Here is a 57671-nt window from a genome sequence, read left to right on the forward strand (position 1 = left end):
ATTATAGAGATATTCGTGCCTTTTTTGGTGTATAAAGAAAATTAACGGCTAGTGATTTTTTATCACCAACCATTAAAAGTGTACAGCCCTTTTTTTGTGATTATCAAATATGCTATATCTTGCTAATGAAACTAGAATTTTTGGACCCGTTTTAGTTATCACAACCTTAGTCTTGGACACGTTTTGGTCACTTTTTAGTCACCGATGAACACGGATCAGAACTTTAATTAGATGCTTAATACGTTAATTTAGTGTCTATTTGATTAATAAAACATACTTCTTTGCTTCCTCACTTTTAAAATATTTTATCTAAAGTCTTATTTGTGTATAGAGTTTCTAGATAATAGAGCTCTCCTGAAGCATATATATCAAATATACCTTTTTCAGTTATTCTTCTTTGATTATTTTTCCATATCTCATATGTACGTTGTCATTCAGATTTATGTTTAAACTTATAGTGGTTATAGAAGTCAAGTTCAATGTGACTATTTACATAGACGTATTATGATTCAGTTTTATTCTCGTGTGAGGGATCTATAATTCTTGAATAAGTGACAAGAGTACAAGATTAGCAAATACATATTTTGTTAATTACTTATAATTACGAGAAGGTAGAGCATCTAATGAAATACAATATTTACAAGGGTCTAGTAATTATTTCAGGAAAAATTTTCGCTATTCTAACCATACTATTGTAAAAATCTAATCAAAATAAATCGTCATGATTCCAATTTAGGTATTGCATTTTCAAAAAGAACAGTGTATCATTTTAAACGTAATAATTTCGATTTGGAGGTTAGCGGTTTGAAGAAAATTATATCTATCATAAGTATCCTTGTACTCGCTACTGCATTAGTCGGTTGCGGCAAGGATGAGAAGAAGGTCAGCAAAGACCATAAATTGAAAGTACATACTACTGTGTTTGCTTTTAAAAGCTTCACAGATCAAATAGGTGGTAAATATGTTGATACTCAGTCCATCTATCCAGCAGGAGCAGACATTCATTCATATGAACCTACTCAGAAGAAAATGATTAATATCGCAAAAGGTGACTTGTTTATCTACTCTAATGACGATATGGATCCAGTAGGGAAGAAGATCAGTAAGTCCATTAATGAGAAAGACAATAAATTGGCTTTAGCTGATCAAGTAAGTAAAAAAGATTTGCTTGCATCTGACGAAGACGAGCATGAACATGAACACGAACACGGTCATCATCATGCACATTCTGAAAATGACCCCCATGTATGGTTAGATCCAGTATTAGATCAAAAATTTGCGAAAGAAATTAAAGATCAACTTGTCAAAAAAGATCCGAAACATAAGTCATATTACGAAAAGAATTATAAAAAACTCAACAAAGATTTAGCAGATATCGATAAAGAGATGAAAAAGGTGACTAAAGACAAAAAACGTGACCAAGTTATCATCTCACACGATTCTTTAGGTTATCTCGCAGATCGTTATCATTTTAAACAAAAAGGTGTGAATGGTATGAACGATGAGGAACCGAGTCAAAAAGAAGTCATGAATATCGTGAAAGAAATTAAATCATCTCATCAGCCATATGTCATGTATGAACAAAATATTCCTTCTAAAGTCACAGATGTGATTAAGAAAGAAACGAATACGAAACCAATTGAATTCCATAACTTGTCCGTGCTTACAAAATATGAAAAGAACAAGAAAGATATTTCTTATCAATCTATTATGAAAGAGAATATCAAATCTCTCGATAAAGCACTTAATCAATAAGCAAGTCCACACATCCTCACACAATAGAACGACATTATGAAAGGCAATTCCAAGAGACAAATCTTAGGAATTGCCGTCTTTTATATATGAAATAATAATTTCATCTCCTCCTTCGATCATCCATATATCTTAATGTTTAACCAATCCCGAAACAATATTGTACTTTTCTGCTAAATGTAATATCATAAATCTAATATCATTTGCGGAGGAAACATCCATGTCAGAATCAAAACTTTCAGTCAAACAATTCTTTATTAATATCCTCAATGCGGTAGGAACAGGCGTCGTCATCGCTTTACTACCTAATGCTTTGCTTGGGGAATTACTTAAATTCTTTAAAGAAGGACATCCAATTTTAGAACTTGCTTACCAGCTCGTGCTTGTTATTCAATCCTTTATGGCGTTTATCGTTGGTATTATCGCAGCCCATCAATTCCGCTTTAATGGCGCAGGTGCGACGATGGTGGGGGTATCTGCAATGCTAGGTTCCGGTGCGATTATCTTTCACCATGGTTCGGTAGAGTTAAAAGGAATCGGCGATATTATCAATACAATTATCGTAGTCGCTATTGCTTGTGCTTTGTTCCTTATTCTGCGTGACAAGTTAGGCTCACTCGAAATGATTCTCTTACCAGTCGTTATTCCGGTCATCAGTGGCTTAATCGGTCTCACTACGTTACCTTATGTGGCACATGTGACGAAAGGTATTGGTCGTATCATCGCTTCGTTCACGGAACTCAATCCTATGTTGATGTCGATCTTAATTTGTGTAGCTTATGCTTTATTAATGGTTACACCTATTTCTGTAGTCGCCATTGCTACAGCTATCGGTTTAGACGGTTTAGGAAGTGGTGCAGCGAATCTTGGTATCGTTGCTGCCTGCGTGACATTCTTATTTGGTTCGATACGCGTGAATTCCATAGGCGTCAATCTCGTACTTATTATTGGTGCAGCGAAGATGATGATTCCTGTATATTTCAAGAATTTAATCATCATGATTCCATTAACGATAAATGGGATTATCGGTGGTCTCGTTGCTTATTTCTTCCAAATCAAAGGTTCGCCGATGTCTGCTGGTTTCGGCTATACCGGCTTAGTAGGTCCGATCAATGCATTTAATCGCATGAGTGGCGATCCGACGATGAATATGATTGTATTATTCTTTGCTTATCTCATCATTCCCTTTGTGGGAGCATTTTTCGTCCATGCGATTTGTAAAAGGCTCTTACATCGCTACACAGATGAGATTTATCGATTTGAAATACCTAAACAATAAACTGCATATTCGAAATTAAAGTTGTTGAGTCGCACTATTCGCTTAGTGCGGCTTATTTATATTGCTTTGCTGACTTATATAAAATATTATGCACATAATATACATTTGTATTCATTCTTCTTGACCCTAGCAGTATTTTAAAAAAGGTTATCAGACCATGGTTATAAATCGAAAAGCCATAAAAAAGTATAAAAATCCCAGAAATCATATTGCATATATTTACGTTATAACTTATAATGATGAATATAATTCAAAGGGAGGCCGCTTATGAAATACATACTAAAGCTCATCATCATTACAGTTATAGCTATTATGAGCGTATTACCGTTGTATCACTCTAATGCATACGCCAAAGATAACGGTGATCAATGGGACAAGATTAAAGAACGTGGGGAATTGCGAGTAGGTCTATCTGCCGACTATGCACCTTACGAATTTGAAAAGAATGAACATGGTAAGACCAAATATTCAGGTATAGATGTTGAAATTGCGAAAAAAATCGCTAAAGATAACCATGTGAAATTGAAAATCGTCAATATGCAATTCGATAGCTTATTAGGTGCGATTAAGACAGGTAAGATTGATATGATTATCTCAGGAATGACACCATCTCCTGAACGTAAGAAGGAAGTAGATTTCTCTGATGCTTACCTTCAAGCAGATGAGAAGATGTTAATCCGTAAAAGTGACGCAGATAAATATAAGAAAAAAGAAGATTTCAATAATAAGAAATTAGGTGTACAAAAGCAAACAGACCAAGAAAAGGTCGCAAAGTCTGAATTTGATAATGCGGACGTACACTCCTTAACACGTATTCCAGAAGTTATTTTATCTCTAAAAAGTAATAAAGTCGATGGAATGATTATTGAAGGACCTGTAGGTGAAGCATACCTCAAGCAAAATCCAGAATTACAATTTGCAAAAGGGGTTAAATTCAACGAACCGTCTAAAGATACATCCATCGCATTACCTAAAAACTCTCCAGAATTAATGAAGAGAGTGAATGCATCTATCAAAGATGTGAAAGACAATAATCTCATCGCGAAATATAAGGATAAAGCGGCAGATGATCTTGCAAGTGATAATAGCAACTTCTTTACGAAATATGGAAGTTTCTTCTTGAAAGGGATCAAGAATACCGTGCTCGTATCGGCTATCGGGGTGCTCGCTGGTTCACTCTTTGGTGCCATCATTGCGCTTTGTAAACTCAGCACATTCAAGCCATTACGCTGGTTAGCCTCAATTTATATTGAATTCTTAAGAGGTACGCCGTTACTCGTTCAAGTATTCTTAGTCTACTTCGGTACGACAGCGGCACTCGGTCTAGATATGTCTGCGCTGATATGCGGTACCATTGCACTTGTCATCAACTCCTCTGCATATATCGCGGAAATTATCAGAGCGGGTATCAATGCAGTTGATAAAGGTCAAACTGAAGCGGCGCGTAGTCTCGGACTTAATTACAGACAAACGATGTCGAGCATCATCTTACCACAGGCGATTAAGAACATCCTTCCAGCCTTAGGTAATGAGTTTGTCACGTTAATCAAAGAATCATCTATCGTGTCAGTCATCGGTGTGAGTGAAATTATGTTCAACGCACAAGTTGTACAAGGTGCGTCATTTGATCCGTTCACGCCGTTACTCGTAGCAGCATTACTTTACTTCGTGCTGACATTTACGTTGTCACGTCTACTTTATTTCGTAGAAGGGAGATTAAAAGTCAGTGATTGATATTAAACAGTTAAATAAAAGCTTTGGTAAGAACGAAGTCTTAAAGAGTATCGATTTATCTATTGAGCAAGGTGAAGTTGTAGCTATCATTGGACCTTCAGGTAGTGGTAAAAGTACATTACTTCGCTGTATGAATCTCCTAGAAACACCTACGAGTGGAGAGATTGTCATTGAAGGCAAGAATTTAATGAAGAATGAAATGAAGCTCGAATCTTTACGTTTGAAAATGGGTATGGTCTTCCAAAACTTCAACCTTTTCCCTCATAAAAAGGTCATAGATAATATTACACTTGCACCTTCCAAATTAAATTTAAAAGGGAAGAAAGAGTTAAAAGAGGAAGCGCTCGAACTCTTAGATAAAGTAGGTTTAAAGGACAAAGCAGACACGTATCCTTTGCAACTCTCAGGGGGTCAAAAACAACGTGTTGCTATCGCACGTGCATTAGCCATGCATCCAGACGTCTTACTCTTCGACGAACCTACGTCAGCACTAGACCCAGAAGTGGTTGGAGATGTGCTTGACGTTATGCGTGAACTTGCTAAAGAAGGTATGACAATGGTCGTTGTAACGCACGAGATGAGCTTTGCGAGAGACGTTAGTGATAAAGTGGTCTTCATGGCAGATGGCTATGTCGTAGAGACAGGTGATCCGCATGCAATCTTCTCACAACCGCAACATGAACGTACTCAACAATTCTTAAATCGTGTACTTTAATTCAAATAGTAATGATGAATATATTATCCCTAGAATGATTGATATACATCTTCAGTCATTCTAGGGATTTTGTCATTTAACCTGAAAAACTTGAGCAAACTTAAATTTTTGCGGACGTCTTAATTCGCCCAATTACTTCTCCTACAAATCTAACAAAGACACATAATTGAACATCTAAAATTTTTAAAAAAGATAGTTATTTCAAGACGCGTTAGTAGGCACGTCTATGTTAGAATAATGGCTGTATGTTGATTTAGGGTGGTAGAATCATGGATTTGAAACAATTAAAGGAAGATGTCATTGCATATGCGCATACGATAGGCATTGACAGTATTGGTTTTACAACAGCAGATCCGTTTGATGAGTTGAAGCAGAAGCTCGTGGACTATCATGCGAAAGGATACGCTTCAGGATTTGAAGAAGATGACATTCAGCTCCGTACAGAACCGAAACTTTCTTTGCCCACTGCACGTTCGATCATTGCTATTGCAGTCGGTTATCCGAACAAGTTGAAAGGCGCACCTCGTAGTAAAAGGGGCGAGCGTAGAGGGATGTTTGCGCGCGCTTCTTGGGGGCAAGATTATCATACGATTATGCGTAAACGTTTAGATAAATTGGCTGAGTATATTGAATCACGCGTTCCTGATGTAGAAATGAAATCAATGGTCGATACAGGAGTGCTTTCTGATCGTGCTGTTGCCGAGAGAGCTGGGTTAGGTTATACCGGGCGAAATGGATTTGTTATCAATCCAGACCTAGGAACGTGGACGTATCTTGGCGAAATGCTAGTAAGTATTCCGTTTCCACCAGACGATCCGCTCATCGATAGTTGTGGAGATTGTACGATGTGCGTTGATCGTTGCCCGACTGGCGCTCTAGTAGGAAATGGTCAATTGAACGCTCAGAAATGTATTAGCTTTCTGACTCAAACGAAAGGGTATCTTCAAGATGAGTACCGCTATAAGATCGGTAATCGTCTCTATGGTTGCGATACTTGTCAGCAAGTCTGTCCGCGTAATAGAGGAATCAATACTGAGCATGATGATATTGTATTAGAACCTGAAATATTGAAACCACGACTCGTTCCATTATTACAGATGAGCAATAGAGAGTTTAAAGAAACATATGGTCATTTAGCAGGCGCTTGGCGTGGTAAGAAACCGATTCAACGTAATGCGATTATCGCTTTAGCACATTTTAAAGAATCATCTGCTATACCTGAGTTGGAAGAGGTCGCTGTCAACGATCCACGGCCGATGATAAGAGCGACAGCCTACTGGGCGATTGGCCAAATTCAAGGTGACGAAGCGAGACCCTTTATCGATGCGCATTACGATGCAGAACTTGAAGAAGTTCAAGAGGAAATGATTAAAGGATTAGAAATGGGGAGAACGTAAATCATGACGAATCATATCGTATTATTTCAACCTGAAATACCAGGAAATACAGGGAGTATCGCTCGTACATGTGCGGGGACGGATACGCATTTACATCTGATTAAGCCTCTAGGTTTCAGCACAGATGATAAGATGTTAAAACGCGCAGGTCTAGATTACTGGCATAGCGTAAATATAACGTATCATGAGAGTATTGAAGATTTCTTCAGAGATACAGATGGAGAATACTATTTACTTACAAAGTTTGGTAAAAAGGTTTATTCAGATTTCGATTTCTCAGATACTTCTCAAGAACATTATTTTATTTTTGGTCGTGAAACTACAGGTCTCCCGCAATGGGTTAAAGATGAATATGAAGATACAGCATTACGGGTACCTATTACCCACAATATTCGTTCGCTTAATTTATCCAACACTGCATCGTTACTTATATATGAAGCGTTGAGACAACAAGACTTTCCTGGATTAACTCAAGAATTTGATTAGGCAAACGGTGTCATACAAGGTATAATTTAAAGTGGATAATCTTAACGTACTCCAACGTTTAATTAAAATTATTTTGGGGTAAGAGATGTAATAATGTTAGAAGACCGTCTGAAATGTACAAGAGGAGTGGAAATTAATTATGGCTATGAACTTTAAAGTATTAGAGAATAAAGAACAAGTCGCAGTCTATACTGCAGATATTCTCAGAAAGCAATTTAACAACAATCCAACAACTATTGCAGGGATTCATTTATCACATGAATATGCGCCAGTATTAGACGAGCTCAAGAAGAATGTAGATCGTCATGCGGTCGATTTCAGTCAAATCAATATCCTTGATTACGACGATAATCGTTCTTTCTACGATGCTTTAGGCGTGCCTGAAGGTCAAATTTACGAAATCTCATTTGATGACGATGCAGAATCATTCATTGATGAGAAGATTAAAACGAAAGAAAATAAAGGCAAACTTATCACTCAAGTTGCTTCAATTTCTGACGAAGGTAAGACAGATGTAAGCGTGCGCCAAGGTTTACAAAAAGCTCGTGAAGTGATTCTCGTTATTACAGGTGCTGAGAAGAAAGAAGCGGTTAAACGTTTATACGAAGAGAATGGTAAGACTAACTTTGAACCAGCAGATTTAAAAACACATCGCATGGTAAATGTAGTGCTTGACGAAGCTGCTGCAGAAGGCTTACCTGAAGATGTGAAACAATACTTTACAGCACACTTTGCTTAATCCACGCAGCGATTGAAAGAGGTGATCAGCATGGAAGATAAGCATTACGAAGAACAACCTGACAATGAAATGGTTGATGATTATAGTGATGTCGTTGAACTCGGAAAGGAAATGGAACAAATTTCTGAGGAAAATGACGAAGATAAACTCAACAAAGAACATGATGAAGACGTTCGTTCAGATTTAGATGAGTAAGGAAACGCACTTGTTGAACGAACAACCACGCATAGATGTATCGTCGACAGTCTTGGCGATACATCTTTTTTATTAACTCCTCATTCAACCAGTGCCACAACGCAACGGATATGTTAGAATAACTATGCTAAATTATACGATGAGGAGCACATTATGTTATATCGAAATTGGAAATGGATTATGTTGGCAGCGTTTATCGTCAATCTCATCTCTATCAAAGGTTTCCCGATGGCGCTTGGTGCAGTTTATATGCCGATTCTGTTTAAAGTCATCCAAATGCAATTGAATTTATCTAAAGGACTCGTGGATGACGTCACTGGACAAGCTTTTATTAAAAGTAACAAAACAGGCGTAATTATTAGCGTCATCTGTTGCGTACTGATTACGGGCATTCTATTTAAAGCATTAGATGGTTTCTATCAATCATTACATGGCTTCCTGGGCGTCTTAATTACGCTAAGTCCGGTCACTTTGGTTATAGGTCTTATTCTATTCATACTAACTGCAGTAGCCATTGTACAAGCTGTTAAAGCACAATTTGCGCACGTGAGAGTGAAGTCACAATAACGTTTTAGAATAAAATTAAATCCAGTAGTGTAATAATAAAGTAGGGTCATTTCAGAAGAGATGACTCTACTTTTACTTATGTAGTAAGAGAAAATAGTGAGAAATATAAATGGATGTCACTAGGATTATGAAAGCGTTATATTTCACGATTGCCGACGTAAAAAGAATAATGCTATACTAAAGTTAAATAACCAATTGAAGGGGAGAAATTCAATGTCAGTAAGAATCGAACATGATACATTTGGAGAAATTGAAGTACCTGCAGATAAATATTGGGGAGCGCAAACAGAACGTAGTAAGCGCAACTTCCCTGTAGGTAAAGAACAAATGCCAATCGAAGTCGTGTATGGTTTTGCACAATTGAAACGTGCAGCTGCATTAGCGAACTTCGACTTAGGCAAACTCTCTGAAGCGAAAAAAGATGCGATTGTTTACGCATGTGACAAAGTGCTTAACAAAGAATTAGATGAACATTACCCACTTGTGGTATGGCAAACAGGAAGCGGTACACAAAGTAACATGAACGTGAACGAAGTCGTTAGCTACGTGGCGAATGAGTACTTGAAAGAACACGGCAGTGACGAAAGTATCCATCCAAACGATGACGTTAACAAATCACAAAGTTCTAACGACACGTTCCCAACTGCTATGCACGTTGCTTTATACAGTGAAGTAGAAGCGAAATTAGAACCAGCGCTTAAAGCATTACGTGATACTTTTAAAGAAAAAGAAGAGAAATTCCATGAAATTATCAAAATTGGTCGTACACACTTACAAGATGCGACACCAATTCGTTTAGGTCAAGAAATCAGTGGTTGGCGCTTTATGCTTGACCGTTGTGAAGACTTACTCAGCGAATCTAAAGCACATATCTTAAACTTAGCGATTGGTGGTACTGCAGTAGGTACAGGTATCAACGCGCATCCTGAATTTGGTGATCGTGTAGCTAAGCATATCGCTGACAATACGGGTCATCCGTTCGTTTCATCTGAGAATAAATTCCACGCGTTAACAGCTCACGATGAAGTAGTCCAATTACATGGTACGTTAAAAGCACTTGCAGGCGACCTTATGAAGATTGCGAACGACGTAAGATGGTTAGCTTCAGGTCCTCGTGCTGGTTTAGCTGAAATCGCGATTCCTGAGAACGAACCAGGTTCTTCTATCATGCCAGGTAAAGTTAACCCTACACAATGTGAAATGTTAACAATGGTTGCTACTCAAGTTATGGGTAACGACACAGTTGTAGGTGTAGCAAGTTCACAAGGTAACTTTGAATTAAACGTCTTCAAACCAGTGATCTTACACAACACATTACAATCTATTTACCTCTTAGCTGATGGTATGGCAACATTTAATAAAAACTGTGCTGTAGGTATTGAACCAATCGATGAAAATATCGAGAAATATCTTAAAAATTCATTAATGCTCGTTACAGCGCTAAACCCTCATATCGGTTATGAAAAAGCTGCGAAAATCGCTAAAAAAGCACACAAAGAAGGACTTACATTAAAAGAGTCTGCAATTGATAGCGGTTATGTGACTGAAGAACAATTTGAAGAATGGATTAAACCAGAAGATATGGTGGAACCTAGATAATCGTACGCGCATATTACGAGATAAAAGATTGATATCTAAGAAAAAGTTCCTACTTAACCTTGAAATCGGTTGAGTAGGAACTTCTTTGTTTGATTTGAAGTTAGAACTACCATTCTCAATGTGCATCGATTTTTCACAAAGAGAACAAGAACTATATCTTAAAAATATTTCGCTAAGACTCAAAAATTTATACCTAATTCAATGGTTCGTCATCTAAGCTAACAGAAATTTGCTCCCGAGTGAAAGGGTGGATAAGTTCAATCTTATGGCTGTGTAACTGAAGTTGACGTAAGGTAGAGTTACCGTATAAAGGGTCACCTAGGACAGGATGGCCGATTTCAGCTAAGTGAACGCGAATTTGGTGTGTACGTCCTGTGTCCAATTTCAATTCTAGTTGACATACGTTTTCTTCAAGCATTTCTGAATCGATGATGTGTGTAATAGCGCGTTGACCTGTTGAGGAGACGCGCTTACGATTTGGATGGAACTTGTCCTTACCGATAGGCATATCTATCGTTTGCGGCTTAACTGGAAGCAACGATTTAACTTTAGCACGGTAAATACGATCGATTTGATTATCTTCAAGCATACGATCTAGAATCTTCTTCATGAGAGGATTTTTTGCTACGATCAATAGACCGACCGTTTCTTGGTCTAAACGATGAATCGGCTCTACGTATTCGCTATCTACGGTATAAATGATGTGATTCATTAATGTATTACTTTCTTTTAAGTCATTCGGATGCGTCTTGACCCCTTTAGGCTTCATCACAATCAACATATCATCGTCTTCATAGTAAATTTGTGCATAGCGATAACTTGGAAGATAGTTGCTCTTCTCCTCAGGGGTAGGGATGTAGACTTTGTCACCAGCTTGCACTCGATCCATGAGCTTCGCAGGTTGTTCATTGATTGTAATTTCTTTGGACATATTAAGTTGATGTAAATCTTTTTTAGGTAAGTGTAAAAATTGGAATAATTCTCTTAATGTCATTCCATCATAGATTTCTGCAATAGTAATATTCATAACATGCACTCCTCAATTATTCTCATCCATCATATCACATTCAAAATCGGAACTAAATCACATTTTCATCTCACCTAAAATTATAATATACTGATAAGAGTTAGACGAAACTGGAGCGAATGATGATGGAAAAACCGACACGTTTAGCGTTGTTGAAAGAAATAGCTGAATTTCTTAATGAAGAAACAGAAATGAAAAGTATGTTAGATGGGGCTCTGCGTTCTCTAGTTGAAGGTAGTGAATTCTCGACAGGTTGGATCTTTTTTATCAATAACGAAGGTGAACATGAACTCGTCAGTGATTATCATTTACCTAAAGCGTTGACGCGTAACCAGTGCGCCTATATGACGCAAGGCAGCTGTTGGTGTGTGCAAGCGTATGAGAACAAGAGGTTAACGAAGGCCTCGAATATCATCAATTGTTCACGTATTAATCTTGCGACTCAAGACTACGCAGATGAGACAGATGGTATCACGCATCATGCGACAGTGCCATTGCGCTCAGGCGAAGAAGAGTATGGTTTACTGAACGTGGCTACTCCGCACACAGAAACGTATAGTGAAGAAGATCTTGAATTATTAGAATCAGTAGCTTTCCAAATTGGTTCGGCGATTAAAAGGATTACATTAACCGAACAAGAAAAAGAAGCCGCTCGCATTAGTGAGCGTAATCGCTTAGCACGCGACTTACATGATTCAGTGAATCAAATGCTCTTCTCAGTGAAAGTGACAGCTCATGCAGGGCAAGGTCTCACAGATATTGCAAAAGCCCAACAAGCGTTCAAAGTCATTGAGGAAACGAGTCAGAATGCCGTCAGTGAGATGCGGGCACTCATTTGGCAATTGAAGCCAGTTGGTCTGGAGCACGGTTTAGTGCATGCACTGAAGCAATATAGCGAAATGTTGGAGTTAGCGCTACACCCTGAAGTACATGGACTTATTGATTTATCAAGTACTGTTGAAGAACATCTTTATCGCATCGTTCAAGAAGCGATGAATAATACGAAGAAACATACCGATACGCACGAAATTCAGCTTACCATTACGCAAACCCAGGAGAATGTACATGTGAGCGTCAGGGATTTCGGCAGAGGTTTCGATGTTACGGATAGCACACGTGAGACCTCGCACGGTTTAAATAATATGTGGCAACGCGCAAAGTTATTGCAAGGCGACCTTTCCATTGAGTCCTCAAGTGAAGGAACGACAATTGAAGTCGTCATACCGTTGAATAGAGCTTAAAGGAGAAGTAAGAATGTATAAAGTAATACTTGTTGATGACCATTATATAGTAAGACAAGGCTTGGAATTTCTACTTTCTACTGTGGATGATTTAGAAATAGTGCAAGGCTTTTCAAATGGACAAGATTTTATCAACTATATGAAGACAGAAGACCGTCCAGATTTGATATTGCTAGATCTTGTGATGCCTGAGATGAATGGCATAGAAATTACTGAGTGGATGAAAGCAAATTATCCAGATGTGAAGATTCTCGTACTGACAAGTTATGCCGATGATGAGCACGTAATTTCTGCTATCACGAAAGGTGCGGATGGTTACGAGATGAAAGATGTAGAACCTCAGCAACTCATACGCACGATTCACCGTGTGTTGAATGGCGAGAAGATTATTCACCCTGAGGCGCAGCAAGTCATTGATGCGATGAGTCAGAAACCCCATTATACGAATAAACTGTCCAAACGAGAAACTGAAGTGTTGAAAGAGATGGTGAAAGGAAAGACCAATCGAGAAATTGCAGAGACATTATTTGTATCTGAGAAGACGGTTAAGACACACGTAAGCCACATCTTTAGTAAGTTGCAAGTGACTGATCGTACACAAGCGGCGATTTGTGCGATTGAGAACAAGTTAATTTAGAAGGATTGTGAGTTGGCTTCAGTAAGTAAAAGTTGTTTAGAAGAAGCGAAACAGTTTTTATACAGTCGAGATGACGAGTCAAAGCGGTGTTAATAATGCATGAATGATTCGTTATTTTCTTGAATTTATTCTTTCGAAGTAGTCTAAAATTAATGAAGGCGCTTACATATAGTCTCGTGCAACAAAAAGTTCATATAAAATTAAATATTTGCGAATAATTTCCAGTGAATTATAGGGTGAAATAAGCTATAATAATGAATGGTGTTTATAGAGATGAGTAATACACGAATTTTTGATTCATATGTTTTTAATAAAGTGAAATGAATTCTAATCGTGTCTTAGTTCAATATAAGATAGTTTTAAATTCTATGCTGCATTATTGCGACAATTATGTAATTTTAAAAATAACCACTAAACGTCGTTTCACTCTTTTCATTTTGTTAAAGATATATTAAGATGATATTTGTGTTTCAAGAAGTGTGTATTATTGCAATTTCTTGTGTCCGGATAAAATATTCTTTATGAAAGGTAGATTATACAAATGGATAGACAGAATTTTACAGAATTAATTCAATCAAAATTTAAAATGGTTCGTATCGAAGCGGGCTACACACAAGATACGATGGCTCAAACAGTTGGACTATCTAAGAAGACGTTAGTACAAATTGAAAAAGAGCGTGTCTTACCAAATTGGACAACATGTGTGTCTATCTGTGCACTCTTTAGAGATTCTGAAGTGCTTAACAGTACATTTGGATGCGATCCGTTAGAAATGGTTCAAACTGTATCTCGCAATCACTGTGCGTACCCAATTTACTCAACAACGAGTGACATTTATTGGCAAACAATGGATAACCGTGACGGTTACATCCTTCAAAGCAATAAAGTCAGCGAACTTTACCGTGTATTAGACCGTGATAAACAACCGATCTTCGGTACTTCGAAGTTAAGAGAAGCTGAGACTTATTTACTCAGATTAACTAAAGAAGAGTTTGCGCACATCTTCTAAGAATTATGATAGAAGAATCCTGAAGAATAACGTGATATGATGAAGAGAACGAACTTTGAAGACGCGTTATCTCCTCAGCGATTAAATCATAATCCTGATAAGCGAGACATTTATCTACAATGTCTATGAGATAGAGTAATTGAATAACCAACCATCAAATCGGTTGAATCATTCACTCATGGGTGAGACGCTCAGTTCGTAAGTTTCTACGAAAGTGTCTCACTCTTTTATTTAGTTTAGTAATATGATTAAGGGGTTAAATTATGCACGCATTTTTAATAATTATCTTTATGATGGTGATAGGGGCAATCATCGGTGGTGTAACGAATATGATTGCTGTACGCATGTTATTCCATCCATTTAAAGCCTATCATTTGTTTGGCAAGCGTATTCCATTCACACCGGGTTTAATACCGAAACGACGTGAAGAGATTGCCACTAAGATTGGTCAGGTTATCGAAGAGCACTTGCTTACTGAATCGCTCATTAAGTCGAAACTTAACGAACCGTCTACACGTGAAGCCATTGACGATATGTTGTACAAACAAGTTCAGAAATTGAAATCTGATCACGTAACGATTCAATACTTTGCACAACAGTTTGACGTCGATGCCGTGGAATTAGTGGGTCAGAAAGCAGAGAACTGGACGCAAGAGAAACTCGATCACTTTTACGAACAACATCAGCATCAAACACTACAGGAAATCCTACCAGCTAATGTGATTCAGTTTGCGGACGACAAGATGGAAGACGTGCCTGAACTTTTATTCCAACGCGCGAAAGTGTATCTGACGTCTGATAAAGGCGTTGCAGATATCAACAGTATGTTAGATACATTTTTTCAAGAGAAAGGTAAAATTATCGGGCTATTGCAAATGTTTATGACGAAAGAGCATATTGCGGAGCGCATTCGTACTGAACTCATCCGTTTAACGAATCATCCGAAAGCACATAAGATTGCTGAACAAGTTATTCATAATGAATATGAGACATTTAAGTCTAAGACGCTACATGAAATCGTCTCATACAACAAATTCAACTCATTCGGCCAATCGTTTGTCACAATGCTGATGGATTCAGTCAATCTGCGTACACAAGTTCATAAACCGCTTAACTCACTTATGCCATCAGTCATCGAACTCATTGAGAAGAATGTATCGCAACATCTTACGACGATCATTATCAACTATGTTTCAGGTCAACTTTCACCGATCATGGAACGTGTGAACTTACGTGGCATGATAGAGCAACAAATTAACACGTTCGATTTAGACTACATTGAGCGTCTCATTATCGAGATTGCCAACAAGGAATTGAAGTTGATTATGCTACTAGGATTCTTGCTCGGAGGAATCATCGGTTGTCTGCAAGGCATAATAGCTATCTTTGTATAAGGTTTTGATTTATGTTATTGTAATATCGATGTGGTAAAAACACAGATCAAATAAAGGAGTGTAACAAAATGGCAGTAAATTTACATGATTATGCAAACCAATTAGAACAAGCTTTACGTGAAAGCGATGAATACAAAGCAATCAAAGATGCTTACGCTAAAGTGAAAGAAAACGAAGAATCTAAAAAATTATTCGATGAGTTCCGTGAAACTCAAATGAACTTCCAACAAAAACAAATGCAAGGTGAAGAAATCGGTGAAGAAGAGCTTCAAAAAGCACAAGAGCAAGCTCAAGAAATCGAAAAAGACTCAAACATTTCTGAACTTATGGCTGCTGAACAAAAAATGAGCCAAGTATTCCAAGAAATCAACCAAATCATCGTTAAACCTTTAGATGAAATTTACGCTGACTAATTATAGTGAGTGTAGAAGGGAAGCCACAGTACGTGAAGTGCTGTGGTTTTTTCATGCTTTTCTTTAAATGCTTTACTCTTAATACCTTGTAATGTTTAACTTTCGCCTGCTAATGGGACCACTCTCAACGTATACATAACACTTTACAGTTATCTTTACGTATTTTTTATCACATTGAAGACCACACACAAGACTACAGTTGAAGAAATCTTCTCCAATCCTCACTCGCATTTTACACTTAGCAAAATGTACAGAACTCATACAATAGTCATATTTAAGCTTAGAGGTTCTGTCGACGGGTATTTAGGTATATGGTAGAATAATAAATTACAAGACAAGTATAGTTAACATGTTAGAGGTGCAATTAAGAATGTTGCACGAAGGTGTTATACATAGTTTAATCATTAAGTCATCGATACTTAACTGTAGTGAAAGATGATGGTGTGTTAGCGCACAATATGTAGGTGAGCTAACTGAAGTCATACGACCTCACACATCATCGTTAATAAAGGAGTTTAGAATATGGTGAAGTTTATCCATTGTGCTGATTTGCACTTAGATAGTCCTTTTAAATCTAGAAGTCATCTCAATCAATCTAACTTTGAAGACATTCAACAAAGTGCTTACGAGAGCTTTCGACACATTGTAGATATCGCGCTTAAAGAAGAGGTTGATTTCCTCATCATAGCAGGCGATTTGTTTGATCAGGAGAATCGTACGTTGCGAGCTGAAGTCTTTCTTCAAGAGCAGTTTGAACGTTTAAATAAAGAACAAATCTTCGTTTATATTTGTCATGGTAACCACGATCCGCTATCTTCGAAGATTTCTTCATCTTGGCCGACGAACGTCTCTGTTTTTTCCGAAAAGGTAGAAACGTATCAAACGATTACGCAAAAGGGTGAGAAAATCTTCCTTCACGGCTTCAGTTATCAGAACGACGCAAGTTACGAGAATAAAATTGATGCGTACCCTTCAAGTCAAGGTCAAGAAGGCTTACATATTGGTGTACTGCACGGTACGTATAGTAAATCCAATGAGAAAGATCGCTATACCGAATTCCGTCTTGAAGATTTGAATAGTAAACTTTATCATTACTGGGCTTTAGGTCATATTCACGAACGTCAACAGCTAAGTGATATGCCTCAAATTCATTATTCAGGTAATATTCAAGGTCGTCATTTCAATGAACGAGGAGAGAAAGGTTGTTTGCTCGTTAGCGGTGACGATTTAAAGCTCAACGTGAAGTTCATACCGACACAATCCATTCGTTTTGAGGAAGCGACGATTGAAACAGAAGCGGATACGAAGCAGAAGTTATACGAAGCGATTCAGAATTTCAAAGCGAAGAAACGTTCACAAGGCAAAGCGTTTTACCGCTTAAGCGTATATATTACTTCCGATACACCTATGACGCAACAAGAGTTACTACAGGTTAAGGAAATGGTCGATGACTATGAGCTGAATGAGAATCATTTTATCTATATTGAAGATTTAACTTTCGATTTTAAGTACGAACGTGAACAGAAGCTAAGCAAAGAGTTCTCACGTGAACTGATTAGCGATGATGAGGTCTTTGAACATGCGATGAATGATTTATATCTCAACCCACGTGCCTCGAAGTATCTCGACGATTACACAGAGTTTGATCGTGACGCATTGATTACACACGCTGAACAACTATTGAAATCTGATATGAGAGGTGACTCATGATGAAGATTAAGTCTTTAGAGATTTATGGTTACGGTCAATTTGTCGAGCGCAAGATTGAGTTTGACCAGTATTTTACAGAAATCTATGGTGAGAACGAGGCAGGGAAATCTACAATCCAAGCGTTTATCCATTCGATTCTCTTCGGCTTTCCTACCCGTAAAGAGAACGAACCACGTCTTGAGCCACGTCTAGGCAATCAATACGGTGGTAAGTTGACAATCATTCGCGATGACGGTTCTGAAATTGAAGTTGAACGTATTAAGGGCAGTGCAGTGGGCGACGTGAAAGTGTACTTGCCCAATGGTTCAATTAAAGATGAGCAGTGGTTGAAAGAGGAATTGAACTTCATCACTAAGCGTACGTATCAAGATATCTTCTCGTTCGACGTCTTAGGCTTACAAGATATTCATAAAAATATGGACGAAACGCAATTGCAGAATTTCTTGCTACAAGCAGGTGCACTCGGATCAACTGAGGTTACCTCAATGCGTAAAGCAATTGCCGAGAAGAAAGAGGCTTTGTATAAAAAGTCGGGCCGTAAACCGATCATTAACCAACAAATTGCGCAGTTAGATGAGTTAGCCTCTCAAATTCGTGATGAAGAAGCGAAATTAACGACGTACAATCGTTACGTCGATGATCGTGACAAAGCAGAACGTCGTTTAAATCACTTGAAGCAAAACTTAGCGCAGTTATCTAAAATGCATGAGTCAAAACAGAAAGAATTAGCTTTACATGAGCAAACACAAGAATGGAAAGGTTTGGAGCAATCACTCAATATCGAGCCACTAGACTTTCCAGAACAAGGGATTGACCGCTACGAAACGGCGAAACTGCAAACTCAAAATTTACGCCGAGATATAGGTTTACGGGAAGAAAAACTTGCTCAGCTTCAAGAAGATGATCGTCATATTGAAGCACCAAAGCAAGCGGATATTGATGCATTATCACATTTACAACAACAAGAGAATGAAATTAAACAGAAAGAATATGAACGTAATGCAGTTCAAAAGGATATCGAGGATAAGTCGCGTGAATTAAAAGGTCTGAAGCTTAATATTGGTTGGGAAGATGTTCATGAACAAGTGGATAGCTCTGAAGCAATGAAAAGCCATGTGAGTGAACAACTCCAACATAAACAAGAATTAACAGCTTCACTTAATCAACTGGATCGTAATATTGAAGAGAATCGTATCGAACAAGATACGAATCAGGACGAGCTCACTCAACTTGAGCAAGACATTGTTCCAGATGAAACATTTGAGAAGAAGAAACAACATCAACAGCAACGCTTTGAACTCGAAGAAAAGAATAACTTGTTCCAAAAAATGAAAGAAGCGTTCGATGTTGAACAACGCCAGAAGGAGAAACAGCAAGCGATGTTACGCATCGCGCTTATCGTGCTAGCGATTGTCAGTGCTGGATTAGCAGTCTTCTCATTCGTTTCATCTAATATGATCTTTGGCGGCGTGTTCGTGGTGCTTGCGCTCATCTTTATCATTGGTATCTTTGCGATTAAGACGAAAGAAGTTGGTCACTCAGAAACCTTTACGAAAGAAATCGACGACTTACAACGTCAAATCGATACGTTGGAGCAGAACTACGACTTAAACTTCGATCTCGATGCGCAATATCGCACACGCGACCAATGGTTTAATGCGATGAAGACGAAAGAATCGTTAGAGAAAAAGGCACAATATCTTAATGATTCATTAAACGATACACGTCAAAATTATGATCAAGTGAAAGCACAAATTGAAGACATCAAGCAGGAATTACAGGTTTCTGAGCGAATGTCAGATGAACTCATCGTCGACAGCATTACGACGATGAATAAGATTAAAGATATTCATCAACACCTTGTAGAATTAGAGGCGAAAAGAGCAGGCTTAGATAAAGAATTGGAAGAATTTTACAATCATGCGCAAAATGTCACAGCGAATCAATTCCATCACTTCAATCGTTTGTCTCTCTTCCATGACGTACGACAATGGTTACAACACGCACATACTTCTCAAGATAAGAAACAGCGTAACCAAGAACAAATTCGATTGATTTCGAATGAGCTACGTCAACTTAAACAACGTTTAGAAGACAACGAACAAGTGATTGCGAAACTCTTCGATTACATTGACGTCGATAACGAGGAAGATTATTATCAACATCATGAACGTTACGCGACATATCATCGAGACTTAAATCGTTTTAACGACTTAACGAAATATCTTGAGAATCAAGATTACTCTTATGAAGATAGTTCAGATTTAAGTAATAAAACGTATGCGCAACTTGAGACTGAACATCAAACATTATCTCAACAAGTTGATGATTATAATGATCAATATTTGGAAATGCAGTCTGAAGTCAGTGACTTAAATTCACAAATTAAGCATATGGAAACGGATCAAACTTTGGCGAACTTACGTCATAAATATCACATGTTGAAGAACCAATTGAACGACGAAGCGCTAGATTGGGCAAGTCTCAGTTATTTACAAGCGTTAGTTGATGGTCATATCGCTCAAATTAAAGACCAACGACTACCACAAGTGGTGAATGAGGCGACAGATATCTTTTCACGCCTTACTGAAGGTCACTACGTACAAGTGTCGTATGCGAACGATGAACTCATGGTTAAACAGCGTAACGGACAAGTTTATCAGCCGGTTGAGTTGAGTCAATCTACGAAAGAAATCTTGTACATCGCGTTACGTCTGAGTCTCATCAAGACGCTTAAACCTTATTATCCATTCCCAATCATTATAGACGACGCTTTCGTTCATTTTGATAAAAACCGTAAAGCACGCATGATGAAATTTATTCGCCAGTTCCCAGAAGATTATCAAGTTCTGTACTTCACATGTGTTAAAGACACAGGCATTCCATCTAAACAGATGATTACTTTAAATAAAGTAGAGGACGGTGCGAAATAATGAGAAATGCTGGAAATTTGAAACCAGGAGATTCAGTCAATCATTTCTTTCTCATCCATAAAGCGACGCAAGGTGTGACAGCTCAAGGGAAAGACTACATGACTTTGCACCTTCAAGATAAAAGTGGAGAGCTAGAAGCGAAATTCTGGACAGTGACGAAAGAAGATATGAAGATTCTGGAACCAGAAAAAATTATCTTAGCGAAAGGTGACATCATTAACTATCGTGGGCGTAAACAGATGAAGATGAACGGCTATCGTTTAGCGACTGAAGAGGATAACTTATCTGCTCATGATTTCATCAGTGGTCCACCGATGTCACCAGATGAAATACAAGAACAAATTTCTCGCTATTTACTTGATATCGATAATGCGAGTTTACAACGCATTACGCGTCACTTATTAAGAAAGTATCACGATGAATTCTATTCATTCCCTGCAGCGAGTACGCATCATCATAACTTTGGAGGCGGACTGAGCTATCATGTCCTTACCATGTTAGAAATTGCGAAATCGCTTTGTGATATTTATCCATTACTTAATCGTAGTTTATTGTATAGTGCGATTATCCTACACGACTTAGGTAAGGTGAAAGAGCTGAGCGGTCCTGTGGCGACGTCTTACACAGTTGAAGGGAATCTATTAGGACATATCTCTATCGCAAGTGATGAGGTCGCTGAGAGCGCAAGAGAGCTTAATATCGAGGGAGAAGAAGTGATGTTACTTCGTCATATGATTCTTTCTCACCATGGTAAAATGGAATTTGGCTCACCTAAGACGCCACATTTGAAAGAGGCGGAAATTCTTACCTTTATCGATAATATTGATGCGAAGATGAACATGTTTGAAAAAGCCTTTGCTAAAACGGATAAAGGGGAGTATACCGAACGAATCTTTGGCTTAGATGGCCGTAAATTCTATAATCCAACAAGTTTAGATTAAGAGAAGATTAGAGAGCGTGCGAGGGCACGCTCTTTTTTGAGTGCGATGATTTAATTTCAGAGTTTGATGTTAAGCGGACACTCATAATATGAAAAAGCGCAGTTGAACGCTATCATGGTTCAACTGCGCTTTACTATATCGTTTAGCCGCCCATAGACATGCCTTGGCCGCCTTGCATCGCTTGTTGTTGTTCTTGTTGCTGCTGTTGTTGCTTAATTTTTTGCGGATCTAGAATAGAGTCTTCAATTGCTTTCTTAATGTCACGGTCTTTGTAGTCTACTTTATATTTTTTAAGTAAATCTTTGTAAGCATCTGTTAAGAGCTTAGGATTTTTTTGTACTTTTTGTTGGATAATCTTAGATTTGAGTTTACCTTTTTCTTTATCGAAGTCATCTTCTTTATTCGCTTTGATGATGTGGTAACCATAATCCGTCTTCACGACGTCAGAAACTTGTCCTTCTTTAAGCTTGAAGAGCGCTTTTTCAAATTTTTCATCCATTTGACCTTTATAAACGTAACCTAAGCTACCGCCTTTTTTGGCTGTTTGTGTATCTTTAGATTCTTTCTTAGCAATATCTTCGAATTTATCTGGATCTTTATCCACTTGTTTTTGAATATCTTCAGCTTTTTTCTTCGCGTCTTTGTCGGATAATCCTTCTTTATCTTTCTTATCTTCCTTCACTTTGATGAGGATATGTGATGCTTTCTTCGTGTTGTCTTTGATATCTTTGTCAGACACTTTCACTTTATCTTCTAAAAGCTGTTTCTGATAAGCTTGAAGACGTTTTTCTTCTTTATAATCATCGATAGACATATGTTGTTGTTTCAACATACTTTCGAATTGGTCTTTGCCCCCGTATTGTTTTTGTTCTTGTTTCACTTCTTTATCGATATCTTTCGTATCAACTTTATCTTTATATTCCTTATTGAGAAGCTTGTTAAGTAAGATTTGGAACGAACTGTTAGCGATTTGTTCGTCACCAATTTTATGCATCACATCAGCTACTTTGACATTCCCAGCTTTAGATGTAATTAAGGTATTATCTTTAGAATCTGTTGCGTCGTGCCCACAACCTCCGAGTAGAAGGGCACTTGCTGTTAAGGGTATCAGTACTTTTTTAAATGCTTTCATCGTCAAACTCCTTTTGTAAGAATAACATCGCTAATATAACATATTATTATTTAAGCACCAATTGAAACTGAAATCTATTGGACTATAGTATGAAAGTGTTTCAACTCGTAACGTCACTTGTTAGTATCGCAAAGATTTCGGGTTATGCAAAGTAATATCTTAAGGCTACTGTATGTAAAAAGAAGGTGAGACAGCATCGCATGGCTTGCGGCGTCTCACCTTCATCAATTTCTAATTATATATGATATCTACCACCTGTTTTTCTTAAAATATTAATGCCTGTTTGATGTTCTTCAATATAATTGCCTTCATTCGACAAGAGAATCATTTTCAAATATAAAAAGTCTAAAATTGAAAAACCCATGTTCAAAGCTACGATAAACATAAAGTAGTGTCCTAAACTTAAAAAGTGTTTCGTTAAGATAATGCCAAGCGCCGTAATAATGATAAAAGGTAAGATTAAACCTAAAGCAAAATAATATTTATTGACCGGCGTATTCACGTAAACATTGTAAAACGGCAGCGCTTTCTTTTTATTAATCTTATAAATGCGAAAAGATTTATAATACGGTAATAAAAATAATAAATGGAACACTTTGTGTAACGGATAAAGCAAGAGCGCACCGAGTACGAAAAGTAAAAAATAGTGGTCTGTTAAAGGCTCATTCGAATAGTAATGCATAATTTCATAACATATTAAAAATGAAATAATCGTAGTGACGAAACCTAAAAATGCAAGACGTGGTAAACCGAAACGAGCATTGATATCAATTTGTCTCGTACATATAAACATAGGCGTTACTCCTTACTTTAACTTCTGTTCGTTAACTTCGTTGCACTTAATCACTTTAGTATTATCTATTCAAATGACTTATGCGTCAAGTAGGGATTGAGAACAACACAAAAAAGGTAGGGCGAAAGCATCATCTTGACTTCGACCTACCTTGATTAATAGGGCGTGTGTTAAGGTGCATTATAACATTGATATACGCTCATATTATTAAACAAAAGAGCTCCTTCAACTCACGCCAATTATTTAAATGTGAGACGTTTTATTTCTCAAATGTCTTAGAAATTTCTTCGCCTCTATTTTGTAAATTCTCGATATTAGATTGGATACGTTCGATATTTGGATTAATATCAGATTTAAAGTTACCGATAAGTTCTTTCACTTCATCGCCAATAGAACTGCCGAACGCTGTACTTTCAGATTTGATTTGAACTGCATAGTTTTTAATATCGTTAATACTTTGTTTAATCGTATTGATTTCTCTATCAAGTTCAGATTCTGCACCTACAGGTTGTTTCGCTTGTGCATGAGATACAGGTGCATTTTTGCGATTACGATTCATCAATACGACACCTAAACCTGTCGCAATACCAGCGCTCGCACCAAGTAGTAATTGCACTGCTTTCATATTCATTCTCCTCACATTAACAAAGTCTTATATCATACTTATTTATCACTGTACCCGTTTCACAATGGAATAAGCATCGTTAGTCAAATTGCGCACGAATTTGTTCAGCAATTTCTGCTTTTTTATCATCATTCAACTCATCTTCATGCGTTTCCCATTTGTAACCGAAACCGTCCACATCATTCTCATAACGTGGTAAGAAATGGAAATGAAGGTGGAAGACAGATTGATCAGCGAATTCACCGTTATTTTGCACAATATTGAGACCGTCTGGATTAAATGCTTGTTTAATCGCATTTGCCACTTTAGGAAGTGCTTCGCCGATATGTTTCATCGTTTCTGCATCTGTTTCAAAGATGTTTGCAGAAGGTTTCTTAGGCACGAGTAACGTATGCCCCTTAGTGACTTGAGAAATATCTAGAAATGCATACACATAGTCGTTCTCATATACTTTGTGACTAGGGATTTCACCAGCGATAATTTTACTAAAAATTGTTTCAGACATCTTTACCTCACTCCTTGTTATTATCATAATTTCTATTATAGCATTATTCAAATTGACCCGTCATTTCATGCTAGCATCTTTATGATTCTGTGCTACAATTTGGTAGAATACATGTATGGAGGTGCCGTATGACAGTACAAGTTGAACATCTCACAGGTGGTTACGGCAAGAAACCTGTGATTAAAGATCTCAATTTCGAATTGAATGAAGGTGAAATCGTAGGTTTGATAGGACTGAATGGTGCTGGTAAAAGTACAACAATCAAGCACATCTTAGGACTATTGCAACCTACTGAAGGGCAACTCTCAATTTCAGGAACGAATATTCAAGATGACGTTGAAACGTATCGACGTAAACTCTCATACATTCCTGAAGCGCCCGTAATATATGACGAATTAACTTTAGAAGAACATATTTATATGACAGCGATGGCTTATAACATTAGTCGAGAAACTGCGATGAAGAGAGCGCAGCCATTACTTGAAACCTTCCGTCTAGAGAAAGAACTCAAGGTCTTCCCAAGTCATTTCTCTAAAGGGATGAAGCAGAAAGTCATGATTATTTGTGCATTTATCGTAGAACCTGAACTTTATATCATCGACGAGCCGTTCCTGGGACTCGACCCGCTAGGAATTCAATCTATGCTTGATCTCATGGTAGAGAAGAAAGAGGAAGGGCGTACCGTCTTGATGAGTACGCATATTTTAGCGACGGCTGAACGCTATTGTGATCGCTTCATTATTATCGATCAAGGTGAAATTGTAGCAATAGGCAACTTAGATGAGCTCCGTGAACAAACGGGATTAACGGATAAGACATTAGATGAGATTTACATTCACGTGACGCAAGGTGGTACACGCGTATGACGGACCAAGCGCAAACGTTGTTTAGAATGCGTAAAGAGGCTATCGCTAAGGAAAAGCGCTATTACAACAAATTTATCTTTAATGGTCATTTCTCAGTATTTCTTGTTCTTTTACTAGGAGCCTTTATCCTTGGCTACGGTCAATGGTTGCGTGCGATACCTAAAGGAATCAATTATTCGCTCATTACGAGTATCATCTTCGCCTTAACTTCGATGTTTCCGGTACACACGTTGTTGAAAGAAGCGGACAAGTTATTCTTACTACCATTCGAACGACATATGACACGTTATATGCGTTACAGCCTAATTTATAGCTACTTGCAAAGAATTGCCTTACAGATCGTGTTACTCATTGTCTTCTTTCCTTTGTTCTACCAAATCAAAGGTCACACGTACGGATTCTATATTCTGTTTGCCGTCCTTGCTATCGTTGCACCATTCCTCGGTTTAGTGCTGAAATGGCAATGGTTTAAGTATGGTCTTGAGAATTGGTCTGTGCAAGTTGTGTTATTTATTATCTTTACGATGGGATACTATGTCGCACTCGATGTGGGTAAATTCACGAGTGTAGCTATTATAGGTGTGCTCATCGCATTTGCATTCTTTATCTGGTTGGCGAGTCGCAATCATCTTTTTCCTTGGGAACGCATGATTCAAATCGAGCAGCAACACCATACGAATTACTACAAATTCGTCAATATGTTCACAGATGTGAAACATCTTAGTGAATCTGCAGTACGACGTCGTTATTTAGATCCTTTATTATCTGTTCCTAAAGGTTCTAAATTCTCAAGTGAACGCATGTATTTATTCTTATTTACACGTAGCTTTGCGAGAGGGAAAGATGCGTTTAACATCATTCTACGTTTAGTCGTTATCACGGCAGTATTGATGATTTGGCTACACCAACCGATCATTAGCTTAATTATCGGCAGTCTATTTATGTATATTATCTTACTTCAAATGGCACAATTCTATACGCAACAAGCCTATGGTTTGTGGCCGCAAGTTTGGCCAGTGGATGATAGTAAAGTGATTAAAGGTTACCGTCAGTTCCTTTATCGCTTAATGATTGTCGTTGCGGTGATTTTTATCATTATTTATGCGTTCATTGCTATCCAATATATCTTGGCAAGTCTCGTCTTTATATTGGTAGGCTGGCTTACAATCATCAATATTGTTAAAAAGTTAAAATACCAAGAAACGCTATTGCGTGATTGATATAAAGAAGAATAGGAGACTGGGACAAAATTAAAACTAATTAATTTTCAATGTTATAACTCTCGCTTGCTTGGGAGAAGCACAGAAATCTTTGATTTCGTATTGCTTCCCCCGTAAAGAGAGCTAGGGTTCATAAGAGTTGAACCTCTTATGAATCCAGATCTCTACTGCGTAGGACCACACTCAACTAATTCTTTTCGCTCAAAGAGCTCGAAGAATGGATTTTCGTTGTGGTCTAGATCCATCAAGCGTCTCGAGTACACATTGAAAATTTGCCCAAGAATTTATTTTAAGCTTGCTTTTTTATTTATCTCAGAAGTCAATTCACATTTATGTCCCAAGCTCATTTCTTCTAAAATAACTAACAGCCCACAAATGTCTGGTTCATTTGTGGGCTGTTAACTGTATTTTATCGTTTTTTGTAATGATAATCGAAAACTTTTACATATCCATCTACTTATTCTTCGATAGGGAAGAGGTAACGTTCAAAGTAACTTGAATGTTGACCTGAAAAACCGAAGAACTGACTTAATGCAGATTTAGCGAAGTTATCTTGGAACGTTGCGGATTGTTTGAAATCTTCATAGTCTCTGCGTGAATTAAATCCAAAGTAGATTTTATACGTCATGCCTTTTTCTGGTTTTAAGAAACGGTAACTTCTGAAACCAGCAAATTGGCTGAAATCAGGTGAAATATTTTTTAATTTATTCTCAAGTTGATATGCATGATCTTCGGATGTTGGTATAAATAATACTGAGAAGAATTGATCTTCATCGAGTTCACCTGCTGCATTCACAACATCGTAGACGATAGGTTGTTTGAGCACAGTCTTACCATCTGTCTCCTCAAAGATTACTGAAGAGTCAGGTGCAGAGAACTGTAAGAGTGGATGTTCCGGATGTTTAACTCGAATTTGATTCAAATAACCATAAGTACCGTATGTCGCATATAATTTCATAGCGATTACCCCCTTGAGCTGTCTTTATTTCTATGATTGTTCACGAGTGATTCACCATTCAATTGAAGCATATGATGTTCACCTTACATTTATTCATAACTTAAATATCTAAGTGTTAAACATTTTTCTAACGTTTCATACACGTTCTTACCCTCATTTTAATAGTAAAATGTCATTTAACGTGCTAACGCTAGCGTCAAGATATGTTATGATAATGATTGTTTAATAATATAACATAAACGTTGCGACAATGCTTTTCTAAACGTAAGCTGTATGTCTTTTTTGTGACATTTAAGCAGTTTAAAATACCGCCGAAAAGTCAATGTGGTAATATAGATAAGAATGATTATAAAGTAGGAGGAAGCGCGGTGTCTAATAAGAACAATACTATTCTAGATATGATTCAAGGCAAACCTGTTTCTCATACACCTGTATGGTTTATGAGACAAGCAGGTCGTTCACAGCCAGAATATCGACGCTTAAAAGAGAAATATTCACTCTTCGAAATCACGCATCAACCTGAATTATGTGCGTATGTAACGCATCTACCAGTAGATAACTATGGGACTGATGCAGCAGTACTATACAAAGATATCATGACACCGTTAAAGCCTATAGGTGTAGACGTAGAAATCAAATCAGGCGTTGGGCCTGTAATTTCAAATCCAATTCAGTCTATTCAAGATGTGGAGAAATTAGGACAAATCGATCCTAAACGTGATGTACCTTACGTCTTAGATACAATTAAATTATTAACTGAAGAGAAATTAGATGTGCCACTCATCGGTTTTACAGGCGCGCCATTTACTTTAGCAAGCTACATGATTGAAGGTGGTCCGTCTAAGAACTATCATTTTACGAAAGCAATGATGTACCGCGATGAAGCAACATGGTTTGCGTTGATGGATCATCTCGTAGACATGTCTATTGCTTATGTCAGTGCACAAATTGAAGCAGGTGCAGAACTCATCCAAGTATTTGATTCTTGGGTAGGGGCACTAAACGTGAGTGACTATCGCCGCTATATCAAGCCTGCGATGCAGAAACTTATTTCCGGTATTAAAGCTCAACATGATGTGCCTATCATCTTGTTTGGTGTCGGTGCCAGCCATCTTGCTCAAGAATGGAATGACCTCCCGATTGATGTGCTCGGTTTAGACTGGCGTTTATCAATTCAAGAAGCTAAGCAGTTAGGTCTTAATAAAACGCTACAAGGTAATTTAGATCCTTCGTTATTATTAGCGCCATGGGATGTCATCGAAGAAAATATCAAGCAGATTATTGATCAAGGTCGAGATTATGGCCAACACATCTTCAACCTTGGACACGGCGTCTTCCCACAAGTTCAACCTGAAACGTTGAAGAAAGTGACACAATTCGTACATGAGTATTCACGTCGCTAGGTAAAACGCATTTTACACAAAGAAAAAGTTAAGTAGAAAAGGATGGTCACGTATGACTCGAACTGTAGGTTTACTCGTAATGGCATATGGAACGCCATACAAAGAAAGCGATATTGAACCATATTACACTGACATTCGTCACGGTAAGAAACCTTCAGAAGAAGAGGTTCAAGATTTAAAAGATCGTTACGAATTTATCGGAGGGCTTTCACCGCTCGCACATACGACAGACAAGCAAGCTGAAGCTTTAAGAGATGCATTGAATGAGGCATATGAGGATACGACGTTTAAGTTATACATCGGTTTGAAACACATCCATCCTTATATTGAAGATGCCGTCGAAGCGATGCATCATGATGGTATTGAAGAAGCGGTAACGGTTGTATTAGCGCCTCATTACTCATCATTCTCAGTAGGTTCTTATGATAAAAGGGCTGAAGAAGAAGCTGAGAAATATGGCATCAAATTGACACATGTGAAGCATTACTTCAAACAACCTAAATTCATTCAATATTGGACAGAAAAAGTGAATGAAACATTGGAAGAAATTCCAAAAGATGAACATGACAACACTGTGCTTGTGGTCTCTGCACATAGTTTACCAAAAGGCATGATTGAACGTAACAATGATCCATATCCTCGAGAATTGCATGAAACAGCGGAATTGATGCAAGCACATTCTAATATCATTCATGTTGCAGAAGGATGGCAGTCAGAAGGTAACACAGGCACACCATGGCTTGGGCCTGACGTGCAAGATTTAACGAGAACACTTTATCAAGAACACGGCTACCAACATTTTATCTATACACCCGTTGGTTTCGTCTGTGAACATCTCGAAGTACTCTATGACAACGACCATGAGTGTAAAGTCGTATGTGACGAACTCGGAGTCAATTATTACAGACCTCAAATGCCGAACACGGATCCACTGTTTATCGGAGCTATTGTGGATGAGGTACAATCAATCTACTAAGCAAGTAAAGGAAGCGTGAATTCAATTGGCAAGACAGATAGCAATTATTGGTGCAGGAATCACTGGTCTATCGAGTGCATATTATATTAAGAAACAGCATCCAGATGTAGACGTGACAATCTACGAAGCTACAGGACGTCCTGGCGGTAAGATTAAGACTTATCGTAAAGATGGTTATACGATTGAACTAGGGCCAGAATCTTATTTAGGACGTAAGCGTATCATGACAGATGTTGCGGAAGATATCGGATTAGGTGACCAACTTGAGACGAATCGCACAGGACAATCTTATATTTATGCGAAGAACAAGTTATATCCTATCCCTGGTGGCTCTATAATGGGTATTCCAACTGACGTGAAGCCGTTTCTTAAGACGCGCTTGATTTCCTTTAAAGGTAAGTTACGTGCAGGTTTAGACTTGTTTAAAAAGCCTATCAAGATGACGGACGATATTTCAGTTGGCGACTTCTTTAGAGAACGTTTGGGTGACGAAGTGCTCGTGAACTTAATTGAACCTTTAATGGGTGGTATTTACGGTACAGATATAGACAAATTGAGTCTGATGAGTACGTTCCCACAATTCAAGCAGCGAGAAGAAGAATATGGCAGTTTGATTAAAGGCATGAAACACGAGAAACAAGAACGTCAACGTAAGAAACAACTTTATCCAGGTGCCCCAAGCGGTCAATTTCGTCAATTTAAAAATGGTTTAAGCTCATTTATTGAATATCTCGAAGATTATTTAATTAATAAGCTGAATGTTGAAATTAAATATAATACACCGATTGAAGATATTATCGTTTCTCAAACTAATTATGATTTAGTCATTGATGGGGAAGAAGTGGAATATGATGGTGTAGTTGTCACAACACCGCATCAAACATTTATGAAATGGTTTGAGCACGATCCTGCTTTCGACTATTTCAAGACGATGGATTCTACATCAGTTGCAACAGTAGTCTTGGCCTTTGATGCGTCTAACATCGAGAACACTTATGATGGCACAGGTTTCGTTATTTCAAGAACGAGTGATACGCGTATTACAGCTTGTACATGGACGAGCAAGAAATGGCCTTTTACCACGCCAGAAGGTAAGGTGTTACTACGTGCCTATGTAGGTAGACCAGGCGACACGATTGTTCAAGATTATACAGATGAGGAAATTGTGCGCATGGTGACTGAAGACTTAAGCAATATGATGGTCTTCAAAGGTAACCCTGACTTTAGTATCGTTAATCGTATGCCTAAGAGTATGCCACAGTACCATGTAGGGCATATTAAAGCGATTCATGAGATTCAAGATCACATCCAACAGACGTATCCACGCTTGCGTATTACAGGTGCACCATTTGAGGCTGTGGGCTTGCCAGACTGTGTGAAACAGGCGAAAGAAGCAGTAGAAAGTCTGATGGAAGATTTCTAGATTTGTGTAGCAGTGGGCGAATTTGTAAAGAATCGAGACAAGTTCGACTGCTTTATTGGTCAAATTGATAATGAATTAGGTTGAGTTTAGCGCTCGGCTGACATTGCATGGTTTAATTATTTACCGTTCCATAATTTAAGATTATGGGGCGGTTTTGTTTTTTTCTTTTAAAAGTGGAGGAAACGCGCTCGTGAGGATTTTTGTTTATCTTCGGGCAGGGGTAAGTCCGCTCATGAGTTACGAGTGAAAGTATGTTAAAATGAACACAAATTAAGAACGTAAGATGAATTCGTAAAAGTAAGGGAGCAAGTTATATGACAGATGTAATTATCGTGCATTCAAAATATGGTGATTCGACAAATCATTGGTACGAATGGCTCAGCAATAACTTACAACTTGAAGGATATCACGTCACATTATTTAATTTACCGGTAGAAGATAATGATGCAATTGCACATTGGGTAGAAGAAATGAATGAACAAATACATATTCGTAAATATGAAACATATTTCGTTACACATGGCTTTGGTACAATCGCTAGTTTAAAATATCTTGAGCAATCTGATGTTGAACACATTGAAGGATTCTTCAGTATTTCAGGATTTAAGGAAGATGCGAAAGATATTGATGAAAATATTAACTTAGATGGCATTTCTATTGATTACGAAGCTGTGAAGAAGAAAGTCGATCGTTTCTATGGTTTATGTTCTAAAGATGATCACCACGTCTCTTATAAAGAAACAGAACGTCTTATGAAAGCGTTGAATGGTCGCTGTAAAGTCACTGACAGAGGCGGACACTTCCTTGAAGATAATGGCTTTACGACGTTCACAAAGCTTCAGAACCGCATGCAAGGTATTATGAGTGATTGATTAAGAGGAGGGCGTGGGGCTCTCCTTTTTTAGTACAGTAGAGTGGACGGCTATGACGAGCACGAGAGTCTAAACTAAGCATGAGGTGTGCGATTCTTATTTTTGTAAAGTAGGGTAGGAGGGTAGATTAACGGAAGAGTCAATTCTAGTTTGAAAATGAGGATGGATCGAAATATGAGGTAGGCTTTCAAGAAATTTTTTGAGACCATTTAAACACTTTACGTATAGTTATGGATGATGTAGTGCTTTTTTACAATAATTTCTTAGTGCAATGCATTGACTTTCTTTGTGAAAGTTTATATACTGTAAAAGTCTTGTTAATGAGGCACCCAAATGTGAGTGCTTTATTAAAGAACTTGTAAAACTAATGTAAATTAGTTGTTGACTTACCTTGAATTAGATGATATATTAGAAAGGTAGTCTTAAATAGTATTAGCGCGGGATGGAGCAGTTCGGTAGCTCGTCGGGCTCATAACCCGAAGGTCGGTGGTTCAAATCCGCCTCCCGCAATAACCAATGGTCCCGTAGTGTAGCGGTTAACACGCCTGCCTGTCACGCAGGAGATCGCGGGTTCGATTCCCGTCGGGACCGCCATTATGGTTCAGTAGCTCAGTTGGTAGAGCAATGGATTGAAGCTCCATGTGTCGGCAGTTCGACTCTGTCCTGAACCATTTCTATCGTTGCTTGGCGGTTGTGGCGAAGTGGTTAACGCATCGGATTGTGGTTCCGACATTCGTGGGTTCGATTCCCATCAACCGCCCCATAATCGTTCACAATTAGGCGGGTGTAGTTTAATGGCAAAACCTCAGCCTTCCAAGCTGATGTTGTGGGTTCGATTCCCATCACCCGCTCCATTTATTATTAATCCACAGTAGCTCAGTGGTAGAGCTATCGGCTGTTAACCGATCGGTCGTAGGTTCGAATCCTACCTGTGGAGCCATGGCCCCGTGGTCAAGCGGTTAAGACACTGCCCTTTCACGGCAGTAACACGGGTTCGAGTCCCGTCGGGGTCATACTTAAACAGAAGTGGCAATCGCTTCTGTTTTTTTAATATCATATGGAGAGTTGTCCGAGTTGGCCGAAGGAGCACGCCTGGAAAGTGTGTAGGCGTTACCATGCGTCTCGAGGGTTCGAATCCCTCACTCTCCGCTAGGGCGCTAGAAAAGTTTAAAATACTTTTCTAGCTATTTTTCTAATTTCAGCTACAAACCCCGTAGTGACGGGCTTTATCTAGCTTTCAATGTTCAGTGACAAAAAGCATGTTTCAAATAGTTTTACATAGTTTTAAAAGAAAATAGGCACAATGTGTCTATAAAACTACTCTGTAAACTCAATTTAGGCACAAATTTTACGTGCCATAGACACATGAATGGTAGGTTGAATTGGATGTATATTTTTAACGGTTGGTGTTTAAAATCACGAGTCGTTATTTTTTTGTTTACATCAAAAATTATACAAATGTCTCTTCAATAGTAAGTACCTGGCATTTGGTATTAGATACACTCAAATGGATAGAAAGTGTTGAAATTTTAAGAATACCTGCTATAATAAAGTACAACGAAATGAAGTAAGTCATATGAGTAAACCCCAGCGACCGCCATCGCTGGGATTTTGATAATTGTTTGTGTTCAATTGTTAACACATTAAGGACATCTCATAATTATGGGACCGACGATATTTGTCATAATATAGTATAAAAGATTTACATTTAGCGGTTAATGATGAAAATCATTAGCTGCTATTTTTCTTGCACGATGCATTGTTATTTTAAGCTCAACATTCCTAAGTTTACAATTTTATAAGTGGTGTCTAAATTAAGGCACTTTCTAAGTGTATGATTAATTTCGTTCAAAGCATAATCAAATTCTTCTTGAGTTACTTCAGCAAAGTTCTTCTTTTAAAGAAGAATTCCTTAAGTAAGCCTTTAAAATTTCCATTAGTACCTTATTATCACGTAGAATAAGAATCAGCTAAGTAAATATGATTATTGAACTTAAATTCAACATCTTTACACCACGAGAATTCTTTAACACAGTCTACATCTATCGTCTTTACAAAGCTTTCTAATAATGTGTTGATAAGTAAATGCATCGATTCTTTCATAGCTCAAGACGAATGGGTAAAGATAAGGTAGTAAAAGTAAAAGCGAGCTTTTCTTTCTAAGAAATTGTTATTACTATGCTAACTTTCTCCTCTACTTTAGCAGATTACCTTTTACAAAATAGTGAAATTTAAAAATAAATACATTTAAAGATATTAATTATCTGGCGAGACTTCATCTAGTATTTCATCTTGTCTTTTCTCCATTCTTTCAAATTCCTCATCGCTTACTCCTTCTCTATTCATTTTATCCGATAAATCGAAGTACTCTTTTTCTAATTTGTCTTCTTTAGCTTTTTGTTCTTCTTTCCAGTCTTGTTGATCTTTAATCCAACTTTCATGTGCTCTTTGTTCTTCAGGAGTACGATAAACACCGTTACCTTCATAGTCATATTTTTCTTGATTTAGGTTTTTTTCCACGTTCTCATTCGAAGTTGTTTGTTGTGACTGGTTTTGACTATTATTAGTTTGTTGGTATCCACTGTTTTTTTCTTGTTGATTTTCTTTGTTTTCATTGTTTTGTTTTACTTTATCATTATTCGATTTTGTATCTTGTTTCTGTTTGTTCTTCTTTTTGTTTTTAGATTTTTTATCTGATTTGTTATCTGTAGAGTTTTTATTTGATTTTTGATTTGTATCGGTTTTGCTTACTTGACCACATGCCGATAATAATAGTGCAGATGCCAGGGTTACTGTTCCTAATAATTGAATTATTTTTTTCATAATAAAACTCCTATTCTAATCCCATTTCTTTATTAAACTCTTCACTACGCTTCATCATTTCTTCGACGGATTCTTCTGTATCGTCGGCCATTCCAGGACCTTTTGTACGAGATTCAGCTTGCGCTTGATCTTCTTCAGTCCAATCACCACCATAATTAGAGTTAGGGTTATTATTTAATTCTTCAGCTCTTTGTGTTTCTTCTGAAGTTAATTGTTCTTTTGTTTCATTATTTTGTTGATTATTATTATTATTCATTTGGTTATCTGAGTTATTTTGGTGATCTTGTTGGTTATTATCATTGTAATTTGAGCTTGAGTCATTTGTCTTGACTCGATTATTATTCTTTTGAGACTCATTATTTTTCTTTGTTTCATTCTTTGGACTGTTTTTCTTTTTTTGTTGTTTATCATTTTTTGTTGTGGTTTCCGAGTGCTTACTTTTATCTTTATTAGATTTATCGTTATTTCCACATGCACTTATTATAAGTGTGCTGGTTAATAAAATGAGAATTAAACGTCTCACAATTATCCTCCTTACATACATATACAGATTAAAAGGGCAGGAAGAGCTGCCCTTAAATTATTGAATATCTGACGATTTGATATTCCAATTAGCTTTAATTTTATCGATATTAGGTGTAGCTTCCATTTCTACTACATACTTATCTGAGTCTTTAACATCATAATCAACGTATCCGTTACCTGTTTTGTCCTTATTCAATTGATGGGTGAAGCCTGAACTTCCATCACCACCATAGTATTCGTGTTGATTATCACCATTAACATTTACAGTGAAATCAGTATCATTGAATAGAACTTGATCATCATTGTTATTTTTAAAATGATAATGAATACGTAAAACTTTATCATTATCAGGTTGAACATCTTCTGAATCCGGAGTTACAAATTCAGCTTTAGTAACTGTTGCTTCGACACCATCTTTTTTAACTGTATCACCGACTTTTAAATCTTTAGTCTTAGAGGAAGAGTCATTAGTGGAGTTATTGCCTCCGATAGCAGCAGTACAAGCACTTATGCCAATAATTATGAGTATGAGTAGAATTAAGCAACCACCACATCCCAATAGCCACTTTTTCTTACCACTTTTATTTTGTTGTTTAAACTCTTGATATTGTTGATTATGTAATTCTTGTTGTTTCTGTGAAATATCTTGTTCATTAGACATTTCTTTTCCTCCTTTATTTGTTATTTAAATATATCCCAAAAACTCTTGGTTGCTTTCTTATATGCTTTATTCTTTATGGCTTTCTTCGGTGACTTTGCATAGCCCATACCTTTCGTTCCGTATGTAGGGTTGAACGCACTCTTCACTTTTCTTTTAGCTGCGCCTGTTGTTCTTGCTTTCAAAGACTTTTTGACACTCGGTGTTCTAAAACCAAATTTCATATTCATCCCCCCTAGATAAAAGTTTGATTATAAGTAGTCACTTCAACGTTTTATCAGATTAATGACCCAATATTTCGATAGGCGGAAATCTATAATTTCTCATCGTTGTGATAATTTAAAATGAATACGTTATTAAGTATTGTATTTCAAACTAAAAAGAAGTGGCTTATAATCATTTGTATTAATAACTACTAGTATAATAAATAGTAGAAATAGAATATATTCTCATTTATTTGTTGTATTAAATATATTGTAAATTATAGTTTTACGGTTAAGCAATAGTTTTCACAATTTTTCTCAATATATTAAGATGATTTTTTAACTCTATGCGTCTTGAAGTTGATTTTGATAAGGAAGGGGCACTTTAGCCATAGATGAGATAGTATAAATGTATAGGATGTCTCGATATCACAGTTTTAAAAATCTCCCCAAATTTCACTCTAAATTCTGAGTTTCAGTAATTGCTTTTCTCTTGTATATGTCTTAAAATTAATAAAAAATATGTAGATTTCTAAAGTGTTTAACTAGATAAGATATTTAACTATACAAATGTAGAGCAAGAATTTTATACATATTAACGGGATAGAGCCCATATTCATAATAAAATGATCTTCGTTCTCTCTAAGTATTGTTGTAATATAGGCAAACACTTTAAGAGAAGGGGAGAAGTAAAGTTGTCAAAGCAGCACCGTCGTTTTTACCAAAGTAATTGGTTTATTATTCTAATGTTGATATTTGTGTTTCCTCTAGGGCTATTTCTCATGTGGAGATATGCGAGTTGGAAAAGGGTTTGGAAGATTAGTGCGACTGTGCTCATTGCATTAATATTCTTGGGACAAGTGGGAATTGCGAATGAAAATGATCAGGAAACGAGTCACAATAAAACGGCTCACACGTCGCAACATCATCAGTCTAAAGATAAAGAAAGTATGAAAGACTCTGATTCAAGTAAAAAAGAAGAAAGCTCCAAAAAATCTCATAAAGATAAGTCAAACAAGCACGAACAAGAAAATGAGAAAAAGGACAATAAAGACCAAGAAAATAACAAACAAGAAGATAACAAACATTATCAACCAGGAACTACGGATCGCATTCCGGTTAAATATAGTAAGCCAGTAGATGGAGATACAGCTCGCTTGATTTATCAAGGTAAGGAAGAGAAGTTTAGATTTTTACTCATCGATACGCCAGAAACAAAACATCCGCGATTAGGCAAGCAACCGTTTGGTCAAGAAGCATCTGATCGTACGAAAGAACTTTTACAAAATGCTGATCAAGTAGAAGTAGAATTTGATGTTGGAACGAAAGAGGATAAATATCAACGTAAGCTCGCATATATTTACGTTGACGGAAAGATGTTGAATGAAATCCTTGTACGTGAAGGTTTAGCAAAGGTAGCTTACGTTTACCCACCAAACACACGTTATTTAGACCGACTTGAGAAAGCACAAGAGCAGGCGAAAGCTGAAAAATTAGGCATCTGGAGTTTAGATTCAGCGTTCGAAGATGGGGCAGACAATAACAAAACGAGCTCGTCATCGAAGCAGAATTCAACATCTTCGTCAGATAATGCTTCAGATTCTAATGATTCGTCATCACAAAATGACAGTAATAACAACACAAATAGCTCTTCAGCGTCATCTGACTCACAAGGTTCACAACAATTCAATAACTGTACTGAATTACGCAAAGTATATCCACATGGTGTGACTCAAGATCATCCCGCATACAGTGGCAAGCTAGATAGAGATGGTGATGGGATGGCTTGTGAAGCATCGTAATTCACGAATTCTACACTGTAGAATCACAACTTAAGCTCATAAATAAGCATCGGACAAGCATTACTCCATTAAGAGTAGTACTTACCCGATGCTTTCATTTATTTATTGTCGCCTGATTGATTGGAGTTGCTAGAATTGGCTCTATTTGAGTTATTGTTCGATGGTGCAGTTTGTTTCGGAGTTTGATTTGTATTACCTTGTTGGTTTGGTGATTGCTGATTCGATTTCGGTGTTGACTGAGATGAGGACGATTGATTCTTGTTATTTTGCGCTTTCGTATCTGAGTCATCTTTATCTTGAGATTTAGAATCAGTTGAATCATCACTGTGTGCACGTCTCACTGTACCTTGTGAAGTGTTACCCGAGTTACGCGGTTGCGCCACATGACCTGTACCTTGTGTACCAGCATCGTTTGTACTGTCAGCCTCTTCTTCTGTATCACTTTCTTCATCATCTGTAGCTTCATCATCTGAAGATGTTAGTTTTGGTAGCTTAAAAGTCACATATTGCGTGCTAAACAAATTGGATGAAATCTTTAACTTTTTATCTTTAGATTTAGCTACTTTAGAAGAAACGTCGAAAACAATTTGACCCTCAGCAGTACTATCTGGGTTAACTTGCTCTAAAAAGAATGAATTTGAATTCTCGCCGTTATCATCTGTGTTAGCCATTACAGAAGCGGTGCCGTCAGCTTTCAGTGTCTTACCCTCCGACAGCAGCTCAAACATCGTGCTATCCACTGTAAGTGCCTCTTTACCTTTGTTCTTAATCTTGACGTCAACGACTATGTAAGTTCCTTTGGCAGTAGTAGGGGTGATGGACGGACCGACTTGTTTCGTTTTGCTCGCTGATTTCACTGTGACCTCTAAATCACCGTTCTTCGCAGTTTGACCTACTTTGTAAGCTTTGTCAGCTCTTGATGAGTAAGGTGTACCACTCTTCAAGAAGAGGATTAAAGCGATAATACCGGCTGCAAGAAGTAAGATAATAACTGCACTAATCGTTACGATCATCGGCCATTTCTTCGGCTTGTGTGTAAGCTTAGGACGTGCTTTCGAATTTGATCGTTGCGGATGTCTTTCTTTATAGTTCGATTGTTCGGACATTCGTGTTGCTCCTTTTCTATATTTTAAGCTGTTATCTCTATCACAAATCAATTGAAATATAGATAGTTTAGTTTTTATATCATTCATTATAATATTGCTCAGTAGAATTGCAATAATAATTTCTTGGGTAACAGTAAAATTGTGAAAAACGAAGCAAGGTATTTGGTCCTATTTATTTCTAAGAAGTATTCATGTAGCATGAGTGGGCGTCTTAATTATCGTGTACTAGAGAAGAGGGGGAGCGTGAAGTTTTAATACATGAAAAAGACCTCACGATAGCTCGCGAGGTCTACACGAATCACAAAAGTACGAGATTATGCATCTGTTACCGCATCATCTTTATCATCGTGTTTCTTTTTTGATTTTTCCTTGTCTTTTTTATCTTGAATCTCATCTTCTTTTTCTAATTCTTTATGGATACTTTTATCTAATTCATCTCGCTGTGAGAATGATGATTTATGCAAATCTTTGAGTTTCACTTTCGTTCGGCCAAGGTCTTTATCATAGTTATTATTATCTTTTCCAACAATAAAGACATCACTTTTACCTTGCAGTTCATAAGTCTCAATACCTTTTGCAGTTCCACCTTTTTTAATGTTATCACGTTGATGTTTGTCCCATTCAGCATACTTACCATCGCGGAAACTTATATAGCTTGGACTTAATTTATTTTCAGTGTTTTTACTATCTTGAAGAATATTAAAGGATTCAATCCATGCAAAACTAGCATTTATATTACTTTTACCTGATTTATTCTTCACTTCAAATTTAAAGGCAACGACATCGCGATCTTTATCCTTATCATGGATAATTTCTTTGTCTTTAATTGTTACGATATAATCTTTCGTTTCAAGTTTATCGTCTTTAAACGTGCCACTTGATTTTTTCTTATAAGTTTCATGTTCTGAAGTATCGTACTCTTTGTCTTTCTCTTCTGAACCTTTCGATTTGGATTCTTTTTAGATTGAGAATCCTCTTTTTTCGAACTCTCGTGCATTGACTTATCCTCTTTAGAACTATGGTTATCATGTCCACATCCGACGAGGAGGATACTAGCAAATAATAATGTTAAGACTCTTTTCATCTCGGTTGTCCTTTCATGTTGTTCAATCGTGTTGAAATTTTTCACGGTGTTCTGTCTCTTTATCCCGTCCATATGACGATTGAAAGTTAAATCTATTATATATATATAAACAGCTTACAGCGATGCAACACTTTTTAGGTAAAATAGTTTGCTTTCTGCGTAATATTCAAAAAATTTAATATCACTCATTTTACTAAAAGTACTACTCATGCTAAAGCGATCGAAAAGCGTTATAATAATTGAAGTATTGGAGGAATCAATTTGGAAAACTGGTTACGCCGACAAGCAATAAAGCAACCACAACATATCTTTGTAGATAACGGAAGTGAGCAGCTCACATTTGAACAGAGTTATGATCAAGCACGACGACTCGCACAAGTCTTACATCAACGTGATTTACGACGTGTAGGTTTATATATTGATAATTCAATCGAGAGTGTCGTATTAATTAACGCTGCTTGGTTAGCAGGTATCGAAGTGGCGATGATTAATTCGCGTTTAACGACGACAGAGATAAAGAATCAGATGAATTCGGTGAACATCGACACGATTATCGTCACTCGTCCTTTAGACATCGCAGGCTTCAATTTATTGCGATACTCTGAGTTGCAAAGTGAAATGACATCGTCCACGTACGAAGCGACATTTAACATCGAGCGCATCGCATCTATTATGTTTACTTCAGGAACGACGGGCCCACAGAAAGCGGTGCCCCAAACTTTCCATAATCACTATGCGAGTGCGAAAGGTTGTGAAGAAAGTTTAGGTTTCGATGGCGCTACAGTTTGGCTTTCTGTCTTACCGATGTATCACATTTCTGGACTTAGTGTCATGTTGCGTGCGCTTATCAAAGGTTTCACAGTACGCCTTGAACAGAAATTTAATACGGAGCGCATGCTCGACATTATTCGTGATGAAGGCCCGACTCATGTTTCACTCGTGCCTCAAACATTGAAATGGCTCATGGACGCGGGATGGCATAAACCTTACCACGTTGAAAAAATATTACTTGGGGGAGCGAAGTTATCGCGCACATTGATTGATCAAGCGTTAAATTATGATTTACCGATTTATAATTCATTCGGTATGACGGAAACTTGTTCACAGTTTGTGACTGCAAGCCCTCAAATGTTGAAAGAACGTCACGATACAGTAGGGCAACCAAGTGAGAATGTCGGTGTGAAGATTAAATACCCTAATGCAGACGGGCATGGTGAACTCCTCGTCAAAGGTGACAATGTGATGGGAGGATATCTTTATCCGTCAGATTTAACCGACACGTTTGAAGATGGCTATTTTAAGACTGGAGACATCGCTGAAATTGATGAAGATGGCTACGTTATCGTGTACGATCGACGTAAAGATTTAATCATTAGCGGTGGCGAAAATATTTACCCATTTGAAATTGAGACTGCAGCGAAAGCCTATGGTGATGTAGAAGATGCGCTTTGCATCGGTATAGAGGATGAGACTTGGGGGCAAGTACCACAACTTTATGTCGTCACAAATTCTAATTATGACGAAACGCAATTTAGAGATTTTTTAAAAGTGAAATTAGCCAAATATAAACAACCGAAAGCTATTGAGACAGTGTCATCTCTACCGTATACGTCTACAGGCAAGTTACAACGTTCATATTATCGCTAAGGTAATGCGGTGATTTCCAATCAAGTGTGAAAGGAGGGAAAGCGTTGTATATCGTTGATGCTACTTTCTATGATATGAATGCTGCTTTTAAGCAACCGATCGTTACGCCAAAGGTGTGTTTGGAACGCCGTAAAGCGCTGATTGTTGAACTGAAGACGAACGAGGGTGAAAGTTACTTTGGCGAGTGTAACGCCTTTGAAACGGATTGGTACGCACCGACGACGATAGCAGATGTCGAAGCGGATATTCGCGCGTGGTTGGAGGACGTTTGTGGTAAAAGTTTTTACACCTATGAAGAAGCGCTAAAGTTAGCCGATCGTTTGGAAACCACAGATGCACGACATACGGTGGTGATGGCGTTATACACGATGTTCCATGAACTTAAAGACATCACTGTGGACTATGGCGCTACGGTGAGTGGTTTGACTGAAGAGAGTCTCAATACGTTGGAGGAGACCCAGCCGCAACGGATTAAATTAAAGTGGACACCGCACGTGCTTGAAGATGTTCAACGATTACAAGGTCTCACGCATCAACCGGCTATCGCTATAGATGCCAATGAGTCTTTGAGTGACCAGGATATTACAACTGTACTGAAGTTGAAGGACCAACACATTCTGTATATTGAAGAGCCTTTCAAGACGTTGAAAGTTGAGGAGTTAGATGAAATTAATCACGCGATGCCGGTCGCGATTGATGAGAAAGCGACGGATTTAGACCGCATTAAATCATTTGTGAGCGATTATCCAATTTCTGTGGTGGTCGTGAAACCTTTCCGTTTAGGCGGTATCGATAGGGCAATGAATATATTAAAGTGGCTCTCTGATAACAATATTCAAACAGTGATAGGCGGAATGTATGAGTATGGATTGAGTCGTTATTTCACGGCGCTCCTAGCTCAGTATGCTTCGCTACCGAGTGATATCACACCGTCTGGTTATTATTATGATACTGATGTCGTTCCAAATAGTGGTTGCTTGGAGAATGGACAGCTGAAATTTTCTAAGCCTAGCGTCGATACAAAGGTGCTCGACAATGCGCGTTAGTGCTTATGCTTCTTATGATCTTTCTTAAGCGGTACGGGATCAAAACCACTTTTATGAAAAGGGTGGCATTTAGAAATACGCTTAATACCGAGCCATAAACCTTTAATCGGGCCATATACTTCGATGGCTTCGCGCGTATATTCAGAACAAGTAGGATAGAAACGGCAAGTTCTCGGTGTCATAGGAGAGATAAAACGTTGGTAGAAATGAATCAACGCTAAAAAAACTTTCTTCATAATTACAACCTCACTAAGAAATGATACATTAAAGGAAGTATAACATAATTAATTGGGGGACATGGGGTATGCAGTTTACCGATCAAGAGCACGATAAGGTCACGTTAGACTATCGTACAGAGCATGATGAGCCTACAGGACAACACGTCTTGATGATTACACGTATGGATGATCAATTTCTCTTAACGAAACATCGTCAACGTGGGATTGAATTTCCAGGTGGTAAAAGAGAAGCTGGCGAATCCTCAAGAGACGCAATGGCACGTGAATTATTTGAAGAGACAGGTGGCAAGGTGAAAGACGCCCAATATATCGCGCAATATGTCGTTCATCGGACGAATGGCCAACCCTTTAGTAAAGATGTCTACTTTGTTGAAGTGGATGAACTGTGCAATAAAGATGATTATCTTGAAACCAAGGGCCCAGTGTTGTATCAATATTTGGATGACATTTCTGAAGAGCAGAAAAGTTATTTACTGCGTGATGCAGCGATATTACACTGTGTAGAAAGAGTGAAAGATCTTGGATTATACTCATGACAAACGTATGCCAGTTGAGTTGGTGAACCATCTTTGTAGTGAAGTGACTTACGAAGTGGATGGTTTGAAGTTAAAAGGGTTGTTGTTAGAACCTAAGCAGCAAGTGAACAGAATCGTCGTTTATCTTCGTGGTGGCAAAGGACAAGTAGGACGTGTGCGAACGGCACGTTTACTGCAATTTAGTAATTCGCAGACGCTGGTCTTTGCGCCATATTATCGTGGGAATAATGGTAGTGAAGGAAAGGATCAATTCTGTGGTGATGACTTGCACGATGTAACGATTGCTCTAGATCACTTGCGAGCAAGTTATCCTGAGACACCTATACATATGGTGGGTTTCTCTCGTGGAGGGATTCAAGGATTACTAACTTTCCAGCAACTACCAGTAACGAGTTTCATAATATGGAGTGGTGTAGCGGATTTAAGGATGATGTATGAGGAGCGTGTGGATTTAAGAGGTATGATGCGTCGAATGATTGGCCATCCTCGTAAACATCCTGAAGCATATCGAGACCGAGATGCTTTATCGCAACTTCATCAACAGAGTCCACCTATCTTAATCGTCCATGGTGGTACAGATCGACAAGTTGATATTCAGCAGGCACGTCATTTAGAAGGTGTGTTAAAGCGTGTGGGTGCAACTTACGAAACGTGGTATCAACCGACAGAAGGTCATGTGCCGCGGCCTCCTTATATGAGAGCCACTTTAACGCACATTCATGATTGGATGATGCGTGTTGAACAAGGTCAGCTTAGTAAGTAGATGACTGATAGTGGGTGAGTCATATCGCTGCGAGTATACTTGCTTACATTGAAAAGTAGGGGCATCACGAGTAGCGTACGATGAGGTTGAGTCGTCAAATAACTTAATATCAGCAATACAAAAAACGTCAATTTCACTCGAAATTGACGTTTTTCTTTAATATTAATATGAAGTTAACCACGCGCTGTTAACTTATTCAAAGCCACCAGCTTGCGCGATATCTTCTGCTTCTTCGCCGAATTTAGCAATGTTATCTTTGAAGCGGCTGATTAAATCTTGTGCTTGTTCTTTATATTCTTCTGGCTTACTCCAAGCATTGATAGGATTAAGAATTGTTTGTGGTACTCCTTCTATATCTTTAGGGATGTTTAAGCCAAACATTTCATCTTTAGTGAATTCTGCGTTTTTCAATTCACCTGTAATTGCTTGGTCAACCATCTTACGAGTGTAATTTAAGTTAATACGACGGCCTACACCATATTTACCGCCAGTCCAACCTGTGTTGACTAAGTAAACATCAACATCGTGTTTGTCGATATGTTCGCCTAATAAGTTAGCGTAAACTTTCGCATTTAATGGCATGAATGGCGCACCGAAGCAAGTTGAGAATGATGGTTCTGGTTCAGTGACACCGCGCTCAGTACCTGCAAGTTTAGATGTAAATCCACTTAAGAAGTGATACATCGCTTGTTGTTTCGTTAATTTAGAAATTGGTGGAAGTACACCAAATGCATCTGCTGTTAAGAAGATGATTGTGTTAGGATGTGCCGCTTTTGAAGGTACCACGATATTATCAATATGATGGATAGGGTAAGCTGCACGCGTATTTTCAGTGTAGTAGTTATCATCGAAGTCAACATTGCCTTCGCTATCTACCACGACATTTTCTAGTACTGTACCGTATTTAATCGCATCGTAGATTTGAGGTTCTTTCTTACGAGAAAGGTTGATTGCTTTCGCGTAGCAACCGCCTTCGATGTTGAAGATACCGTCTTCGTTCCAACCGTGTTCGTCGTCACCGATGAGTTTACGGTCAGCTGCTGCAGATAATGTTGTCTTACCTGTACCTGATAGACCGAAGAATAATGCAACATCGCCTTTCTTACCAACGTTAGCAGAGCAGTGCATGCTCATGATGTTGCCTTTAGGTAGTAGGTAGTTCATTACAGAGAAGATACTCTTCTTCATTTCGCCCGCATATTCAGTACCACCGATAAGTACAATTTTATGTTTGAATGAAACGATGATAAATGTTTCAGAATTTGTACCGTCTACTGCTGGATCCGCTTTGAATTTAGGAGCAGAAACGATTGTGAAACCACTGTCGATAGATTCAGCTTCTTTCTTACTTTCAGGACGAATAAACATATTTTGAGCAAAGAGGTTATGCCATGCTAATTCGTTGATCACTGTAAGAGGAAGAGTGGTCTTCTTGTCGCTTCCTGCAAAGCCTTTGAAGACGTACAATTCGTCTTTCGCTTCTAAGTAGTCGAGAACTTTGTCGTATAATTTGAGGAACGTTTCTTCATCGATCGGTTGGTTCACTTCGCCCCAGTCGATGTCGTCTTTATAGGAAGGCTCTGTCACGATAAATTTGTCTTTTGGTGAACGGCCCGTGTACTTACCAGTTCTCGCATTAATTGCGCCTAATTCAGTGAGTTCTCCTTCGTTATTCTCGATGATTTTGTAATACAGTTCTGTTGTCGAAAGTTGGAATAGTGAGCTAGGTTTTTTTAATAAATTCTTAATCTTGTTCGTGTAAGTATACGTATCAGTTGCCATACTTAATCCCTCCAGCGGTAATTTTAATGTAAGCCTTTACAGTTAAAAAGTATAACACATTTATGTTAATATTCCATACCGATATATGAAAGAATATGTCGAAAAAGTTAAATTGACATCAATGACCAGTTTAGGTACTATTAGAAGTAACGGATTCTCTTATCCTGAGTGGTGGAGGGACATGGACCCAAGGAAGCCCAGCAACCTCTTCTCAAGTGTGAAGAAAGGTGCCAAACCGTTTGCAGACGCAAGTGTCTGAACGATAAGAGCGAAAGGACGTACTGAGCCTTCTCTCTATCTATGTAGTGAAGAAGGCTCTTTTTTGTTAAGCTCTGTTGGAGGGGAATATTCGTAATCTATATATAAAGGAGTACATTATGACTTATAATAAGAGATTATTCACTTCAGAATCAGTTACTGAAGGCCACCCAGACAAGATAGCTGATCAAATATCAGATGCCATACTAGACGAAATATTGAAAGATGACCCCGATGCCCGTGTCGCTTGTGAGACGACCGTGACGACTGGGATGGCACTCATCTCTGGAGAAATATCTACACGTACATATGTCGACATTCCTAAAGTTGTGCGTGAAACGGTGAAAGGCATTGGTTATACGCGTGCTAAATACGGCTATGATAGTCAAACGATGGCTGTGCTCACAGCTATTGATGAGCAATCTCCAGACATTGCACAAGGTGTCGACAAAGCACTCGAATATCGTAAAGAGATTACAGAAGAAGAAATCGAAGCGACAGGGGCAGGCGACCAAGGACTCATGTTCGGTTATGCTACGAATGAAACCGATACCTATATGCCACTACCTATCTTCTTATCTCATCAACTTGCGAAACGTTTATCCGATGTACGTCGCGATAATATTCTTAATTACTTGCGCCCAGATGGTAAAGTTCAAGTTACAGTAGAATATGATGAGAATGATAAACCACATCGTATTGATACCATTGTTCTATCTACGCAACATGCTGAAGATACAGATTTAGATCAAATTGAGAAAGATATGAAAGAACACGTGATTTATCCAACAGTGCCTGAAGACTTATTAGACGAAGAGACACGTTTCTACATCAATCCTACAGGACGTTTCGTCATCGGTGGTCCGCAAGGTGATGCTGGACTCACAGGTCGTAAGATTATCGTTGATACGTATGGTGGCTATGCACGTCACGGCGGCGGTTGTTTCAGTGGGAAAGATCCAACGAAAGTGGACCGTTCTGCAGCGTATGCCGCACGTTATGTGGCGAAGAATATCGTCGCAGCTGAGCTTGCAGAGAAATGTGAAGTGCAACTTGCTTATGCCATTGGTGTTGCTGAGCCAGTATCTATCGCAATCGATACTTTCGGCACAGGTAAAGTAGGCGAAGAAGCACTTGTGTCCGCTGTACGTGAGCACTTCGATTTACGTCCAGCAGGCATTATTAAAATGCTAGATTTGAAGCAACCAATCTATAAACAAACTGCCGCTTATGGACATTTCGGTCGTACAGATGTCTTACTACCTTGGGAAAAATTAGATAAAGTGAACTTATTAAAAGATACCGTTCAAAAACAATAATTGAAATTCGGCACAATGTAGTCGAATGATATCATTTTATCTATTATAATAAGTGAAAAGAGTATAAAAGGAGCGTTATAATAATGAGTTCATTTGGACCAATAGAAATTGGTTTAATCGTAGCGATCGTCGTAGCGATTATTTGCTTTATCTTATTTATCGTAGCCTTATCAAGCAAGAAGAAGGCACAGAATAAGATTAAAGATCAATATGAATCACGCGAACAAACGCTGAACAACGAACATGCAGATGCGTTAGAGAAAGAACGCGTTGAGAACAAGAAAGTAGTCACTAAGCAGAAAGAAGAACATCAAGCGACGGTCAACGCGAAAGATAGAGAAATTGATGCGTTGAAATTATTCTCTAAGAATCACAGCGAGTATGTTACGGATATGCGCCTCATCGGCATTCGTGAACGCTTAGTCAATGAGAAACGCATTCGACCAGAAGATATGCATATTATGGCAAATATCTTCTTGCCACGTAACGAATTTGACGATGTGAAACGCATCAGTCATCTCGTACTCACACGTACAGGTCTTTATATCATCGATTCACAATTGCTTAAAGGACATGTACTAAATGGTGTTAGCGCAGCTCAATTTAAAGAGCAACCGATGTTAGAGCAAATCTTTGATACGTTAGATTTATCTAAAAAGGATCGTCATACTTTAGTGTTTGATCAAAATGAGGATCAACATTCCTTATCAGTCATTGATTACTCTTCGCAATTAGAAGATATCGAGAAAGTGGCAACTGACCTACAAACACGTTTAAATCTTAAATTTATACCAACGACGATTCTTTACTTTAATCCTAAAAATGATGGCGACGTTACAATTTCTAACTACGCACAAACTTCAGGTTCAAAAGTTCTCGTTGGACCTGAGCAATTAGACGAATACTTCAATAAATTTGTCTTCCATGGTCGTATTCAATATGATGTCAACGAGTTACAGCGGATTATGGAAGAAATAGAAAAGTTTAATTAATCAAGACAGATCACTTGAAACAAGTTAGAGCTTATAAATCATTTTAAAATAGAAAGACGAGACGTAAGCTACTAGCAAAGGAGTGGGACGACGATCATTACTACGATGTCAGTCCTACTCCTTTTACTATAGTTAAAGCTCAAATGATTATCTGACATGTTCCATTGGGTAAATGGTAAGATGGATAGGAGATATCATAACACTTTGGGAGGGCGAAACATGAAGAACATTGAATTCTATAACGGTCATGAGATGCCGATGCTCGGTTTCGGTACGTTTGAACTGACTGACCACGAAACATGTAAGCATGCGGTCAAGACGGCGATACTGAATGGCTACCGTCATATCGACACAGCTACACGCTACGGCAATGAGCAAGCAGTAGGTGAAGGGATTCAAGAGGCATTACAAGAAAGTGATTTAACACGTGAAGATCTGTTCGTGACGTCTAAACTTTGGTTAACAGATTATGGGCGTGGAAATGTTGAAGCGGCTTATATTGCGTCACTCAAGAAGTTAGGTTTAGATTATTTAGACCTTTATCTCATGCATTGGCCAGGTACAGATGAAGCAGTAATGGTCGATACATGGCATGGTATGGAAGATTTATATAAAGATACAAATGTACGCAACATCGGAGTGTGTAACTTTGAACCTGAACAGTTAGAGGCGCTGTTAGCTCAAGTTTCTATCAAGCCAGTAATTAATCAAGTAGAATACCATCCGACTTTCCAACAACGTAAGCTAAGTCTATATCTCAACGCGCAACGTATTTACTTAGAGTCATGGTCCTCTCTCGCACGTGGCGATGCTTTAACGAATGATACGATTGGTGAGATTTCGGACAAGGTGGGTAAAACGCCAGCACAAGTCATTCTTCGTTGGGTTTACCAACGTGGCGTGGTTTCTATTCCGCGTTCATCAAATCCAGAACATATTAAAGAGAATATTGCTATCTTTGACTTTGAGTTGTCAGAAGAAGATATGGAGCGCATCAATCAGTTAGATACGGATCAACGTTTTGGACCCGATCCAACGACATATGAAGGTTAATAGATAGTGATAGAGTTTTTAAATGTGCAGAAATAAGAAAGGGTACGAGCACATGGAAAGGGCGCAGTGTTTAAACGCCTACTAACCATGATGCTGGTACCCTTTTAAACTAAATAAAGTATCCAAGTAAACAAGCAAGGAATGCACCGAGGTATTGAATCACACTATAAATGATAAATTGACCTAGCTGACGAGGTTGATTTAAGAAGTTTACTAACTCAGACGATAATGTAGAAAAGGTAGTGAGTCCGCCTAAAAAACCAATCGTGAACAAAGGCGATAACCAGTGCGCTTGAAGACTGTAACCAGACACGAAAGCAATGAGAAAGCTACCCACAATGTTAACGATGATGGTCGCAATCGGGTAACTTTGCTTAAAACGTTGATTACAAAGATCAGTTAACATACCGCGGATGAGGGCGCCGCAACCTCCGCCTATGAGAACGAGTATAAGAGTCATTGTAGACGACCTCCTATTCGCGTACCGAGATAGCATAATAGAATGCCGAGAAGGTAACTAGAAATCGCATACAGAGCTAACGTGCCGATTAAACCTTCTTGCAACATATTTAAACATTCAAACTGGAACGTTGAGAATGTGGTAAGTGCGCCAAGAAAACCTGTAGTTAAACCTTTCTTTAAATTGGGATTATTACGGAAATAACGTAAGGCAAGCGTGCTGAACAACCCCATGAGAAAGGCACCAGCAAGGTTTGCACAGTATGTGCCGAGAGGAAAGGTGCCATGATGATTCAATTGTGCTAGAGCGTAACGTAATAACGCGCCTATGCCACCGCCGAGAAAGATATAGAAATAACGATGCATATTAAGCCTTCTTTCTTAAATAGTGAGAGTATATAAATGAATCCCAGCTTAGAGCAGTGAAGTGAACGTCACTCGAGCCGGGATTGCGTCTTTAGAATAGAATTCCGAATGTAGATAATAATGATACGATATGTAAGAGAATTACGATAAGTAGTACGAAAGGAAGTACCTTACTTGCGTATCTAATCCATCCAGATTTTTCATGTAAATGTTTAATTGATTTGTCGTTAAATATTACAGCTGCGATCAGAATAATCGCGTTAATAATACTACACATAAAGATAACTTTAATCATTGAGTTAAAATGGTTCGTGAGTAGAGGATTATGCGTATTAAAGTAAATACTAATTAATACGAGAATAATAGCGATATAGAAATATAATTTTGAACGTGCCATGTTGACCTCCTCCAATATTACATTTCTTAATAATAGCATATTTTTCAATTATTGTAATCGTTAAATCATTTTAATGGAAAAGTGGAAGATGAGTTAAGAAATCTTGTAGATATTTTAAAAATTCTATCTCAAAACGTAATCGAACTTCTCAAGCAAAAGAGTAGTATTTAACAACGATGGGTGGTATAAAGAGGTTAAACATTATACTCAAACTGATTTAAATAAATATATTATCTAAGTTGGGTCTCATAGAGGAGGAAGAATGTAATGAGAAAGTTAAATGTTGAAGTCTTCGCTGACGGTGCAGATATCGAAGCGATGAAGCTCGCATATAAAAATAAAGAAGTAGATGGGTTTACTACTAACCCAAGTTTAATGGCAAAAGCGGGCGTAGAAGATTACAAGGCTTTCGCTGAAGAAGCAGTACGAGAAATCCCTGACGCATCAATCTCTTTTGAAGTCTTTGCGGACGATTTAGAAACGATGGAGCGTGAAGCTGAGATTCTACAACAATACGGTGATAACGTCTTCGTTAAGATTCCGATCGTTAACACGAAAGGCGAATCCACAATTCCATTAATTAAGAAATTGTCAGCGCAACATGTACAACTTAACGTCACAGCGGTTTATACTATGGAACAAGTTCAAGCTATCACTGATGCGGTCACAGAAGGCGTCCCAACATATGTCTCTGTTTTCGCAGGTCGAATTGCTGATACTGGTGTAGATCCACTACCGTTAATGAAAGAAGCGATGGAAGTGACTCATAGTAAAGCGGGTGTGAAGTTATTATGGGCGAGCTGCCGTGAAGTGATTAACGTGATTCAAGCCGATGACATTGGTGCAGATATCATCACTTGTCCAGCAGGCGTTGTGAGCAAAGTGAATAACAATTTAGGTCGCGATATCGAAAGTCTGTCTGTTGATACTGTGAAAGGCTTTGCAAAAGATATTCAAAGCTCAGGTTTGTCTATTCTTTAGTAATAAATGAGGGAATCTCGAATGGCAGTTGTTTGAATCAATGGCTGCTGTTCAACTTTCAAGAAATTAATTTTGAAATATAACATTGGCTCGTTTCGAATTGTGGATACCCCTTTTCGAATACGAGCCATTTTAATATATGAAAATGTAGAGCGTGCTATTGTACCTCCATCTCATCTCAGTTAAGATAAAAGAAGTGATTAAAGGAGTAATGTGATGAACAAAGATTTATTTCAACAAAAGGTAACGAAACATTTGTGGTTTCTTAATAAGAAAGAGAAAAAGCAACTACATCAAACAATCCAACAACTAGATCCCGAACAAGAGCAAGATGCGCAACTTCTACAACGTCCCATCTTTTTTGCTAATCAGTTTCTTAAGACTCATATTTTCCGTCAGAAAGTCGTGGGTACGACAACGTTTATGCTTCTATTGCTAGGTCTACTTGTATCTTACGTTATTACAGTAGGGCTTTTCCTGTTCGGATTTATCACAAGCTTAAGTGCAGTGAATTATTTTATCCACCCACAAGGAAATTTAACGATGCTTTCAGCTATCCTTATATTGATTGGGGCCGTCGGACTTGTGATCGTTGCACTTTGGCTTATCAAGCAGACGACCGCCTTGTTCACTAAAAAGCTCTTAGAATACAAATATAATAAAGCACTATAGCTCAATATCTTGATTGTAGAAAGTAGCTAAAGATAAGCTTTCTAACCATTTTTTACGGATCAAGGTATAGCCTTCATCGACGAGTAATTGCTTGCGTGCACTGAAGTAAATGAGTGTTCGTGAACCTTTAGATGTTAAACCCCGGATTTGGTGTGCGTTGATATAAATTTGAAGTGGCGCACGCTGTTGTTTAATCGGGAATAACGTGAGATGTTGATTAACGTAAATAGGCACGAGTTTATTGATATGCAGTAGATTTTTAGATGTTGCGATTTGATGTTTGATATCTAAACGGCTACTACTAATGAGGTAATTTAAGACTTTGTTTAATGATCCAGGATAGAGATACGAATGGTTGACGAATTCACATCGAGTGAGGCGCTCCAGATCGGGTTGTGTCATAACATAGAGCAGTTGATTCTTATCGAGCATGATTTACACCTCTGCTTTAGACATAAACTGTTGGTATTTCTTGAGGACACTGCGACGATAGAGCTTAACAGAGCTCACTGAACGCTGAAGTTGTTTCGCTATTTCAGCCTGTTGATAACCTTGTAGTCTGAGACGCAACCATTGCTGTTCAAGAGGCGCGAGCAACGGTTCAAACGTCTTGAGTAAATCCGCAGTGAGCACTTGTTCTTCCATTGATTCAGAAGTGTAGATGTTTGTTGTGGTTTCTAGTGTTAAAGATGGCTCCTGCTTGCCTCTTTGACGAAAGAGGTCAATGAGGTAGAACCGTAGGCGATAGAATAGATATTTGCTCAGTGGGAGTTGATGATTATCGTCGTAACGCTCGATGAGTTCCCACATGCGTATGAGCAATAATTGATAGAATTCATCATAATCATAACTGATATTGTAACTTTTGAGTAGATAATGAATTATATTTTTGTATTTTTCATAGTAAGTGTTAAAATTCAATTGTTTCTTCTTTCGATTTGTACGTACAAATAAATATTTCCGGATAACTATAGCGTACGGTGAAGTAGAAAAGATTTCAGTTGCTTAATATGAGTAAAAGGTGTTAAATGGTAGTAATAGCAATTTAAATATGACTAAAATAGTACTTAAATAGTGTTTTAAATATAGATTCGACATAGTTTAACTGACAAGGAGGCTCTAAATGGATTACGCACACCTTAATCTTGAACATTTTTTCGCGCGACACGACGATTTGGATTCGATTAAAGATAAATCAGATTTCGTAATGATCAATAATATGACGAAAGAAATGCATTATCGTGACGGTAGTGTAGAAGGTAATATCGATTTGAATCCGTATTATTATAAGAATCGTTCACAAGCAGTCAGTTTCATCATGATGGAATATCAGTCAAATCATAAGTAATGAACAACAATTTCATTGAGAAGTGAAGATGCTAGGGAAATTCAGGTGCTGTCTTTATTTTGTAATGAAATTAAAGTTTCATTACTTTTTTTATGAATTTGTAACAACGACAGTATGAAATTGTGTGACATCGATTTAAATGTTAAACTTTATAAGCAAAGTTCAAATTATTACCTAAGAGGTGTGAACATGATTAAACATAAGAAAGGCTCAATCTTTTCGATTATTGGTCTCTTAATAATCTTAGGTGTTTTTGTAGCTATTGGATTTTCTTTAATTAAAGACCAAGTGATTTTTAAACACGAAAACCAAGTTGAGCATATTGAAAAGGTAGATAATACTTTAGACAAAGCTTCGAAAAAGCAAGTGGATAACTATACGAAGCAACAAGTATCGAATAAGAATGACAAGTGGAGAGACGCATCTCCTGAAGAGATTAAAGATGCGATGGATTCAAGTAAGTTAATTGATAGTGATGTACAGAAATATCAATTCTTGCAACTTGATAAATATCAAGGAGTGGATCGCAATCGTATCAAACGTATGCTCGTGGATAATCCTACATTATTGAATCATACGGACGATTTCATCAAAGCTGCGAAAGACAAACATGTCAATGAGGTTTATCTCATTTCGCACGCATTGCTTGAGACGGGCTCGGTTAACAGTGATCTCGCGAAAGGTGTGGAAATTGACGGTAAGAAATACTACAACTTCTTTGGTGTAGGCGCACTAGACGAGGATCCTGTGAAGACAGGTGGCGAATACGCGAAGAAACATGGTTGGGATACACCTGAGAAAGCCATTGCTGGCGGTGCTGATTTCATCCATGATCACTTCCTTTCACACGATGATCAGAATACACTTTACAGCATGAGATGGAATCCTAAGAATACTGGTAAGCATCAATATGCGACAGATATTAATTGGGCTAAAAGTAATGCGAAGCTCATGTCTAATTTCTACGACAAGATGAATACAGAAGGTAAGTACTATAAATATTACGTTTATAAAGATGATCCTAAACATCAAGAGGAGAAATAAGAATAGGTAAGGCGTTGCGCTCCTATTTATAAAAACCCGTAGAGGCTGAAATAGACCTCTACGGGTTTTGTTATGGTTAAGACTTCATAGTGATGTCGTGTCTACTGTTTTAAGTTCTTGAAATGAACTTCTGACAGTTACTTCGCTTCATTTTTACGATTAAAGATAATCCAGAACACTAGCATGGATAGTAATACTTTGATGATAAATTTCATAAAAGGGGGCCTCCTTTATCCTACTTATTAAAGTAATGGTGTTTTTCTAAAAAGTCATGTGCGACGACAACAGGTTCTTTACCTTTGCCATCACCTTCGTAATTGAGTTGTTGCATTTGTTCGGTAGAAATTTGACCTTCAAGTTTCTTTACCGCTTGTCGAACTTCAGGCTCTTGTCTTTGGAGACGCTTTGGCACGATGGCGCTCGCATCATAGGATGGGAAGAAGTGTTTATCGTCCTTTAATACTTTAAGATGATAGGCAGAAACACGTCCATCTGTGGTATAACCTAACGCGGCATCAAGTTTGTTGCTTTTCAATGCATCATAAACGAGGCCAATCTGCATTGGCTTTAGTTGTTTAAATTTAAAGCCGTAATAGTGCGTGAATGGTCGATACCCGTCGCCACCACGTTTGATCCAAGTTGTATCTGTTCCAACACGAATTTGATCTTTAACCTTTTCTAAATCCGAAACGGTTTCTAAGTGATATTTCTTAGCTGTTTCTTCTGTCACCATAAATGCAAAGGTATTTTCGAACCCATATGAATCAAAGAACGTCTGATCATATTTCTTATCGAATAACTTTTGCGTTACAGACATTGCTTTCTTAGGATCTCGAATCGGTTTCTGATGCAAAGCACCTACAAGCTCAGTTCCAGTATAACGTGTGCTCGAAATATCGGCTTGCCCGTTAAGTAAAGCGTTATGCTGAATCGTCGCAGACCCTAAGTTATTGATAATGGACACGTTGTATTTGTTGCTATCATGTTCGATTAAATCTTTAATCATATAAGCCATGATTTGAGATTCACTCGTAGCGAGTGCGGAGACTTTGAAATTCTTTTTACCTTGCGTGCTACCGCCTAAACCCGGCAAATCACAGCCCGCTAGAGTCATCACACAAATTAATATGATGATCATACCATAACGTAATCGAGACATATTATGTAACCTCACTTATGCGTTATAAGGGTGTATATAGCGTAACACAATATATATAAAAGTTTAATATCAGTTTAGCAAGTCCGAAAAAAGTGAATATACAAATGAATGTGTTATAAAAAGATAAAAACTTTAAAGAGGTCGATCACAATGAAGATAGCAATTATCGGCGCCGGTACTGCAGGTGTCAGTGTATTAAGAGAACTCGTTAAATATCAAGAATTTAAAGATTTAGAAGTGGATATTTATGATAATCCAGAAAATATGGGGCAGGGTGTGCCTTTCCAAAATGATAGTCAAGAATTATTGATTAACTTGCCGTCAGATCAAATGTCTTTAAATTTAGATAATCCTAGAGAATTCTACGAATGGTATGAGCGACAAGACGATTTCAAATTTGAGCATCCAGAATTCTTGCCGCGCTTTATCTTTGGCCATTATATGAAGTCATATCTCAAGCAATATCAACAAACGTACGACAATATCAACGTCATTTATAAAGAAGTTACAGAAGTCTACATCGATTCAAACATTGGGGATACAGAAATTAACTATCACGTCTGCACTTCCAATGATATGTCTGAATGTAAAGTGTATGATGTGGTCTTCCTTGCCATTGGAACGTTGTCTTACCATGATCCCTACCATCTGAAAGGAACAAAAGGTTATATTCAAACGCCTTATCCTACATACAATACATTAGATGAAGTGGACGATACGGATCGTATTGCGATTGTGGGTACGGGCTTAGCAAGTTTAGATGTTATCCGTTATGTCACTGCGCATCATCCAAACTTGCCGATAACTGTGACGAGTCGCAGTGGTCATTTACCTAGCGTGCGTGGCGAGATGCCTGATATTGAATTTG

Annotated in this window: 56 protein-coding genes, 8 tRNA genes, 1 pseudogene and 1 riboswitch (1 of these 66 running past the window's edge); of the genes and pseudogenes, 45 read left to right on the forward strand and 20 right to left on the reverse strand. The window is 37.9% G+C overall.

The window, feature by feature from the left end:
• Positions 1-804 precede the first annotated feature (804 nt).
• The 10 genes from CD126_RS03210 (at position 805) to fumC (ending at position 10463) form a co-directional block, all read left to right on the forward strand.
• On the forward strand, positions 805-1755 hold the full coding sequence (locus CD126_RS03210) for a metal ABC transporter solute-binding protein, Zn/Mn family (protein ID WP_049408198.1): 951 nt from the start codon (positions 805-807) through the stop codon (positions 1753-1755).
• A 217-nt stretch (positions 1756-1972) separates the two neighbouring features.
• Positions 1973-3031 carry a PTS sugar transporter subunit IIC gene (locus CD126_RS03215; RefSeq protein ID WP_049408197.1) on the forward strand — a complete coding sequence of 353 codons (1059 nt, stop codon included), beginning with the start codon at positions 1973-1975 and terminating at the stop codon, positions 3029-3031.
• A 267-nt stretch (positions 3032-3298) separates the two neighbouring features.
• A complete protein-coding gene (locus tag CD126_RS03220; protein ID WP_002471143.1) occupies positions 3299-4765 on the forward strand; it encodes an ABC transporter substrate-binding protein/permease in 1467 nt (488 codons plus the stop codon).
• Positions 4758-5480 (forward strand): amino acid ABC transporter ATP-binding protein, encoded by a 723-nt coding sequence (locus CD126_RS03225; RefSeq protein WP_103370023.1) that lies wholly within the window; start codon positions 4758-4760, stop codon positions 5478-5480. The genes CD126_RS03220 and CD126_RS03225 overlap by 8 nt, the downstream gene beginning before the upstream one ends.
• Positions 5481-5749: 269 nt before the next feature.
• Positions 5750-6877, forward strand: coding sequence for a tRNA epoxyqueuosine(34) reductase QueG (gene queG / locus CD126_RS03230; protein ID WP_049408195.1), 1128 nt, complete (start codon positions 5750-5752; stop codon positions 6875-6877).
• Positions 6878-6880: 3 nt separating this feature from the next.
• Positions 6881-7363 (forward strand): tRNA (uridine(34)/cytosine(34)/5-carboxymethylaminomethyluridine(34)-2'-O)-methyltransferase TrmL, encoded by a 483-nt coding sequence (trmL, locus tag CD126_RS03235; RefSeq protein ID WP_049408193.1) that lies wholly within the window; start codon positions 6881-6883, stop codon positions 7361-7363.
• 139 nt (positions 7364-7502) lie between these two features.
• A complete protein-coding gene (locus tag CD126_RS03240; protein ID WP_049408191.1) occupies positions 7503-8102 on the forward strand; it encodes a 6-phosphogluconolactonase in 600 nt (199 codons plus the stop codon).
• 30 nt (positions 8103-8132) lie between these two features.
• Positions 8133-8297 carry an SAS053 family DNA gyrase inhibitor gene (locus tag CD126_RS12090; protein WP_002471139.1) on the forward strand — a complete coding sequence of 55 codons (165 nt, stop codon included), beginning with the start codon at positions 8133-8135 and terminating at the stop codon, positions 8295-8297.
• 153 nt (positions 8298-8450) lie between these two features.
• Complete coding sequence (locus CD126_RS03245; RefSeq protein WP_049408189.1) at positions 8451-8864, forward strand: hypothetical protein; 414 nt, start codon at positions 8451-8453, stop codon at positions 8862-8864.
• A 213-nt stretch (positions 8865-9077) separates the two neighbouring features.
• Entirely contained in the window at positions 9078-10463 is a 1386-nt protein-coding gene (fumC, locus tag CD126_RS03250) for a class II fumarate hydratase (protein WP_103370024.1), read from the forward strand.
• A 193-nt stretch (positions 10464-10656) separates the two neighbouring features.
• Here the strand turns inward: fumC and CD126_RS03255 are convergent, their stop codons facing one another.
• Positions 10657-11490, reverse strand: a complete 834-nt coding sequence (locus CD126_RS03255) for an RluA family pseudouridine synthase (protein WP_049408184.1) — start codon at positions 11488-11490, stop codon at positions 10657-10659.
• A 125-nt stretch (positions 11491-11615) separates the two neighbouring features.
• Between CD126_RS03255 and CD126_RS03260 the strand changes: the two genes are divergently transcribed.
• The 8 genes from CD126_RS03260 (at position 11616) to yhaM (ending at position 21768) form a co-directional block, all read left to right on the forward strand.
• Positions 11616-12731 carry a GAF domain-containing sensor histidine kinase gene (locus tag CD126_RS03260; protein ID WP_103370025.1) on the forward strand — a complete coding sequence of 372 codons (1116 nt, stop codon included), beginning with the start codon at positions 11616-11618 and terminating at the stop codon, positions 12729-12731.
• A 13-nt stretch (positions 12732-12744) separates the two neighbouring features.
• Positions 12745-13368, forward strand: a complete 624-nt coding sequence (locus tag CD126_RS03265) for a response regulator (RefSeq protein ID WP_103370026.1) — start codon at positions 12745-12747, stop codon at positions 13366-13368.
• Between the two features lie 541 nt (positions 13369-13909).
• Positions 13910-14377: an XRE family transcriptional regulator XdrA gene (xdrA, locus tag CD126_RS03270; protein ID WP_002471127.1), complete on the forward strand. Its 468-nt coding sequence runs from the start codon at positions 13910-13912 to the stop codon at positions 14375-14377.
• Between the two features lie 263 nt (positions 14378-14640).
• On the forward strand, positions 14641-15771 hold the full coding sequence (locus tag CD126_RS03275; protein WP_049408178.1) for a DUF445 domain-containing protein: 1131 nt from the start codon (positions 14641-14643) through the stop codon (positions 15769-15771).
• Between the two features lie 68 nt (positions 15772-15839).
• A complete protein-coding gene (locus CD126_RS03280) occupies positions 15840-16184 on the forward strand; it encodes a YlbF/YmcA family competence regulator (protein ID WP_049408176.1) in 345 nt (114 codons plus the stop codon).
• 522 nt (positions 16185-16706) lie between these two features.
• Positions 16707-17894 carry a metallophosphoesterase family protein gene (locus CD126_RS03285; protein WP_103370027.1) on the forward strand — a complete coding sequence of 396 codons (1188 nt, stop codon included), beginning with the start codon at positions 16707-16709 and terminating at the stop codon, positions 17892-17894.
• A complete protein-coding gene (locus CD126_RS03290; RefSeq protein ID WP_103370028.1) occupies positions 17894-20827 on the forward strand; it encodes an ATP-binding protein in 2934 nt (977 codons plus the stop codon). Before CD126_RS03285 ends, CD126_RS03290 begins: the two co-directional genes overlap by 1 nt.
• The gene (gene yhaM, locus CD126_RS03295; protein WP_049408173.1) at positions 20827-21768 is read left to right on the forward strand and encodes a 3'-5' exoribonuclease YhaM; all 942 of its coding nucleotides are present in this window, start codon (positions 20827-20829) and stop codon (positions 21766-21768) included. Before CD126_RS03290 ends, yhaM begins: the two co-directional genes overlap by 1 nt.
• 142 nt (positions 21769-21910) lie before the next feature.
• Here yhaM and prsA read toward each other — a convergent pair whose 3' ends face one another.
• From prsA to CD126_RS03315, 4 genes are all read right to left on the reverse strand, one after another.
• Complete coding sequence (prsA, locus tag CD126_RS03300) at positions 21911-22900, reverse strand: peptidylprolyl isomerase PrsA (protein WP_049408172.1); 990 nt, start codon at positions 22898-22900, stop codon at positions 21911-21913.
• Positions 22901-23135: 235 nt separating this feature from the next.
• Positions 23136-23693 (reverse strand): DUF3267 domain-containing protein, encoded by a 558-nt coding sequence (locus tag CD126_RS03305; protein WP_049408170.1) that lies wholly within the window; start codon positions 23691-23693, stop codon positions 23136-23138.
• A 259-nt stretch (positions 23694-23952) separates the two neighbouring features.
• Complete coding sequence (locus CD126_RS03310; RefSeq protein WP_049408168.1) at positions 23953-24318, reverse strand: YtxH domain-containing protein; 366 nt, start codon at positions 24316-24318, stop codon at positions 23953-23955.
• Between the two features lie 79 nt (positions 24319-24397).
• Complete coding sequence (locus tag CD126_RS03315; protein WP_103370029.1) at positions 24398-24823, reverse strand: HIT family protein; 426 nt, start codon at positions 24821-24823, stop codon at positions 24398-24400.
• Between the two features lie 128 nt (positions 24824-24951).
• Here CD126_RS03315 and ecsA point away from each other — a divergent pair, with 128 nt between their 5' ends.
• Positions 24952-25689 (forward strand): ABC transporter ATP-binding protein EcsA, encoded by a 738-nt coding sequence (ecsA, locus tag CD126_RS03320; protein ID WP_002472705.1) that lies wholly within the window; start codon positions 24952-24954, stop codon positions 25687-25689.
• The gene (gene ecsB, locus CD126_RS03325; RefSeq protein WP_103370030.1) at positions 25686-26909 is read left to right on the forward strand and encodes an ABC transporter permease EcsB; all 1224 of its coding nucleotides are present in this window, start codon (positions 25686-25688) and stop codon (positions 26907-26909) included. The genes ecsA and ecsB overlap by 4 nt, the downstream gene beginning before the upstream one ends.
• 457 nt (positions 26910-27366) lie before the next feature.
• Here the strand turns inward: ecsB and CD126_RS03330 are convergent, their stop codons facing one another.
• The gene (locus tag CD126_RS03330) at positions 27367-27867 is read right to left on the reverse strand and encodes a signal transduction protein TRAP (protein ID WP_103370031.1); all 501 of its coding nucleotides are present in this window, start codon (positions 27865-27867) and stop codon (positions 27367-27369) included.
• Positions 27868-28235: 368 nt separating this feature from the next.
• Between CD126_RS03330 and hemE the strand changes: the two genes are divergently transcribed.
• From hemE to CD126_RS03390, 12 genes are all read left to right on the forward strand, one after another.
• Entirely contained in the window at positions 28236-29270 is a 1035-nt protein-coding gene (gene hemE / locus CD126_RS03335) for a uroporphyrinogen decarboxylase (RefSeq protein WP_049408161.1), read from the forward strand.
• A gap of 52 nt (positions 29271-29322) precedes the next feature.
• Positions 29323-30246, forward strand: a complete 924-nt coding sequence (gene hemH, locus CD126_RS03340; protein WP_103370032.1) for a ferrochelatase — start codon at positions 29323-29325, stop codon at positions 30244-30246.
• Positions 30247-30271: 25 nt separating this feature from the next.
• Positions 30272-31669 carry a protoporphyrinogen oxidase gene (gene hemY / locus CD126_RS03345; protein ID WP_169931233.1) on the forward strand — a complete coding sequence of 466 codons (1398 nt, stop codon included), beginning with the start codon at positions 30272-30274 and terminating at the stop codon, positions 31667-31669.
• Positions 31670-31983: 314 nt separating this feature from the next.
• Entirely contained in the window at positions 31984-32541 is a 558-nt protein-coding gene (locus CD126_RS03350; RefSeq protein ID WP_049408156.1) for an RBBP9/YdeN family alpha/beta hydrolase, read from the forward strand.
• A gap of 436 nt (positions 32542-32977) precedes the next feature.
• Positions 32978-33051, forward strand: a tRNA-Met gene (locus tag CD126_RS03355).
• 8 nt (positions 33052-33059) lie between these two features.
• Positions 33060-33135: transfer RNA gene (locus CD126_RS03360), tRNA-Asp, on the forward strand.
• A gap of 4 nt (positions 33136-33139) precedes the next feature.
• Positions 33140-33212 (forward strand) — tRNA-Phe (locus tag CD126_RS03365).
• Positions 33213-33228: 16 nt separating this feature from the next.
• Positions 33229-33304: transfer RNA gene (locus tag CD126_RS03370), tRNA-His, on the forward strand.
• 17 nt (positions 33305-33321) lie between these two features.
• Positions 33322-33395, forward strand: a tRNA-Gly gene (locus CD126_RS03375).
• An 11-nt stretch (positions 33396-33406) separates the two neighbouring features.
• Positions 33407-33481 (forward strand) — tRNA-Asn (locus tag CD126_RS03380).
• A gap of 1 nt (position 33482) precedes the next feature.
• A tRNA-Glu gene (locus CD126_RS03385) sits at positions 33483-33554 on the forward strand.
• A gap of 46 nt (positions 33555-33600) precedes the next feature.
• Positions 33601-33690, forward strand: a tRNA-Ser gene (locus tag CD126_RS03390).
• A gap of 1107 nt (positions 33691-34797) precedes the next feature.
• On the opposite strand, the gene CD126_RS03395 is transcribed toward CD126_RS03390, so the two are convergent.
• Genes CD126_RS03395 through CD126_RS03410 form a run of 4 tightly spaced genes read right to left on the reverse strand, consistent with a single transcriptional unit; the run spans position 34798 to position 36771 of the window.
• Positions 34798-35364: a hypothetical protein gene (locus CD126_RS03395; RefSeq protein ID WP_103370034.1), complete on the reverse strand. Its 567-nt coding sequence runs from the start codon at positions 35362-35364 to the stop codon at positions 34798-34800.
• A gap of 10 nt (positions 35365-35374) precedes the next feature.
• Positions 35375-35887: a hypothetical protein gene (locus CD126_RS03400; protein ID WP_049405412.1), complete on the reverse strand. Its 513-nt coding sequence runs from the start codon at positions 35885-35887 to the stop codon at positions 35375-35377.
• A 57-nt stretch (positions 35888-35944) separates the two neighbouring features.
• Positions 35945-36550, reverse strand: a complete 606-nt coding sequence (locus CD126_RS03405; RefSeq protein ID WP_049405409.1) for a DUF4352 domain-containing protein — start codon at positions 36548-36550, stop codon at positions 35945-35947.
• Between the two features lie 20 nt (positions 36551-36570).
• Positions 36571-36771, reverse strand: a complete 201-nt coding sequence (locus tag CD126_RS03410) for a hypothetical protein (RefSeq protein WP_103370035.1) — start codon at positions 36769-36771, stop codon at positions 36571-36573.
• A gap of 761 nt (positions 36772-37532) precedes the next feature.
• On the opposite strand from CD126_RS03410, the gene CD126_RS03415 reads away from it, so the two are divergent.
• Entirely contained in the window at positions 37533-38552 is a 1020-nt protein-coding gene (locus CD126_RS03415) for a thermonuclease family protein (RefSeq protein ID WP_232620122.1), read from the forward strand.
• Positions 38553-38650: 98 nt separating this feature from the next.
• On the opposite strand, the gene CD126_RS03420 is transcribed toward CD126_RS03415, so the two are convergent.
• Both CD126_RS03420 and CD126_RS03425 read right to left on the reverse strand, forming a co-directional pair.
• A complete protein-coding gene (locus CD126_RS03420; protein WP_053092827.1) occupies positions 38651-39658 on the reverse strand; it encodes a DUF4352 domain-containing protein in 1008 nt (335 codons plus the stop codon).
• 314 nt (positions 39659-39972) lie between these two features.
• Positions 39973-40548 (reverse strand): annotated as a pseudogene (locus CD126_RS03425) (DUF5067 domain-containing protein); the annotation flags it as partial.
• Positions 40549-41003: 455 nt separating this feature from the next.
• On the opposite strand from CD126_RS03425, the gene menE reads away from it, so the two are divergent.
• Both menE and menC read left to right on the forward strand, forming a co-directional pair.
• The gene (gene menE / locus CD126_RS03435; RefSeq protein WP_103370038.1) at positions 41004-42389 is read left to right on the forward strand and encodes an o-succinylbenzoate--CoA ligase; all 1386 of its coding nucleotides are present in this window, start codon (positions 41004-41006) and stop codon (positions 42387-42389) included.
• 44 nt (positions 42390-42433) lie between these two features.
• Positions 42434-43435, forward strand: a complete 1002-nt coding sequence (gene menC, locus CD126_RS03440; protein WP_103370039.1) for an o-succinylbenzoate synthase — start codon at positions 42434-42436, stop codon at positions 43433-43435.
• Here menC and yidD read toward each other — a convergent pair.
• Entirely contained in the window at positions 43432-43671 is a 240-nt protein-coding gene (yidD, locus tag CD126_RS03445) for a membrane protein insertion efficiency factor YidD (RefSeq protein WP_049407723.1), read from the reverse strand. The two genes, menC and yidD, sit on opposite strands and share 4 nt — an antisense overlap.
• A 68-nt stretch (positions 43672-43739) precedes the next feature.
• Between yidD and ytkD the strand changes: the two genes are divergently transcribed.
• Together ytkD and CD126_RS03455 are read left to right on the forward strand one after the other, a co-directional pair.
• On the forward strand, positions 43740-44210 hold the full coding sequence (ytkD, locus tag CD126_RS03450; protein WP_049407725.1) for an RNA deprotection pyrophosphohydrolase: 471 nt from the start codon (positions 43740-43742) through the stop codon (positions 44208-44210).
• Complete coding sequence (locus CD126_RS03455) at positions 44194-44973, forward strand: alpha/beta hydrolase family protein (RefSeq protein ID WP_103370040.1); 780 nt, start codon at positions 44194-44196, stop codon at positions 44971-44973. The genes ytkD and CD126_RS03455 overlap by 17 nt, the downstream gene beginning before the upstream one ends.
• A gap of 192 nt (positions 44974-45165) precedes the next feature.
• Here the strand turns inward: CD126_RS03455 and pckA are convergent, their stop codons facing one another.
• Entirely contained in the window at positions 45166-46755 is a 1590-nt protein-coding gene (gene pckA / locus CD126_RS03460; protein ID WP_103370041.1) for a phosphoenolpyruvate carboxykinase (ATP), read from the reverse strand.
• Positions 46756-46911: 156 nt separating this feature from the next.
• A riboswitch (SAM riboswitch) is annotated at positions 46912-47024 on the forward strand.
• 108 nt (positions 47025-47132) lie between these two features.
• Here pckA and metK point away from each other — a divergent pair.
• The 3 genes from metK to CD126_RS03475 all read left to right on the forward strand — a co-directional run bounded on the left by metK (position 47133) and on the right by CD126_RS03475 (position 50377).
• The gene (gene metK / locus CD126_RS03465) at positions 47133-48332 is read left to right on the forward strand and encodes a methionine adenosyltransferase (RefSeq protein ID WP_049407731.1); all 1200 of its coding nucleotides are present in this window, start codon (positions 47133-47135) and stop codon (positions 48330-48332) included.
• Between the two features lie 83 nt (positions 48333-48415).
• Positions 48416-49324: an NERD domain-containing protein gene (locus CD126_RS03470; RefSeq protein WP_103370042.1), complete on the forward strand. Its 909-nt coding sequence runs from the start codon at positions 48416-48418 to the stop codon at positions 49322-49324.
• A 219-nt stretch (positions 49325-49543) separates the two neighbouring features.
• Positions 49544-50377 carry an aldo/keto reductase gene (locus CD126_RS03475; RefSeq protein ID WP_049407735.1) on the forward strand — a complete coding sequence of 278 codons (834 nt, stop codon included), beginning with the start codon at positions 49544-49546 and terminating at the stop codon, positions 50375-50377.
• A 109-nt stretch (positions 50378-50486) separates the two neighbouring features.
• Here CD126_RS03475 and CD126_RS03480 read toward each other — a convergent pair whose 3' ends face one another.
• The 3 genes from CD126_RS03480 to CD126_RS03490 all read right to left on the reverse strand — a co-directional run bounded on the left by CD126_RS03480 (position 50487) and on the right by CD126_RS03490 (position 51599).
• The gene (locus CD126_RS03480; RefSeq protein ID WP_049407736.1) at positions 50487-50837 is read right to left on the reverse strand and encodes a fluoride efflux transporter FluC; all 351 of its coding nucleotides are present in this window, start codon (positions 50835-50837) and stop codon (positions 50487-50489) included.
• Positions 50834-51202, reverse strand: a complete 369-nt coding sequence (gene crcB, locus CD126_RS03485) for a fluoride efflux transporter CrcB (RefSeq protein ID WP_049407738.1) — start codon at positions 51200-51202, stop codon at positions 50834-50836. The genes CD126_RS03480 and crcB overlap by 4 nt, the downstream gene beginning before the upstream one ends.
• Before the next feature lie 91 nt (positions 51203-51293).
• Positions 51294-51599, reverse strand: a complete 306-nt coding sequence (locus CD126_RS03490; RefSeq protein WP_002471567.1) for a hypothetical protein — start codon at positions 51597-51599, stop codon at positions 51294-51296.
• A gap of 267 nt (positions 51600-51866) precedes the next feature.
• On the opposite strand from CD126_RS03490, the gene CD126_RS03495 reads away from it, so the two are divergent.
• Complete coding sequence (locus CD126_RS03495) at positions 51867-52580, forward strand: transaldolase (protein WP_049407741.1); 714 nt, start codon at positions 51867-51869, stop codon at positions 52578-52580.
• A gap of 216 nt (positions 52581-52796) precedes the next feature.
• Complete coding sequence (locus CD126_RS03500) at positions 52797-53252, forward strand: membrane protein (RefSeq protein WP_049407743.1); 456 nt, start codon at positions 52797-52799, stop codon at positions 53250-53252.
• Here the strand turns inward: CD126_RS03500 and CD126_RS03505 are convergent.
• Both CD126_RS03505 and CD126_RS03510 read right to left on the reverse strand, forming a co-directional pair.
• A complete protein-coding gene (locus CD126_RS03505; protein WP_002471544.1) occupies positions 53247-53684 on the reverse strand; it encodes a competence protein ComK in 438 nt (145 codons plus the stop codon). The genes CD126_RS03500 and CD126_RS03505 overlap by 6 nt on opposite strands.
• 3 nt (positions 53685-53687) lie before the next feature.
• Positions 53688-54173, reverse strand: coding sequence for a sigma-70 family RNA polymerase sigma factor (locus tag CD126_RS03510; RefSeq protein ID WP_049407746.1), 486 nt, complete (start codon positions 54171-54173; stop codon positions 53688-53690).
• 202 nt (positions 54174-54375) lie between these two features.
• Between CD126_RS03510 and CD126_RS03515 the strand changes: the two genes are divergently transcribed.
• Together CD126_RS03515 and sagB are read left to right on the forward strand one after the other, a co-directional pair.
• Positions 54376-54600 carry a hypothetical protein gene (locus CD126_RS03515; protein WP_103370043.1) on the forward strand — a complete coding sequence of 75 codons (225 nt, stop codon included), beginning with the start codon at positions 54376-54378 and terminating at the stop codon, positions 54598-54600.
• 189 nt (positions 54601-54789) lie between these two features.
• Positions 54790-55644, forward strand: a complete 855-nt coding sequence (gene sagB, locus CD126_RS03520) for a peptidoglycan release complex glucosaminidase SagB (protein ID WP_049407748.1) — start codon at positions 54790-54792, stop codon at positions 55642-55644.
• Positions 55645-55879: 235 nt separating this feature from the next.
• Here sagB and CD126_RS03525 read toward each other — a convergent pair whose 3' ends face one another.
• Positions 55880-56803, reverse strand: a complete 924-nt coding sequence (locus CD126_RS03525; protein ID WP_103370044.1) for an osmoprotectant ABC transporter substrate-binding protein — start codon at positions 56801-56803, stop codon at positions 55880-55882.
• A gap of 150 nt (positions 56804-56953) precedes the next feature.
• On the opposite strand from CD126_RS03525, the gene CD126_RS03530 reads away from it, so the two are divergent.
• A protein-coding gene (locus CD126_RS03530; RefSeq protein ID WP_049407751.1) for an FAD/NAD(P)-binding protein crosses the window boundary here: on the forward strand, positions 56954-57671 show its start. Its footprint extends 767 nt past the window's final position; only the first 718 of its 1485 coding nucleotides appear in the window; its start codon is at positions 56954-56956; its stop codon lies beyond the right edge, outside the window.

Origin of the sequence: Staphylococcus pettenkoferi (assembly GCF_002902685.1) — a bacterium.
Lineage (GTDB): Bacteria > Bacillota > Bacilli > Staphylococcales > Staphylococcaceae > Staphylococcus > Staphylococcus pettenkoferi.

Bases quoted from the DNA above. Each gene is read 5' to 3' on its own strand.
- CD126_RS03245 (WP_049408189.1), top strand. From the start codon at position 8,451: ATGTTATATCGAAATTGGAAATGGATTATGTTGGCAGCGTTTATCGTC.
- ecsA (WP_002472705.1), top strand. From the start codon at position 24,952: ATGACAGTACAAGTTGAACATCTCACAGGTGGTTACGGCAAGAAACCT.
- CD126_RS03395 (WP_103370034.1), bottom strand. From the start codon at position 35,364: ATGAAAAAAATAATTCAATTATTAGGAACAGTAACCCTGGCATCTGCA.
- CD126_RS03220 (WP_002471143.1), top strand. From the start codon at position 3,299: ATGAAATACATACTAAAGCTCATCATCATTACAGTTATAGCTATTATG.
- CD126_RS03215 (WP_049408197.1), top strand. From the start codon at position 1,973: ATGTCAGAATCAAAACTTTCAGTCAAACAATTCTTTATTAATATCCTC.
- CD126_RS03500 (WP_049407743.1), top strand. From the start codon at position 52,797: ATGAACAAAGATTTATTTCAACAAAAGGTAACGAAACATTTGTGGTTT.
- metK (WP_049407731.1), top strand. From the start codon at position 47,133: ATGACTTATAATAAGAGATTATTCACTTCAGAATCAGTTACTGAAGGC.
- CD126_RS03495 (WP_049407741.1), top strand. From the start codon at position 51,867: ATGAGAAAGTTAAATGTTGAAGTCTTCGCTGACGGTGCAGATATCGAA.
- CD126_RS03515 (WP_103370043.1), top strand. From the start codon at position 54,376: ATGGATTACGCACACCTTAATCTTGAACATTTTTTCGCGCGACACGAC.
- pckA (WP_103370041.1), bottom strand. From the start codon at position 46,755: ATGGCAACTGATACGTATACTTACACGAACAAGATTAAGAATTTATTA.
- CD126_RS03470 (WP_103370042.1), top strand. From the start codon at position 48,416: ATGAGTTCATTTGGACCAATAGAAATTGGTTTAATCGTAGCGATCGTC.
- CD126_RS03525 (WP_103370044.1), bottom strand. From the start codon at position 56,803: ATGTCTCGATTACGTTATGGTATGATCATCATATTAATTTGTGTGATG.
- CD126_RS03475 (WP_049407735.1), top strand. From the start codon at position 49,544: ATGAAGAACATTGAATTCTATAACGGTCATGAGATGCCGATGCTCGGT.
- CD126_RS03280 (WP_049408176.1), top strand. From the start codon at position 15,840: ATGGCAGTAAATTTACATGATTATGCAAACCAATTAGAACAAGCTTTA.
- CD126_RS03275 (WP_049408178.1), top strand. From the start codon at position 14,641: ATGCACGCATTTTTAATAATTATCTTTATGATGGTGATAGGGGCAATC.
- xdrA (WP_002471127.1), top strand. From the start codon at position 13,910: ATGGATAGACAGAATTTTACAGAATTAATTCAATCAAAATTTAAAATG.
- CD126_RS03240 (WP_049408191.1), top strand. From the start codon at position 7,503: ATGGCTATGAACTTTAAAGTATTAGAGAATAAAGAACAAGTCGCAGTC.
- CD126_RS03305 (WP_049408170.1), bottom strand. From the start codon at position 23,693: ATGTTTATATGTACGAGACAAATTGATATCAATGCTCGTTTCGGTTTA.
- CD126_RS03265 (WP_103370026.1), top strand. From the start codon at position 12,745: ATGTATAAAGTAATACTTGTTGATGACCATTATATAGTAAGACAAGGC.
- CD126_RS12090 (WP_002471139.1), top strand. From the start codon at position 8,133: ATGGAAGATAAGCATTACGAAGAACAACCTGACAATGAAATGGTTGAT.
- yhaM (WP_049408173.1), top strand. From the start codon at position 20,827: ATGAGAAATGCTGGAAATTTGAAACCAGGAGATTCAGTCAATCATTTC.
- crcB (WP_049407738.1), bottom strand. From the start codon at position 51,202: ATGCATCGTTATTTCTATATCTTTCTCGGCGGTGGCATAGGCGCGTTA.
- CD126_RS03505 (WP_002471544.1), bottom strand. From the start codon at position 53,684: ATGCTCGATAAGAATCAACTGCTCTATGTTATGACACAACCCGATCTG.
- CD126_RS03330 (WP_103370031.1), bottom strand. From the start codon at position 27,867: ATGAAATTATATGCGACATACGGTACTTATGGTTATTTGAATCAAATT.
- CD126_RS03260 (WP_103370025.1), top strand. From the start codon at position 11,616: ATGGAAAAACCGACACGTTTAGCGTTGTTGAAAGAAATAGCTGAATTT.
- ytkD (WP_049407725.1), top strand. From the start codon at position 43,740: ATGCAGTTTACCGATCAAGAGCACGATAAGGTCACGTTAGACTATCGT.
- CD126_RS03420 (WP_053092827.1), bottom strand. From the start codon at position 39,658: ATGTCCGAACAATCGAACTATAAAGAAAGACATCCGCAACGATCAAAT.
- CD126_RS03480 (WP_049407736.1), bottom strand. From the start codon at position 50,837: ATGACTCTTATACTCGTTCTCATAGGCGGAGGTTGCGGCGCCCTCATC.
- sagB (WP_049407748.1), top strand. From the start codon at position 54,790: ATGATTAAACATAAGAAAGGCTCAATCTTTTCGATTATTGGTCTCTTA.
- trmL (WP_049408193.1), top strand. From the start codon at position 6,881: ATGACGAATCATATCGTATTATTTCAACCTGAAATACCAGGAAATACA.
- CD126_RS03405 (WP_049405409.1), bottom strand. From the start codon at position 36,550: ATGTCTAATGAACAAGATATTTCACAGAAACAACAAGAATTACATAAT.
- fumC (WP_103370024.1), top strand. From the start codon at position 9,078: ATGTCAGTAAGAATCGAACATGATACATTTGGAGAAATTGAAGTACCT.
- hemH (WP_103370032.1), top strand. From the start codon at position 29,323: ATGACTCGAACTGTAGGTTTACTCGTAATGGCATATGGAACGCCATAC.
- CD126_RS03255 (WP_049408184.1), bottom strand. From the start codon at position 11,490: ATGAATATTACTATTGCAGAAATCTATGATGGAATGACATTAAGAGAA.
- CD126_RS03350 (WP_049408156.1), top strand. From the start codon at position 31,984: ATGACAGATGTAATTATCGTGCATTCAAAATATGGTGATTCGACAAAT.
- CD126_RS03290 (WP_103370028.1), top strand. From the start codon at position 17,894: ATGAAGATTAAGTCTTTAGAGATTTATGGTTACGGTCAATTTGTCGAG.
- queG (WP_049408195.1), top strand. From the start codon at position 5,750: ATGGATTTGAAACAATTAAAGGAAGATGTCATTGCATATGCGCATACG.
- CD126_RS03415 (WP_232620122.1), top strand. From the start codon at position 37,533: ATGTGGAGATATGCGAGTTGGAAAAGGGTTTGGAAGATTAGTGCGACT.
- CD126_RS03310 (WP_049408168.1), bottom strand. From the start codon at position 24,318: ATGAAAGCAGTGCAATTACTACTTGGTGCGAGCGCTGGTATTGCGACA.
- CD126_RS03410 (WP_103370035.1), bottom strand. From the start codon at position 36,771: ATGAAATTTGGTTTTAGAACACCGAGTGTCAAAAAGTCTTTGAAAGCA.
- CD126_RS03285 (WP_103370027.1), top strand. From the start codon at position 16,707: ATGGTGAAGTTTATCCATTGTGCTGATTTGCACTTAGATAGTCCTTTT.
- CD126_RS03315 (WP_103370029.1), bottom strand. From the start codon at position 24,823: ATGTCTGAAACAATTTTTAGTAAAATTATCGCTGGTGAAATCCCTAGT.
- ecsB (WP_103370030.1), top strand. From the start codon at position 25,686: ATGACGGACCAAGCGCAAACGTTGTTTAGAATGCGTAAAGAGGCTATC.
- yidD (WP_049407723.1), bottom strand. From the start codon at position 43,671: ATGAAGAAAGTTTTTTTAGCGTTGATTCATTTCTACCAACGTTTTATC.
- prsA (WP_049408172.1), bottom strand. From the start codon at position 22,900: ATGAAAGCATTTAAAAAAGTACTGATACCCTTAACAGCAAGTGCCCTT.
- CD126_RS03490 (WP_002471567.1), bottom strand. From the start codon at position 51,599: ATGGCACGTTCAAAATTATATTTCTATATCGCTATTATTCTCGTATTA.